Origin of the sequence: Paraburkholderia fungorum, from assembly GCF_046026025.1 — a bacterium.
Taxonomy (GTDB): Bacteria; Pseudomonadota; Gammaproteobacteria; order Burkholderiales; family Burkholderiaceae; genus Paraburkholderia; species Paraburkholderia fungorum_E.
Genome location: NZ_JAQQFL010000034.1, coordinates 1 through 57671 on the forward strand (window position 1 = coordinate 1; position 57671 = coordinate 57671).

Genomic DNA, 57671 nt, shown 5'->3' on the forward strand with positions numbered 1-57671 from the left:
ATGCTCCGTCACGACCGCGGGCGGAATCGCGGACGCTCGCGCCGCTGCCGACGATGCCGAAGCTGACGGCGGCGTGGACGACGTGCTCACGGCTGCACTCCAGGTGATGCGGTGGATGGCCCCGTGGTGACCGGGTTGGTCTGCACTGCGGGGTTCACCTGTACTGCGCCACCGTTCATGACCGGATTCGTCTGCCCAGCGGGATTTGCCTGCACAGCGCCACCGTTCATGAGCGGAGCGGGAGCGGCACCCTGCGGCGCGATCTGCTGACGGCGCATCTGGTCGAGATTGAACAGATTCATCGCCGGCGAGCCGCCTTGGCTCGGGCCGAGCGGCATCGGCGGAACGACCGGATCGTCCTTATCCTTCATCAGGTTGTTGTCCGACTTATACGCGCCCGTCACGCCCTGCACATAGTCGTAACGGTTCGCCGTCACGGCCTGCGCGGTATCGCGATCGGTGATGATCACGGGGCGCAGGAATACCATCAGGTTGGTCTTCTGGCGGGTCTTCTGTTCCGAGCGGAACAACTGGCCAAGCCACGGAATATCGCCCAGCAGCGGCACCTTGCTGTTGCTGACCTGATAGTTGTCCTGCATCAAGCCACCCAGCACAATGATCTCGCCGTTATCGGCAAGCACCGTCGACTGGATCGAACGCTTGGTGAATTGCGGGCCAGCCGGGTTGGTCGTCGCGTTGGTCGTGCCGTTCACGATCGCCGAGTCTTCCGTGTAGAGCTGCAGCTTGAGAATCCCACCGTCGGTGATCTGCGGTTTGATGTGCAGCGTCAGGCCCACGTCGACGCGGTCGTAAGTGTTGAACGCCGAACCCGGGCTCGTGCCGCTCGTGAGATTCGAATACGAACCCGTCTGGATCGGTACGTTCGTGCCGACCACGATCTTCGCTTCCTCGTTGTCGAGCGTAATGAGGTTAGGCGTGGACAGCACGTTCGCGTCGGCGGTCTGCGACAGCGCCTGCAACAGCGCGCCGAGTCCCTGCACACCGAAAATGTTGTGCACCCAGCCGACGTTGAGCCCCTGCTGGAGACCGGAGCCACTTGCGAGCGCCGCACCGAGACCGCCGGTGGTGGCCGCTGCCGCGGCGGCGGCCGACAGATTGATAATGCTATTGCCGGTGCCGGTCGCCAGATTGGTGCCCGCAAAAACCGAACTGTTCGCGACTTGCCACTGAATGCCGAGGTTGGCGTTGGTGGTCGAGTTCAGTTCGACGATCAGCGCCTCGATATAGACCTGCGCGCGCCGCGAGTCGAGCTGGTCGATCACCGCCCGCAGATTGCGGTACACCGGTTCGGGTGCCGTGATAATCAGCGAGTTGGTCGCCGCGTCCGCCTGGATCATGCCGCCCGGCTGATTGTCGTCGCCCTTGTCCTTGTCACTGCCAAGCAGCCCGCCGGAACCGCTATTCGAGCCGTATCCTCCGCCGCTGCCGCCCATCGGCGACGATCCGGAGCTGCTATTGAGTCCGCCCGACGGCAGCGGCGGCGTACCCGAGCTGCCCGTCGAATTGCTGCTGCCCAGCCCGCCACCGCCGTTCTGGTTGAACGAATTCGCTTCGTTCGAGCCGCCTGACGAGCCTGTGTCGCCGCTGCCTTTGCCAAGCATCCCGCGCAAGGTTTTTGCGAGCTTCGTCGCGTCCGCGTTACGCAGCGCCACGACGTGCATGTTGCCGGGCATGGTGGTCGGCGAGTCGAGTTCCTTCGCCAGTTGCTTCGCGGCCGCGAGCCGGCCCGCATTCGACGCGCGAATCAGCAGCGAGTTGGTGCGCGGGTCCGAGGTAATCGACACCTTCAGCGTCGCGTCGGTGCTGCCGATCGCGCCCGGGTCGAGCATCTTGGTCAGTTGCGCGGCGATATCGATCGCGTTGGCGTTCTTGAGCGGCACCACCGACACCGACTGGCCCGCAGCCGTGTCGATACCCGCGATGATCTGCGCAATGCGCCGCACGTTGTCGGCGTAATCGGTCACCACGATCGTGTTGTTGGCCGGGTAGGCCGCCACGGTATTGTTCGGCGAGATCAGCGGACGCAAGACCGGCAGCAGGTTGTTGGCCGATTCGTTTTTCAGCGTGAACACCTGCGTGACCACCTGATCGCCACGCGCGACCGGTGCATTGCCGACGTAGGTCGGCACGCCTTGCAGCTTGGCATCGGCCTCGGGCACCACCTTCAGTACGCCGTGATCCTGCACCAGTGCAAAGCCCTGCATCCGCAAAGCGGATTGCAGGGTCTTCAACGCCTGGTCCTCAGGCACTGCATTTTCCGACACGAGGTTCAACTGACCCTTCACGCGCGGGTCGACGATAATCGTCTTGCCGGTTGCCGCGCCGATCGCCTTGGCCACCTGGTCGATATCGGCGTTCACGAAGTTGAGTGTCACCTGTGCCTGTGCTGTCTGCGCGGTGATCAATCCAGCCACCAGCAGCGCCGTTGCGACGCGACGCAATGCCATACGATTTCTTCTCATGGAATGTGGGATCGAAGCCGACGGCCCAAGCCGTCGACGGTCATGCAGTGCGAACATTTGAGCAGGCCGCCACCCTGTCGGTCTGCCAGCCAGCCTCACGGGGGGTCATTCCCCACGATGCCGGGCCTCCAAAGTCCGAAAAAAATGAACAGTAACAGTTTTTCATGTCGGATTTGTCACAAAACAAACGACCCGGTGTGATTACTCTAAAGACCGTCTCGAACCGTCAAGTAATTGAAAGCAAACGCGCTTGTGTGCGCCGACCCGCAGAAGCCCTTCGTTTTACGCTCGACTATGTCGGTTAGCCAACTTGACGGGTGTCGGTCTGCCGGTATCATACGAGCCGTTCGAGGCCCTGGTTGCGACTTGTCGAGGCGGGTTTTCCCCGATGCCCGACAAAGGCCCGGCCAGCGAGCCTCACCGGCTTCCATCGGCTGAAGTATGGCTGATGCATTGCCTTACCAACTCTTATCCTTGCGAATTGATTAGTCGTATTTATTGACTGATGAAACGAACTCTCGTCACTGTCGCCGCAGGACTTGCCGTGCTGATCGCAGCAGGGTCCGCGCGTGCCGATTGCTTTGACGAGGCCGCAGGATATCAGAAGGTCAACCCCCTGATTCTGCGCGCAATTGCGTGGCAAGAGTCACACAATCGGCCCGATGCGTTGCATAAGAACGCCAACGGCTCAACCGACTACGGCGTGATGCAGATCAATTCAATTCATCTGCCCACGCTCGCCCAATACGGCATCTCGCAAGGCACGCTGATGGAGCCTTGCAAGAACGTCTACATCGCGGCGTGGCATCTGCGCCGTCAGATGAACAAGTACGGCAATACCTGGCAGGCGGTCGGCGCGTATCACTCCGAAACGCCGGCGCTGCGTGACAAGTACGCACAGCAGATCGCCGCCATCCTGCGCAAGTGGAATCTGATGCCGGCTGCACGCTGAGCAGTCCCCGCCGCGCGGCCCGTTCCCGTTTGATGCACAATGCGGCTTCGTGCTGCCGCCGGTGTTCGGCCATCTTCTGGCCCCGGAGTCATGCGACCCCACCCGGCACGCCCTCCAATCCTCTTGTCTTTCCGTACTGCGATGAACCAGCCGCTATTGCCCGTCACCGTGCTCTCCGGTTTTCTGGGCGCTGGCAAGACCACGCTCCTGAACCACATCCTCGCGAATCGCGCCGGTTTGCGCGTCGCCGTGATCGTCAACGATCTGGCCGCCGTCAATATCGATGCAACCCTCGTGCGTGACGCCGCGGCGCTTTCGCATGTCGAAGAGCAGCTCGTCGAGCTGTCGAACGGTTGCATCTGCTGCACATTGCGCGACGACTTGCTGATCGAGATCAAGCGGCTTGCCGGCGAGAAGCGCTTTGATGCGATCCTGATCGAGTCGACCGGCGTCGCCGAGCCGATGCCGATTGCAGAAACGTTCACCTTCGTCGACGACGACGGCGTGTCACTGTCCGACATCGCGCAGCTCGATACGATGGTGACCGTGGTCGACGCGTTCAACTTCCTGCGCGACTACGGTTCCGCCGACGCGCTCGCCGAACGGGGCATCGCCGCGACTGAAGAGGACGATCGCACGCTGGTCGAATTGCTGATCGAGCAGATTGAATTCTGCGACGTGCTGGTGGTGAACAAAGCCGATCTGGTGAGCGCCGACGAACTGACGCGTTTGCAGCGCATCCTCGCGCGTATCAATCCGCGTGCGGCGCAGGTGGTGAGCCGTTTCGGCGAAGTGCCGCTTGCCGAAGTGCTGAATACCGGGCGCTTCGATTTCGACGAGGCCTCGAGCGCACCGGGCTGGCTGGCATCGCTCAATCAGGACAATGAGCACGGACATGATCATGAACACGGCCATGCTCATCACAGTGAAGCGGACGAGTTCGGCATCGGCAATTTCATTTACCGCGCACGGCGGCCGTTTCACCCGGAACGCCTGTGGGCGCTGCTGCATCAGGAGTGGCAGGGCGTCTTGCGCAGCAAAGGCTTCTTCTGGCTCGCAACACGTAACGACATTGCCGGTTCGTTGTCGCAGGCCGGCGGCGCTTGCCGGCATGGCCCGGCGGGCATGTGGTGGGCGGCTCAGGATCGGAGCGAATGGCCGGACGGCGATGACGAGCTGACCGCCGAAATCGCCGCCGACTGGTACGGCGATCCGGACGATCTGAGCATCGGCGACCGTCGTCAGGAACTGGTGATGATCGGCGTCGGCATCGACCCAACTGTGTGGAAAGCGAAGTTCGACGCGTGCCTCGTGACCGACGAGGAATTCGCGGCGGGACCGCAAGCATGGCAGCAATTCGCCGATCCGTTCCCGGCATGGGACTTCGACGAAGACGACCATGATCATGACGGCCATGGGCACGGCGAAATCGTGCATCGTCACGATTGAGCTCGGGTTGAGTTCGGGCCGCCTTTGCGCCTTGCGCTGAGTGTTTAGCCGCGACACCTGTCGCGGCTAAACATAAATCGCAGACGAAAAAAAACCCGCCATTGGCGGGTGTCAACTGCCAGGCAGTAATCTGCTTAGCGTTTGTTGACTGCGTCCTTGAACGCCTTACCAGCCGTGAACTTGACGGTCTTGGCGGCCGGGATCTTGATAGTTTCGCCGGTCTTGGGGTTACGACCCGTACGTGCTGCGCGCTTGCCCGAACCGAAGCTGCCGAAGCCGATCAACTGGACCGCGTCACCCTTCGACACAGACTTCTTGATCACTTCAAGCAACGTGTCCAGCGTCTCACCGGTTTGAGCCTTGCTGGCGCCGGTATGTCCTGCGACGGCGTCGATCAGTTCCTGTTTGTTCATTAAGGTTCCTTTCTGAGTTTAGGTTGACACGAACAGCGCGAACGCGCCGATTATACGTGCGCGGGCCGCGCCGTCGAGCAGCTGCGGCTCCGGATCCCCTCCGGACAATTAGCGTGGGGTAGTTGACTGCCCCGCGGCCGTGCCGCCGCTCCCTTCGCGGCGCTTGCTATCATAGCGCAGCGCAAACCCAATCAGGATAAGGGTTTCGAAGATTTAAGCGGTTCCGGGGCCGATATTGAGGGGAAACCCTTCTTTTTTCTCTTCGCGGACCTCAATCGAAGGCTGAAACCCAGCATGGACGGGGCTTAGCGTTGGTTTTTGCCAACGTTGCCGCGCCTCTTTTTCGCCGCCTGGCGAGCTGCCCGCGCCGGCGGTAACGTTTGACCCGCTCTTTCGAGCGTCATTTTCCACCGCGCATGACCGATCCGCTGATCCCCGCCGTCCTCGCATTCCGCGACAACGGCACGCCCTTTTCGCCGCGCTACGACGACATCTATCACAGCGCCGTCGGCAGCCTCGAACAGGCCGAATACGTATTCCTCCGGGGTAATAAGCTGCCCCAGCGCTGGCAGAACCGGCGCGTCTTCACCGTGCTCGAAACCGGCTTCGGTATGGGCATCAACTTCCTCACGACATGGTCGGCATGGCGAGCCGATCCGGCGCGTTGCGAGCGCCTGCACTTCGTCTCGACCGAGAAGCATCCGTTTACTCAAGCGGATTTGCGCAGCGTCTACGCGGCGACGATTTCAGATCCGGAGATTGCCGCGCTGGCCGAAACGCTCGCCGCTGAATGGCCGATACTCGTTCCCGGCACGCACCGCATCGAATTCGAGAACGGCCGGATCACGCTGACGCTGGTGTTCGCCGACGCCGCGAATAGCTTGCCGGCATTGAGGTTGCGCGCCGACGCGTTCTATCTCGACGGCTTCTCACCGGCCAGAAATCCAGAAATGTGGACGCCCGCGATCTTCAAGGCGCTCGCCCGGTTGGCCGGTGAGGGCGCCACGTTCGCAACCTATACCAGTGCGGGCAACATCAAACGTGCGTTGACGCAAAACGGCTTTGTGTACCAAAAAGTCGACGGCTTCGGCTGGAAGCGCGCGATGCTGGTCGGCCATTTCGCGCCAGCGTGGCGCGTGCGCCGCTATGAACCACCCGCGCCGCTTGAAGTGGATGAACGGCACGCGATCGTGATCGGCGCCGGGCTCGCCGGCTGCGCGGCGATCGAGCGTCTTGCCTCGCGTGGCTGGCGCGTCACCTCGCTGGAGCGGCATGCATCGGTCGCTCAGGACGCCTCGGGCAATCCAGCCGGCGTGTTCCATCCGATGATCTCGCGCGATGACAGCGTCGCGTCGCGCGTGACGCGTGCGGGCTTTCTCTACACGCTCCGACGATGGGCCGCGCTCGAACGGCTGGGCTACGCTCCATTGCGCGGCGCTCCCGGCCTGTTGCAGATCGCCGCGGACGACGACGAAGCACAATCGATGAGCGAAGCCATCGCCGCGTTCGGTTACCCATCTGAATACGTGAAGCCCGTCACGCGGAGCGAAGCACAAGCGCTTGCGGGCACGCCACTCACACGCGGCGGCTGGCTCTTTCCGCAGGGCGGCTGGATCGACCCGGCGTCGCTTTGCGCCGCGCAATGCGCAGCCGCGGGCGGACTGCTCGAACGTCGTTTCGGCGTAGACGTGGCGCGCCTCGAGCGGTCCGGCAATCAATGGACCGTCTTCGACGCGGCAGGGCAAGCCGTCGCACGCGCGCCAGTGGTCATCGTCGCAAGCGCACACGAGGCCGCACGCATCGCCGGTTTGCGACACGCACCGACCCGCAGCATTCGCGGCCAGCTGACTTTGCTGCCGCCGGGCTCCGTACCCCCGCTCGGCATGCCGGTGATGGGCGAAGGCTACGCAGTGCCACTCGCCAACGGCATCACGCTAACCGGCGCCACCTACGAGCTCGATGACCCTGACACCTCGCTACGGGCGGACGGGCACCTGGAGAACCTCGAGCGTGTCGCGCAGATGCTGCCGGCTTTTGACGGCATCGTCGATCCAGCACGCGTGGCAATGCTTGCCGGGCGCGTCGCGTTTCGCTGTGTGACGAGCGACCGGATGCCCATGATCGGCAACCTCGCCGACGAAACGGCATCGGCGCGCGACGCCCAGCGTCTGCGCGGCGCATGGCCGCTCGATTTGCCACGCATCGACGGCTTGTATGGCGCGTTCGCTTATGGGTCGCGTGGTCTGGTATGGGCAACGCTAGGCGCCGAGTTGATCGCCTCCCAGATCGAAGGTGAGCCGTGGCCGCTCGAACGCGACCTGGCCGAAGACATCGATCCTGCTCGCTTCCTCATACGTTCGTTGCGCCATGGCACGGCGGGTTAACCGATTACGCTGATCATCCGTGACGAAAAAAGTTATCCACTGAAACTTGTGGATAACTGCGCAGTTAACCCGAGCAACTCATGTGGAACCGTTGTGGACGTAAACGGGGTAACTTCGCCGCCGCCGAAAATCGCGAAAAGTTACCCTTGTATACCCGCCGCTGCCGCACATGCTGTGCATCCCGTTATGCGAGCGGCAACCCAATGAATCGATTCGGTAAACCGGGGTTATCCACAGAAAACGAGGCACCTTGTTAACTGTTACTACGTATACATACGGTAAACCTGTAAACAGAAGAACCGTCTTGAGATCGAGCGCAATCGTCGAGCTCGAACCTCGGCCAATGCGATAAAACCCCCTGCCGTTGGTGGTCGCAAAAACAGTTCTGCCACGTTGAATCTGTAGCCTAGGAGAGCCTGACTTGCTGTTGAAACGGTCGCATTTTCCTCGGTATGCGAAGTTAACGTACGTTTTTACCGTTTTGACTGCGTGTTCCGGTCTTTTCGGTCAAGTATGAAAAAGCTATGGCACAATCGCCGTTCTTTTCCGCGTTGTGCCTCGCCTCTGGCGGCACTCGCTCCAACGGAACGGTGCGGCTCAATCAGACTCTGATTCAAAGTCAGCGGCGTTCTTTCATCGTGCCGTGCCGGCTGCTACGGCCGCACCCCGGAATGCACCGCGCTCCCAGCGGCTGCGGCGCATTCAGATCATCCGATCATTGAAAACTCGCAACGCGGGTCACGCGAAGCGATCGCAACAGTGAGTGCCTCATGCGCTCAGCCGCCCACCGGTGTTGACGCCGGTTCGTGTCGTCTGCCGTTGCTGCCAAGGAGAACCCATCACAATGAAGTCGGCGTTTTCATTTTTCCCAGCCTGGCCACTCACCCCCGACGCCATTTTTTGGGCTGGTCTTGCCTTGCTCGCCGCGGGTCTGTGCGGTGAGCTCTGCTTTCGCGCATGGCGTTTGCCGCGCATTTCCGGGTATGCGGTCATCGGTCTGATAGCAGGCGCAGCCGGTTTCGGCGTGATCGACGCGCAATCCGCGAGCGCCGCCCGGCCGTTGCTCGATGTGGCGCTCGGTTTGTTGTTGTTCGAACTGGGCAGCCGGCTCGATCTGCGCTGGATCCGCCGCAATCCCTGGCTGATTCTGTCGAGCGTTGCCGAAGCCACGCTGACGTTCGCGCTGGTGTTGCCGGTGTTGCTGTTTCTGAAGGTGCCGCTGATGGTGGCAACGGTGCTCGCCGCGATAGCCATGGCGACTTCGCCGGCCATGGTGATCCAGCTCAAAACCGAGCTGCGTGCGGAAGGCCAGGTGACTCAACGTTTGTTGACTCTGACCGCGCTGAACAGCATGTACGCGGTGGTGATCGAAAAGCTTGTTTCAAGCTGGCTGCATCAGGAGGTTTACGGCAACGTCTACGCCACGATTCTGCAACCGCTTTACCTGCTGGTCGGCTCGCTTGTGCTGGCCTATCTGCTCGCGCGCACCTGCACGTTTTTTTATCGGCGTCTGAACATGCAGGACGAGCACTCGTTCGTCGCGCTGTTCGGCCTCGTGCTGCTGGCGATTGCGATTGCGCATGTGTTCAAGCTTTCCACCATTCTTGCGTTGCTGGCCGCAGGCATCATCGTGAAGAATCTGGAAGCGCGTCCGCAATTGTGGCCGGAACATTTCGGCACCGCCGGTTGGTTGTTGACCGTGATTCTGTTCGTGCTGACGCTGACTTCGTTCGAATGGAAAGACATCGCGCTCGGCGGTGTCGCGGCGCTGGGTCTGATTATTGCGCGGCTGGTGGCGAAACTGGTCGGCGTGATGGCTTTTGCCAAGCCAAGCGGTTTGAACTGGAAGCAGGGCATGGCGCTCGGTTTGTCACTCTCGCCGATGTCGGCGCTCGCGTATCTGCTCGTCGACGACACCTACAACCTTTATCCGAATTTTGATCCGCAACTGCGCGCGATCGTGATGTGTTCGATTTTCGTGTTGCAGATTCTCGGGCCGTGGCTCGTGTATCGCAGCCTGGCGCTGGTGGCCGAACGGCGCGAAGAGTGAACACAGCACGGTCGCTCGACGCATCAGGCACCTGATTTACGCGATTTTTCCGATTTATTCGTTTCAAAAAACGGCCGGACATGTGACACAGCCATGTGACACACCGGCCGACCTGACTCAGGGGACGCCATGTCACTCGAACCCTTCATCGATTCGAAACCGTTCACATTCGGTGTCGAACTCGAAATGCAGATCGTCAATACGCACGACTATGATCTGACCAAAGCCGGCTCGGATCTGATGCGCCTCATCAAGGACGAAAAGATTCCCGGCAACATCACGCCGGAAATCACCGAAAGTATGATCGAGTTGTCGACCGGTATCTGCACGACGCATGAACAGGCCGTCACCGATTTGCGCAAGATCCGCGACACGCTGGTTTCCGCAGCCGATCACCTGAACGTCGGCTTATGCGGCGGCGGCACGCATGCATTCCAGCAATGGAGTGAAAGGCAGATCGTCGATACGCCGCGCTTTCAGTATCTTTCGGAGTTGTACGGCTACCTTGCCAAGCAATTTACGGTGTTCGGTCAGCACGTGCACATCGGCTGTCCGAATCCGAACAGCGCGTTGTATCTGCTGCACTCCATGTCGCGCTTCATTCCGCATTTCATCGCATTGTCCGCTTCGTCGCCGTTCGTACAGGGTGTCGACACCGGTTTTCATTCGGCACGACTGAATTCCGTGTTCGCGTTTCCGTTGTCGGGGCGTGCGCCGTTCGTGTTGACGTGGGACAGCTTCGAGGAATATTTCTCGAAGATGGTCCATACGGGCGTGGTCAACAGCATGAAGGATTTCTACTGGGATATCCGGCCAAAGCCCGGTTTCGGCACGATCGAAGTTCGCGTGATGGATACGCCGTTTTCTGTGGATCGCGCCGCGGCGATTGCCTGCTACATCCAGACCCTTGCGCGGCATCTGCTGCTCGACAAGCCGATTACGCCAAAAGAAGACGATTACCTCGTCTACACGTTCAACCGTTTTGAAGCATGCCGCTTCGGTCTGGAGGGCAACTGTATCAATCCGCAAACGAGCGAGCGCAAGACGATTTCCGAAGATATCCTCGAAACGCTGGATCTGATTGCGCCGCACGCCGAAGCATTGGGTTCCGGCAACGCGCTCGCCGAAATCGGCGCGATCGCGCGCGGTCAGGTCAATGACGCGACGTGGCTGCGCGGCGTCTTCGAGCGGGAAAAATCCTTGCACGAAGCCGTCAGGCAGCAGTGTTTGCAGTGGCGAGCCTAGCCGAAGACAGGATTGCTTACGTTAAACCGTAAGGAAGGCCCGCTTCGTGCGGGTTTTTTTTCGTAAATAAATTTCCAGCTCGCGGGGCTTAAGCTTTTTCTAAAGTTTACGTATACAAACGTAGTAGTAGTTAACAAGCATTGCATCTGCCTGTGGACAACTGAATAATTCCCTGAAAAGTCAAAGTGCTAGGTAAACCATAACTGGGTGGATCCAAGGCGCATCGGGGCCGGTAAACGAGGACAACTTTGGTAAGGGTGGAGGCGGGAGTCGGCTTATCAAGAATCAACACACACGCCGTCCCCTATGTTTTCCCATGGTTATCCACAGCTTATGTTGGATAACTTAGCTGTACGATTGGCCGGTCTCGCATAGAATGTCGTTTCCACTGCCTTTGGCTGGTAAGGCGGTAAATTTTTGAGATAGTAGAAACCGTCTCGCCTGCTTATGGGCGAGGCTACCCCACACAGGCTACGGGCTTGTTCGGCAGCGGTTTGCCGGCATTGCACGCAAGCTTAAATAAACCAAACGAAGATTATGAGCGAAGGCGTATACGGAGAACAGGCAACCGGGCGAGTGACCCACAGCCTATTGCGATTGAGCACGGCCATGCGGAGCCAGGCTTGGGAATGGGCGGAGGGCGCAGGCCTTACGCCGACCCAGGGCGAAATCCTGGTCTTGCTGATGCAGCGCAAAGGCCCGATGCGTCTTGGCGAAATTGCCCGCGAAACGGCGTTGACCGCCGCGACCACCAGCGATGCCGTGAGCACGCTTGAGACCAAAGGCCTGGTCGAAAAGCGCCGTGCCCTCGACGACGGCCGCGCCCTCGCGGTCCGTTTGACGGCGCGTGGCCGCACCGCCGCGAAGCGCGCTGCACAATGGCCGGACTTCCTGGCCAAAGCAGTCGGCACCCTGCGCGACGAAGAGCAGACGCTGTTCTATCGCACGCTGCTCAAGACCATCCATCAGCTGGAAGCGCAAGGCACGATTCCGTCGCACCGCATGTGCCTGACCTGCACGCATTTCGAACCCAGCAAGACGCCGAAGAAGACGCCGCATCATTGCGCGCTGCTCAATCTGAAGATGTCTGACACGGACGTGCGTCTCGATTGCTCGGTGTACGAAGCGGCTGACGTTGCCACCCAAAAGAAGACCTGGAAGATCTTCGCCCAATAAGGCGACGTCTTTCAGGACATTCCGCTACACTGCCAAGCCGTGCTCCGGCAGGCGGCGATTGCCGTCTGCCGGCCGGTTCGCGCCGCGTAGCGGCAAGTCTTTAGTCAACCTGAAGGTGGGGCAGGCTGATGAATCGCGAAGTTCTGGCTATTCGCCATGTGCACTTCGAGGATCTGGGCAGTCTTGAGCTTGAGCTCGGCGAGCGTGGTCGGCCGGTGCGCTATCTCGACGTAGGCTTTGCCCGTATCGAAGCGCCGAACCCCGTTGCCGCGTCCCTCATGGTGGTACTGGGCGGCCCGATCAGCGCAACCGACGACGCGCTCTATCCGACGCTCGTGCCCTTGCTTTCCATGATCGAAAAGCGCATTGCCGCCGGCCTGCCGACGCTCGGCATCTGCCTCGGCGCGCAACTGATCGCGCGTGCGCTCGGTGCACGCGTCTTCCCCGCCGGCCATACCGAACTCGGCTGGACACCGCTTACGCTCACCGATGCCGGCCGTGCATCGCCCGTGCGGCATCTGGATGGCGCGCTCACGTCGATGCTGCATTGGCACGGCGACACCTTCGATCTGCCCGATAACGCCACACGTCTTGCTTCGACACCCGCCTGCGAAAATCAGGCATTCGCCTGGGGTGGCCACGTGCTGGGTCTGCAATGTCATCCCGAGATTCGCGCAGACCGGTTCGAGCCCTGGCTGATCGGCAACGCCGGTGAGATTGCCGGTCACGGTATCGATGCACGCCGCTTGCGGGCCGAGACTGCACAATTCGGTCCGGTGCTGGAAATCGCCGCGCGCCGGATGTTTGGCGAGTGGCTCGATCAGGTGGAACCGAAACCCTGATCGGCGCACGCCTGCAGACAATCACCCGCGGTGCTATGCTCGTCCGCTCTTGGGGTTTTTACAGGGCGTAATCCATGAGCGCGCTTTTTTCTCCGCTCACGCTGCGTAGCGTGACGCTTCCCAACCGTATCGTCGTCTCCCCGATGTGCCAGTATTCCGCCGAACGTGGCGAGGCTACGGCGTGGCACATGATCCATCTCGGCAGTCTTGCGTTGTCCGGTGCCGGCATGTTGTGCATCGAAGCGACTTCCGTCGAGCCGGATGGGCGCATCACGCCAGGCGATCTCGGACTGTGGGACGACGTCACCGAAGCCGCACTGAAGCCCATCCTGGCCGCTATCCGCAAGCATTCGAATGTTCGCGTTGCGATGCAGCTGTCGCATGCGGGGCGCAAGGCGTCGAGTCAGGTGCCCTGGGAAGGCGGTCAACTGATTCCGGTGTCGCAAGGCGGCTGGCTTCCGCATGCGCCGTCGGCATTGCCGCACAAAGCAGGTGAAGAGCCGCCGCTTGCGCTGGACACCTCGGCCTTGAACCGGATTCGCGAAGCGTTCGCGGCTTCCGCGCGGCGTGCCGCGCGCCTCGGCATCGATGCCCTGGAGGTTCACGCGGCGCACGGCTATCTGCTACATCAGTTCCTGTCGCCGATCGCCAATCAACGCAGCGATGACTACGGCGGCTCGCTCGAAAACCGTATGCGCTTTCCGCTCGAAATCTTCGACACCGTGCGCGCCGCGTTTCCCGCGGATAAACCGGTCGGCGTGCGGGTCTCGGCAACCGACTGGGTCGAAGGCGGCTGGACGCTCGAGGAGACGATCGTGTTCGCGCAGGAGCTGAAAAAACGCGGCTGCGACTGGATCGATGTGTCGTCCGGTGGCGTCTCACCGTTGCAGAAGATTCCGCTCGAGCCGGGCTATCAGATTCCTTTTGCACGGGCCGTCAAGCAGGCAACTGGCCTCACGACCATCGGCGTCGGCCTGATTACCGATCCGCTGCACGCCGAACAACTCATCGAAGAAGGTGACGCCGATCTGATCGCGCTGGCGCGCGCGTTGCTCTACAACCCGCGTTGGCCTTGGCATGCCGCAGCTCAACTCGGCGCGACGGTCGAAGCGCCGCCGCAGTACTGGCGTTCGCAACCGCGCGAACAAAAGGCACTGTTCGGCGAGATTTCGTTCGGACAACGGTGAACTTCCCCACGCGCCTTGCGCGCGCACGTCTTTTTGACGGTTGAAGGAAGCCGTCTTGAGCGTGTAGGATGCCGGATGTGGCGCATGAGCGTCGCAGGTCGACGCGGCGCTCGCAAGGCGCCGCGTTTGCTATCCGCGTCAGAAAAAGCAGCGCGTCAGACGCGGGCATTTCTGGCGACTGCCGGATCTTCACCCCCAGTTCTTCACAAGGATTCATTCAATGAGTTCACGCAGGATCGCCGTGCGCCGTTCGGGTGTGCACGGCAAAGGCGTGTTTGCCACCGAGCCGATTGCGGCGGGTGAACGGCTGATCGAATACAAGGGTGAGCGGATCTCCTGGAAAGAGGCGTTGCGCCGTCATCCGCATAACCCGGCCGAACCGAATCACACGTTCTACTTCGCGCTCGATAACGGCAAGGTGATCGACGGCAAAGTGGATGGCAACAGCGCGCGCTGGATCAACCATTCATGCGCGCCGAATTGCGAAGCCGAAGAGATCGACGGTCATGTGTACGTGCACGCGCTGCGCGACATCGCCGAAGGTGAGGAAGTCTTTTACGACTACGGCCTCGTCATCGATGCACGCCAGACCAAGAAGCTGAAGAAGGAATACGAATGCCGCTGCGGCGCGCGCAAGTGCCGCGGCACGATGCTGGCACGGCCGGAGAAGGAGAAGGGCGCGTCGTCCAAGTCCGACAAGACGGCGAAAACGTCCGGGAAAAAGGCGAAGAAGAAATGAAGCGGGTCGCCTGAGTTGAGCACCGGGTTAAACGCGGTGAACTCGAGGCGGCCCGTAGCAGTAGGTTGACCTACTGCAGAATCAGATGTCGATCGGCGCCGAGTGCGCCGATTTTTTTGCCGGACGCCGTGTCTCGGTATCGACGTCGTGATGAACGCTGGTCGGATTAAGCGGAATACGCACGATGAAGCGCGCTCCGCCTTCCGGCGCATCTTCGTAATGCACGCTGCCGTGATGCAGCACCATGATGTCGTGAACGATCGCGAGACCGAGACCGGCGCCGCTATCCACACCGGCCTCGCTTTGACCGTCGCCGCGGAAGAATCGTTTGAACAGATCCGCTTGCTGCGTGTACGGCACGCCCGGCCCGTTGTCTTCAACGATGATCTCGGCCATGCGCAGATCGTCGATCACGGTTTGCGACACGGTCACGGTGATGCGGCCACCATCGAAGCGTGAAGGCGGCACGTACTTGAGCGCGTTATCCAGCAGATTGGCGATCACTTCGTGCAGTAACACCGGATTGCCGCGCACCATCAGCGGATGATCGTTGGCCGGATCGTCCAGGCGCTGGAAGCCGAGGTCGACGTGGAAGGTCAGCGCGCGCGGCACCCACTCCGCGCCCGTGTCGAATGCGAGGGCGGCCATATCCACGTTGACGAAACGCGCGGCCTGCTCGCCAGGCTCGGCGCGCGCAAGCGAAAGCAGCTGGTTAGACAGCCGCACGGCGCGGTCGGCCGCCGCGCGCAGTTCACGGACCGCAGCAAGCGTCTGCTGCGGGTCTCGCGCGACCGCGGCCTGTTCAGCATGCAGCTTGACTGCGGTGAGCGGCGTGCGTAGCTGATGCGCGGCGTCGGCGATAAATTTGCGCTGGCCGTCGAGAGCGGTTTTGAGGCGGTCGAGCAGAGCGTTCAGTGCGCCGGTGAGCGGGCGGATTTCAACCGGCACGTAGGTTTCGTCCACGGGTTCGAGCGACGTGTGGGTCTGGCGATTCAGCGAGTCCGCGAGATCGGTGAGCGGATTGAGCTGTTGATTGACCACGCGCCACACGATCGCCCAGCCTGCCAGCAGCAGCAACAGCAGGGGCATCATGATCGCGACCAGAAACTCGGCGGCGATGCGAAAACGGTGATGCACCGGTTGACCCACTTCGACGACGATCGGATTTCCGGTGGGCTGGTCGACCCGTACCTGTGCCACGCGCACCGTCACGCCCTCGTGTTGGGTCTCGAAGACGTACGCATAGTGCATACGCCGCACACTGGTGCCCTGCAACGGTAGATTGTGGTCGCCGGCGATCTCGGTTTCGCCGTTGCTGATCCGATAGACGAGATGTTCGACCGGATCCGAGAACATGGCCTGCGCAAGCGGCGGCACCGCCACCTTGGCGTTGGGGCCGGCAATCTGGATCTGTTTGGAGATCGCGGTGGCGAGGTCGGCAAGCGACCGGTCGACCACATGCTGCGTGTACTGCCAGGCAAGCCAGTAAGCGATCAGGCCGCTCATCAGGGCGAGCAGCGAAAGGGGGGCAGCGAGGCGCCGCAGCAGCGTGCGGCGCAGACTATTGGCGGCCGGCTGGGGCATGATCGAACGCGCAGGAAAGAGGCAACGGCGAAACGCACCGTGGCGCCGTGAAAACTCGCCGGATGCCGGCGAACTGCGCACCGAGTGCGCGGCGCCGGCCCGGCGCCGTCAGGCCGCAACACAGTGTGCGGCCCTTGTGGCGATTATGCGGCCTGGCGGATTTCCTGCAACAGGTAACCGAAGCCACGCACCGTGACGATTTCGACACGGCAGTTTTCGAGCTTTTTACGCACCCGGTGCACGTAAACTTCGATCGCGGTGTCGCCGAGATCGCCGCCGAAATGCGTCAGATGGTCTTGCAGCTGAGCCTTGCTGACCACGCGGCCATGGCGCAGCAGCAGCATTTCGAGCACCGCGAATTCGCGCGGCGACAGTTCGAGCGGCTTGTCATCGTTGAAAATGCGGCGATCGACACCCGACAGACGCACACCGCCCAGCGACACTTCCGGACGCGGCATATCGCCGTGCGGGCCGCTGCGGCGCATCACCGCGCGGATACGCGCTTCGAGCTCGGTGGGTTCGAACGGCTTCAGCATATAGTCGTCCGCGCCGGAATTCAGGCCTTGCACGCGGTCGTTCAATTCGTCGCGCGCGGTGAGGATGATCACCGGCGTGTGGCGATTGCTCTGACGGAAGCGCGCGAGCAGGGTCATGCCGTCGATTCCGGGCAGGCCCAGATCGAGAATCACCAGCTCATGGCGGTTTTGGGTGAGGGCCTGTTCGGCGAAAATACCGTCATGGACCATGTCGACGGTGAAGCCGGCTTGTTCGAGACTACTTTGGATGCCGCGTGCGATGGGGCGGTCATCTTCGATCAGAAGGAGTCGCATGGATTTCGCTCAAGTACAATGGTTTTAGGCGTCTGGGCAAGCGGTTCGCCGGGGCGCCTGCTGCACAGGCAGCATGCTGCGTGGCCATGCCGAACTGGCACCAGGTGGTCACGAAACAGCTATCGAGCAGCCATGAAGTTGCACAGGCAGCCAGATAGCAGCCACCGGGCGATCACGACGTCATGTCCGAGATAAGCATTCACGAACTGGAAGCCGCAATCAACTTCTGGCGCGCCCGCTCACCTTCGAGCGGCGACGAACTCGTTCTGTGCAAGGAGGCAAGCGCGCTCTCCAAGCCGTATGCGCTGATGATTGTACAGCGTCAGCAGACGCTATCGCCGGATCGTTTGGACGGGATTGCAAGGCTGGCGTGGGATTCTTACGTCCGCCTTAATAATAGCCTGTAGAACTGAAGGTTTTGGTGTCAGATTGCCTGCAATGCCCTTTCAGTACCGTCAAATCACTCGATGCAAGGCGCATCGAGTTACCTGATCGCTTGTATTAAGCAGTAATACTGTCGATAAATTGTGCCAATTTGATGTCCCGCTGGGTCAAGCCATTGGCTTCGTGCGTGGACAAAGTGATTTCCACCTTGTTGTACACATTGAACCATTCAGGGTGGTGATCCATCTCCTGCGCCTTGATTGCCACGCGCGTCATAAAGCCGAATGCTTCATTGAAGTCGGCAAACTTGAATTGGCGCTGGATCGCGTCGCGGCCTGCCACGGCTTGCCAGCCGTGCAACTCCGCCACCAGTGTGGCGCGTTCTTCGGAAGTGAGTTTATTAATCATGATGCTACCTCGTTGATCTGAACAGGCACGCCAGTGGGCATGCGCACCCGCTATTTTTTCACGGATGCCATCAGCCTGCTGTCGGATTGCTCCGATTGTGTTTTCAGATATCGCCGTCGGCTAGCCAGCCGTCCTGCGAGCCACGCGTGATGACGTCATCGTGTGCGAGCACGTCGCCCGCCGCGAAGGCCGGCTGCGCAACCAGTCTGGCCAACAGCGGCGCGAAGTCGGTTTGCGTCACGCTGAACAATTGGGCGAAGTCGTCGATCACGAAGTAGGTTTTCTGGAACGTGTCGATGCGATAGCGCGTACGCATCACGCGTTCGAGATCGAAGCCAAGCCGGTTCGGCGCCGCGCTTTGCTGGCTGTAGAGCGTCTCGCCTTTGCTCGACACGATACCCGCGCCGTAGATCTTCACGCCGTTCGGACTGGCCGCGTCGCGGATCAGGCCAAACTCGACTGTGTACCAATAGAGCCGCGCGAGTAGCGGCAGGGCGCCGGCGTCGTTGGCAGCGAGCGCGGCACGGCCGTAGGCGTGCATGTAGTCCGCGAACACCGGATTGATCAGCAGCGGCACGTGGCCGAACAGATCGTGAAAACAGTCGGGTTCCTGCAGATAATCGAGCTGATCGGGGCGGCGCATCCACCACGTCACGGGGAAGCGGCGGTTCGCCAGATGCTCGAAGAACACCTGGTCGGGCACGAGTCCGGGTACGGCGACGATTTGCCAGCCCGTCGCGGGTGTCAGCTTTGCGTTGATTTCATCGAACGAGGGCACACGATCGGACGGCATGCCGACACAGTCGACGCCCGCCAGAAACTCATCACATACGCGGCCCTTGAGCAGCGCGGTCTGGCGCGCATAAAGCTGCTGCCATACCGCGTCGTCGACGGCGCCGTATCGTTCGGTCGGTTGGTCGATGGTGAAATCGGCGCGGGTTTCGAGGCCGGCGTCGAATTGCTCTTTGAGTTTGGCGGTGTTGGCTGTGGACATGATGCTGCGTGCTCTACGGTGACTCGGGATTGAAACGGTGATGCAAGTGTAGAGCGGCGAGCGTGCGGAAAGGGCGCAATGATGGCGTTCCAGCATTCCGTTATGCAATAATCGTGCATCAATAACTGATTTAATGCGGATATCGATCATGCTGGAACTCGATCACTTCGATCTCGCGCTGCTGGATGTGCTTCAGCGCTTCGGCCGGGCCACGCATCAGCAATTGGCCGAGCAGGTGCCACTGTCGCCGTCGCAGATCGGGCGCCGCTTGCAGCGCCTGGAACAGGTAGGCGTGGTGGACGGCTATCGTGTCGTGCTACGCCCGGAAAAACTCGGGCTCGGCGTGACCGCTTTCACGAGTCTGAAGCTGAAGCATCACGGCGACTCGATCATCGAGCAATTCCAGCAGCAGATCGAAGTGTTGCCGGAAGTGCTGGAGTGTCACGCGGTGGTTGGTGACGCCGATTATCTGCTGCGCATCGTGGCGCCTGATCTGAATTATCTGTCGACCTTCGTGATGAAGAAGTTGATGCGTGTACCGGGCGTGGACAGCGTGCGCTCCAATATCGTGCTGACCACCTTCAAGCGCAACGGACCGCTGCCGCTCGGCCATCTGTCGCCGGGAGCGGCCGCTGCTTGAGGCTGCGGCTTCCCGGCGTTTCGGGTGCGGGGTGTCGGGTGTTGTAAGGGCCGTGATTCAGGAATTGATGCCGTCACGGCCCCTGACGCCTGAATTTTATGCAGCTTGCTTCGATTCACCGTCCGGACTCAGCAAATCGACGTAGGCCACCGCCACCAGGTCCGATTCCGGCACACCGAGGGTCTGGAACATTGCGCGCGCTTCGGCATGACCGCCTTCTTCGTCGTCATCCTGAGCCAGCAGGACTTCGAGTTCAACGAAGTCACCGAGACCGTCGACGCGGTCGAGATGGATCCGCGTACGGCCCGTCAGATACACGTGACGCTCCTTCGTGACGATGCCACGCGTGGTCAGCGCCGTGGCGAGCAGGGCGTGCATGGCTTCAGGGTTGGTCACCGGGCTGAGCGTGTAGTACGACGCCTTCGGGCCGTCGCGGTCGTCGCGCTGATAGAAGATCAGTTCGGCCGGCGTGCCGTCGTCGAACTGGCGCAGCTTCAGGCGGCCGCGCGGCACGTCGTAGAAAAAGTCCTGCTGGCGGAAGATCAGCGGCGCGTCCGGTGCAAGCTTTGCAGCTCGCTCGCGCAGTTGCTCGAAGTGCTGGGCGCGGGCTTTGATTTCAATGTTGCGTGCCATGTCAGGCTCCTGTCGAAGGATGGCGTGGTCGGCAGCTTCCGGGGTTGCCGGGACGAAGCTGCCGGGAAGGACAAAGTCAGACGGAACGAAAACGATGCGGGGCCGGCGCGTGAGCGCGAACCCTCAATCTAACAAAAAGTGCGTGACGGTGTGGTTTCAGATGACGAAGCCAGCAGATGCGGCCTTCCACGAGACAAGCGATGGGTCGCGAGCAAGGTTGCTCTGCTTGCGCCCCTGGCGGAAAGCGGCCAGCGAGGGCCGGTGGCGGGATGACAATCGGCCGCATGGTGCATGGGTGTCATGAGAGCGGCTCATATCGCCGTCGTGCTGCGCTTGTGCTGGCCTTGCACGGCCCTCAGGCAGGCTTCACGCCGCGCTCACGTCGCCCATTGCTGCTCGATCAGTTTCAACGCCGCTGCAATCGCCGGTTCGTCCTTCCGCTCCGCGAGCGCAATGAAGCTGAGCTGGGTTGGCACGGTGACGCCTTCGACGATGGTCAACGCGTGCGCATGCGCTTCGGCGATTGCGGTGGCGTCGCGCGCGAGCGTCAGGCCGACGCCTGACTTGACCAGATCGAGCATCGACGGCTCCTGATCCACTTCCGCCACCTTGACCGGTTTTACGCCGGCCTCGCCAAAGCAGCGCGACAGCAATCGATTGTGCGCGGACGCGGGCGGCGTCCAGATCCACGGCAGCGCGGCGAGCGAACGCCAGTCGCGCGCGCCCTTCACGCGATCTTTCCAGCCCGCCGGCGCCAGCACGCGGTACTGGAAGTGCGTCAGGGTGACGGCGTGAAAGGTGGCGCCGTCGCGGGGATCGTCATCGGATGGCAGGCCGATGTAGTAACCCACATCCAGTTCCCCCGCGCGAACCTGTTCCAGCACCCAGCCCGACATGCCGTGGCGCAGGGCCGTTTCGATGCGCGGCCAGGTTTCTACCAGTTGCTTGAGAAAGCCGCCGAGGCGCAGAAAAGCCGGATCGAGGATCGTGCCGATCCGCAATCGACCGCGCACCTCGTGGCGCAGCGACGCCGCCGCGCGCTGCACGTCGTTCGCGGCGCTCAGCGCGCGTTCGGCATGGGGCAGCAGGGCCTGGCCATCGCGGGTCAGCGAAAGCCCGTGCGAAGTTCGCGTGAACAGCGTCACGCCGAGCGTCTCCTGCAAATGCTTGATTTGCAGGCTGACGGCAGGTTGGGTCAGGTGAAGTTGCACCGCGGCACGCGTGAGGTTGCCCTCGCGCGCGACGGTGACGAACGCCCGTAGCAGAGTCAGATCCATATCCTGATATTAGCTCGGCTTATAGCGCAGTTGAGCATTACTCATTGGATTTGTCGTCCCGAAGCACCGTACGCTTGCGTTCATCACGCCGTTGACGGTGGGCGGAAGACATTCACAGGAAGAGGACAGGAAGATGAGCGAGACATATCAGGACGAGACCGTGCGGAGCGAGACGGGCGCACGCGCGCTGACCCATTTCATCAACGGCAAGACGGTCGAGGGGACGAGCGGCCGTTTTGGCGACGTCTTCAATCCTGCGCTTGGCAGCGTGAGCGCACGCGTGCCGCTGGCGAGCGTTGCCGAGGTAGACGCTGCGGTCGCTGCTGCCAAGGCTGCGTTTCCTGCATGGAGCGAAACCGCGCCGATCAAGCGGGCGCGTGTGCTGTTCAGGTTCAAGGAATTGCTCGACCGTCACCATGACGAACTGGCGGAGTTGATCACACGTGAGCACGGCAAGGTGTTTTCCGATGCGAAGGGCGAGGTGATGCGCGGCATCGAGATCGTCGAGTTTGCGTGCGGCATTCCGAATCTGCTGAAGACCGACTTTACCGATCAGATCGGCGGCGGCATCGACAACTGGAATCTGCGTCAGCCGCTGGGCGTGGTCGCCGGCATTACGCCGTTCAATTTTCCGATGATGGTGCCATGCTGGATGTTTCCGGTGGCGATCGCATGCGGCAACACGTTTGTGCTGAAGCCGTCGGAGCGCGATCCGTCCGCCGCGATTCGATTGGCTGAATTGTTCAAAGAGGCGGGATTGCCGGATGGCGTGTTCAACGTTGTGCATGGCGACAAGGTGGCGGTGGATGCGTTGCTTGTGCACCCGGAGGTGAGTGCTTTGTCGTTTGTCGGTTCAACGCCGATTGCCGAATACATCTATACGGAAGGCACGAAGCATGGCAAGCGCGTGCAGGCGTTGGGTGGTGCGAAGAATCACCTGGTGGTGATGCCGGACGCGGATCTCGATCAGGCTGTCGATGCTCTGATCGGCGCGGCGTATGGTTCGGCGGGCGAGCGTTGCATGGCGATTTCGGTGGCGGTCGCGGTGGGGCATATTGCTGATGAACTGATCGAGCGACTGACGCCGCGAGTGAAGAGCCTGAAGATTCTGAACGGCATGGAATCGGAAGCCGAGATGGGGCCGTTGGTGACGGCGGCGCATCGCGAGAAGGTGGCGGCGTATATCGATGCCGGCGTTGACGCGGGTGCGAAGCTGGTTGTCGATGGGCGTGGCCATCAGGTGGCCGGGCATGAGAAGGGATTCTTTCTCGGCGGTACGTTGTTCGACGATGTCTCGACCGACATGAAGATTTATCGGGAAGAGATTTTTGGTCCGGTGCTATGTGTTGTGCGGGTGCCGGATTTTGCTTCGGCTGTTGAGCTTATTAACGCTAACGAGTTTGCCAATGGGGTGGCGTTGTTTACCTCCGATGGCGGGGTGGCTCGAGCTTTTTCGCGGCAGATCCAGATTGGGATGGTGGGGATTAATGTGCCGATTCCTGTGCCGATGGCGTGGCATTCTTTTGGTGGGTGGAAGAGGTCTCTCTTTGGGGATCATCATGCCTACGGGGAAGAGGGTGTGCGGTTTTATACGCGGTACAAGAGCATCATGCAACGGTGGCCCGATAGTATCGGGAAGGGGGCTGAGTTCACTATGCCTGTGGCTAAGTAGTTTGGTTGGTTTGCCTGCGCGGCGCTTGGGGGGGCTTTTTCTTGTTTTTTTAGTGGTCTGGTTTGGCTGTGCGCTTACGGCGTTGGCCTTTCCTTGTTTTCTTAGTGGTCTATTAGCGTTGCCCCTGTGCGGGGCGGCACTTACTTTCTTTGCCGCCGCAAAGAAAGATAAGCAAAGAAAGCGGCTCACACCGCCAGCTCATAAGCGGGTCCCCTGGCTTGGAGGAGGTAGTGGTGCATCTGGAATCTGTGCTCTCGCACATTCGGCGTGTGTGACAAAGGGCTCATCCGTTCCCACTTCGCACTGCGTGCGTCGCGGACGGGGCTGCCAGGGAAACCCGGGGGCTTCGTTTGCGTTCGGGGGATCCATTGGCTTCGCCTCGGCGAAGCGCCGGATCGTGTGGTGGTGAGTTGCACAAGCAGATGCGGTTGACGGTGCGAAAGTGTGGATACGGGATGCAGAGCGAAGCGGCGGAGAGGCAACGTATGTGGATGAAGTGGGTACAAGTAAACCAATGTTTTATGAAATACGCTTCGGCGCGCGCAGCGCCGCCGGAAGTATGACTGCCTGGTCACTAGCGCCGAATGTGCGAGGGCACGGATTCCAGATGCACCACTGCCTCCTCCAAGCCAGGGGACCCGCTTATGAGCTGGCGGTTTGAGCCGCTTTCTTTGCTTATCTTTCTTTGCGGCGGCAAAGAAAGTAAGTGCCGCCCCGCACAGGGGCAACACTAATAGACCAATAAGAAAACAAGGAAAGGCCAACACCGCAGGCACGCAGACACACAATCGCCCGCAAGCTGACAAACCAAGAAAACCCCAAAACCACAGACACACGAAGCACCGCGCAGGAAAAAAAGCTTAGGAGACGAAACAATGACCCCCACAGAAAAATCCCCAAAAACACCCCACCGCCTGGAAGGCGAATTCGACTACATCATAGTAGGCGCCGGCACGGCAGGCTGCGTCCTGGCCAACCGCCTATCGGAAGACCCAGAAATCCAGGTCCTGCTACTGGAAGCCGGCGGCAAAGACGACTACCACTGGATCCACGTGCCGGTAGGCTATCTCTACTGCATTGGCAATCCCCGCACGGACTGGCTCTACAAAACGCAATCAGAACCCCGCCTGAACGGCCGCTCCCTCTCATACCCACGCGGCAGAGTATTAGGCGGCAGCTCGTCGATCAACGGCATGATCTACATGCGCGGCCAGCGCGAGGACTACGATGAATGGGCTCGCGTCACCAACGACGCCGCCTGGTCGTGGAACTCCGTCCTCCCCATCTTCAAACGCAGCGAAGACCACTACGCCGGCGCGTCCGAATCACATGGAGCAGGCGGCCCATGGCGCGTCGAAAAGCAGCGCCTGAAATGGAAGATCCTCGAAGAGTTTTCACAAGCGGCGCAACAAACCGGCATACCCGCTACCGATGACTTCAATCGCGGCGACAACACCGGCGTGGGCTACTTCGACGTCAATCAGAAACGCGGCATCCGCTGGAACGCGTCGAAAGCATTCTTGCGGCCGGCGCTCAAGCGCCCGAATCTCACCGTCATCACCGGCGCGCACACACAACGCGTCGTATTCGAAGGACGCCGCTGCACCGGTGTCGAATATCGCGGCGATAACACCGACTATCTCGCCAAAGCCCGTTGCGAAGTGATCCTCAGTTCGGGCGCGGTCAACTCACCGCAATTGCTCGAACTCTCCGGCATCGGCAATGGCGCGCGTCTGCAGACTCTCGGCATCGAGGTCGTGAAGGATCTGCGCGGTGTCGGCGAAAATTTGCAGGACCATCTGCAATTGCGCATGGCCTATAAAGTTGACGGTGTGCGCACGCTCAATACCGCCTCCGCCCATTGGTGGGGCAAGCTGATGATCGGCATGCAGTACGCGCTCTTTCAAAGCGGTCCCATGTCGATGTCGCCGTCGCAACTCGGTGCATTCGCCAAATCCGATCCGGACGATCGCTCGCTCACGCGCCCCGATCTCGAGTATCACGTTCAGCCACTCTCGCTCGATCGCTTCGGTGAACCACTGCATCGCTTCAACGCGTTCACCGCATCGGTGTGCCAGTTGCGGCCGACCTCGCGTGGCAGCATTCACATCGAATCACCCGATGCGTCGGCGCCACCGCTGATCGCGCCGAACTACCTGTCCACCGATTACGATCGGCACGTCGCGGCCAACGCGTTGCGTCTCACGCGCCGCATCGCCGCGGCGCCCGCGCTCGCGCCGTATCGGCCGCAAGAGATTCTGCCGGGTATCCAGTACCAGACGGAAGAAGAACTTCAGCAGGCAGCCGGTGCGGTCGGCACCACCATTTTTCATCCAGTCGGCACCTGCCGTATGGGCGCAGCCGACGATCCCGGCGCCGTCGTCGACAATCGGCTACGCGTTCTCGGAGTTGACGGTTTGCGTGTAGTCGATGCATCAATCATGCCGTCCATCACATCGGGCAACACCAACTCGCCGACGCTGATGATCGCCGAACGCGCCAGCGACATGATCCGTGACGACCGTCGCGCACGCGTGGCCGGCAGCGTTCCCGTTCAGACGAGCGCTGCACCGTCCATGTCCGCTGTGTGACAGTCAGTGGGAGGCGGGGCCGCAGCGCGGCCTCGAACTTCCCCTGGAACAGTGCCCTGGCATACCCCGGGCACGATGCGGGTACGGCTCGGGCATGCCGCGAGCCTGCCCGAGCCTGACTGATGCAGTCTTCATCCACTAAGTGCAAATCCCGATGAATGCGCTGCATCATTGGCGCGACAATGGCAGCCATGCTGCGTGTCGCCCCATGGATTACCGTCCGGATTGGTGCAGCACGCCAACGAGCGGCACGGGGGTGTCGCCGTCATCAAACGTCGCGCAGCCGTTCGCGCGGAAGATCGTAGTGCTTCGCCTTACTCCGTATGGAAGGGAACATGATTCTCGGCGATACGATTCTCGAAACGCGCGGCCTCACCCGCGAGTTCAAAGGCTTCATCGCCGTCAACGGGGTGAACCTGCGCGTGCGCCGTGGCTCGATCCATGCGCTGATCGGTCCCAATGGGGCAGGCAAGACCACCTGCTTCAATCTGCTCACCAAATTTCTTGAACCGACCGCGGGCCAGATCGTCTTCAATGGAATCGACATCACCAATGAACGTCCGGCGCAAATCGCCCGACGCGGCATCATCCGCTCGTTTCAGATCTCTGCCGTGTTTCCGCATCTGACAGCATTGCAGAACGTGCGAATCGGTTTGCAGCGCGTGCTCGGCACCGCATTTCATTTCTGGAAGAGCGAGCGCACGCTGCACCAGCTGGACGATCGGGCGATGGACCTGCTCACACAAGTGGGTCTGACCGATTTCGCCGATGTATTGACCGTCGAGCTCTCATATGGCCGCAAGCGCGCGCTGGAAATCGCCACCACGCTCGCGATGGAGCCCGAGTTGATGCTGCTCGACGAACCCACGCAAGGCATGGGTCATGAAGACGTCGATCGCGTCACCGCGTTGATCAAGAAAGTATCGAGCGGTCGCACGATCCTGATGGTCGAGCACAACATGAACGTAATCGCCGGCATTTCCGACACCATTACGGTCTTGCAACGGGGTGAAGTGCTCGCCGAAGGCAGCTACGCCGAAGTGTCGAAGAATCCGCTCGTGATGCAGGCCTATATGGGCAGCGCGGACGCTGCGCTTGCCGGAGCCCACGCATGAATACGATTGCCGAGCGCGAGAGCGTCGAGGTGAGCGGCACGGCTGGGGGTGCCCCCGCGCTGGAGATCGCGGGTTTGCAGGCATGGTACGGGGAGTCCCATATCCTGCATGGCGTCGATCTGACGGTGAACCGCGGCGAAGTTGTCACGCTGCTGGGCCGCAACGGCGCGGGGCGCACCACCACACTGCGCGCGATCATGGGGCTGACCGGCCGGCGCACCGGTTCGATCCGCATCGGCGGACGCGAAACCGTCAATCTGCCCACCCACCGCATCGCCCATTGCGGCATCGGCTATTGCCCGGAAGAGCGCGGCATTTTTTCGAGCCTCTCATGCGAGGAAAATCTGTTGCTGCCACCGCCTGTCGGCGACAAGGCGCACATGATGTCGCTCGAAGAAATTTATTCGATGTTCCCGAATTTGCAGGAACGCCGCATGAGCCAGGGCACACGCCTCTCGGGGGGCGAACAGCAGATGCTCGCCGTCGCGCGCATTCTGCGTACCGGCGCGAGTTTGCTGCTGCTCGACGAAATCTCGGAAGGCCTGGCGCCGGTCATCGTGCAAGCGCTCGCGCGCATGATCATGACGCTCAAGGCGCGCGGCTACACAGTCGTGATGGTCGAACAGAATTTCCGCTTTGCCGCGCCACTTGCCGATCGCTTTTACGTGATGGAGCACGGTGCGATTGTCGAGCACTTCGAGGCCAGTGAGCTCGAAAGCAAGATGCCGGTGTTGCACGATCTACTGGGCGTATAACAAGCGTCTGATTGCCTCTGATAACCACAAGTGAAGAAACAGGAGACAGGAATGAAAAAGAACCCACTCGCGCGGCTTGCCACACTGTGTTTCGCGGTTGCCGCCGGCGCCGCGTTGACGATGAGCAGCGCGCAAGCGGCTGACGATGCGGTGAAGATCGGCTTCATCACCGACATGTCGGGGTTGTACGCGGACATCGACGGACAGGGCGGCCTTGAGGCGATCCGCATGGCGGTGGCGGACTTTGGGGGCAAGGTCAACGGCAAGCCGGTTACGGTAGTCTACGCCGATCACCAGAACAAGGCGGATATCGCGGCGTCGCGGGCGCGCGAATGGTTCGATCGGGACGGCGTCGATTTGCTGATCGGTGGCACGAATTCGGCAACCGGCCTCTCGATGAATACCGTGGCCGGTGAAAAGCACAAGGTCTACATCAGCATTGGCGCGGGCGCCGACACCCTGACCAACGAGCAGTGCACACCGTACACGATCCACTACGCGTACGACACGACGGCGCTCGCCAAGGGCACGGGCTCGGCGGTGACGAAGCAGGGCGGCAAGACGTGGTACTTCCTGACCGCTGACTACGCGTTCGGCAAGGCACTCGAAAAGAACACGTCGGACGTGGTGAAGGCCAACGGCGGCCAGGTACTGGGCGCCGTGCGTCATCCGCTGTCGGCATCGGATTTCTCGTCGTTCCTGTTGCAGGCGCAAGCGTCGAAGGCGCAGATCCTCGGCCTCGCCAACGCGGGCGGCGACACGATCAACGCGATCAAGGCCGCCAAGGAATTCGGCATCACGAAGACGATGAAGCTGGCCGCACTGCTGATGTTTATCGACGACGTCCACAGTCTGGGTCTGGAAACGACCCAAGGCCTGGTGCTGACGGACAGCTGGTACTGGAACAAGGACGCCACTACGCGCGCGTGGGCGCGGCGCTACTTCGACAAGATGAAGAAGATGCCGTCGAGCCTGCAGGCTGCTGACTACTCGGCGACCATGACTTACCTGAAGGCCGTGCAGGCGGTCGGCTCGACCGACTCCGACAAGGTGATGGCACAACTGAAGAAGGCCAAGATCGACGACTTCTACGCGAAGGGCTACATCCGTCAGGACGGCAGCATGATCCACGACATGTACCTGATGCAGGTGAAGACGCCGGCTGAATCCAAAGAGCCGTGGGACTACTACAAGATCACCGCGACGATTCCGGGCGAGCAGGCGTTCACGACCAAGGCTGAAACGCGCTGCGCGTTGTGGAAATAAGCACGGGTTGATAACCAGATGCCCGTCACGCTGCCTTGCGTGACGGGCAATACGTAGCGCTGCGTTGGTACACAGGCTGACGGCGAACCGTTTCGCATGAGGCCTGCGATCAGGCCGATGGATCACTGACCGGATGCCCGCCGGACCGTACATAACCGATCTCTCCCTGACGATGGCTTAAGGGATTAAGGCTTCAATGGAAATCTTTGGCGTTCCGCTACCGGCGATGCTGAGCCAGCTTTTGCTGGGGCTCGTGAACGGCTCGTTCTACGCGATTCTGAGCCTCGGCCTTGCAGTGATCTTCGGCTTGCTCAACGTGATCAATTTCGCGCACGGCGCGTTGTTCATGCTCGGCGCGATGCTCGCGTGGATGGGCCTGTCCTATTTCGGTCTGCCGTATTGGGTGATGCTGGTGCTCGCACCGCTGATTGTCGGCGTGTTCGGCATGGTGATCGAACGCTCGATGCTGCGCTGGCTGTACAAGCTCGATCACCTGTATGGGCTGCTGCTCACCTTCGGACTCACGCTGGTTGTCGAGGGCGTGTTCCGGTCGGTCTACGGTTCGTCCGGCCAGCCGTACGATGTGCCGTCGGCACTGTCCGGAGCGACCGATCTCGGCTTCATGTTCCTGCCGAACTATCGGGCGTGGGTGGTGGTGGCGTCGCTCGTGGTCTGCTTCGCGACGTGGTTCGTGATAGAGAAGACGCGCCTCGGCGCCTATCTGCGCGCAGGCACTGAAAACCCAAAACTGGTCGAGGCGTTCGGCGTCAACGTGCCGTTGATGATTACGCTCACCTATGGCTTCGGCGTCGCGCTGGCGGCGTTCGCCGGGGTGCTGGCCGCGCCGGTGATCCAGGTCTCGCCGTTGATGGGCCAGCCGATGATCATCACGGTGTTCGCGGTGGTCGTGATCGGTGGCATGGGTTCGATCATGGGCTCGATTCTGACCGGCCTGATGCTTGGCGTGATCGAAGGGCTGACGCGCGTGTTTTACCCGGAAGCGTCGGCGACCGTCGTCTTCGTGATCATGGCGCTCGTGTTGCTGGTGCGCCCGGCGGGTCTCTTCGGCAAGGAAAAATGATGCAGAGAAAAGTGCTCTACGGTCTGCTGCTGATCGCGCTTCTCGCGGTGCCCGTGCTCGGCATCTATCCGCTATTCGTCATGAAGGTGCTGTGCTTCGCGTTGTTCGCGGCCGCCTTCAATCTGCTGATTGGCTACACGGGCTTGCTCTCGTTCGGTCACGCGATGTTTCTCGCCTCGGCCGGCTACGTCACGGGCTATGCGATGCAGACGCTCGGCTTCTCACCGGAGCTCGGTGTACTGGCCGGCACCGCGGCGGCTACGCTGCTGGGCTTGGTGGTCGGGCTGTTTGCGATCCGCCGGCAGGGCATCTACTTTGCGATGGTGACGCTGGCGCTCGCGCAGATGGTCTACTTCGTGTTCCTGCAGGCGCCGTTCACGCACGGCGAGGACGGCCTGCAAGGCGTGCCGCGCGGCAAGCTGTTCGGCTTGCTGGATCTCTCGTCGGACGTGACGCTCTACTTTGTCGTGCTGGCCGTGATGGTGGCGGCTTTCCTGTTGATCGTGCGGATCGTGCATTCGCCGTTCGGGCAGGTGCTGGTGGCGATCAAGGAGAACGAACCGCGCGCCGTGTCGCTCGGTTACGACACCGATCGCTTCAAGCTGCTGGCCTTCATTCTGTCCGCGGGGCTCGCCGGTTTGGCGGGTTCGCTGAAAGTGCTGGTGCAGGGCTTCGAGACGCTGAGCGACGCGTACTGGACCATGTCGGGTCTGGTGATCCTGATGACGCTCGTGGGTGGCATGGGCACGCTGTTCGGCCCGCTGCTCGGTGCCGCACTGATCGTTGCGCTCGAAGACCGGCTCGGCGATATCGGCACGGCGCTGGCAGCGACCACGGGAATTGACTGGTTCCGATCGCTGGGCGAATCCGTGACCATCGTGACGGGCGTGATTTTCATTGCCTGCGTGCTGGCGTTCCGGCGCGGGATTGTCGGTGAAATTGTCGCGCGCGTGCGTCCATTGCGGGCCTGAAACCGCGCTGGATTTTAAATTGCTTTGGCGTCCGATATAATTCGGCGGCCGCCTGGATCGGCCAGAGTTGATCCTGTGTTGTGCGTGGATTGCCGCCCGCAATCAAGCTCGCACGAAACGTGCCCCAAATTTGTGCCGCAGTGCACCACTAGGGTAATTGCTAGTTGTAAGGGATTAGGTGCTCGTTTAATCTTCATGCAGTTCTGATGCACCACGAATTTTGCAGGTGGAGAACGAGGAGACAATGAGGCACTCAGTGCCCAGACGAAAGCGCTGTTGGATTGATATCCAACAGCGCTTTTTATTTGTATTTTCCATAAAGCGTCATTCAAATCTTCCGCTAATTCGATGCCCCTTTTTGGCTCATCGAACCGCCCCTAAATTCACCTGTTGCTACCCTGCAAAATGCTTGCAGCGCGGGGCTTTCGTCCGCTAAACTCGCCATTCACCGACCGCCTGGTCGGCGATTTAAGTTCATGCATTTCAATTCAATTGAATGACGGGGTAGTTCGGGGAGCGGGATGAATTTGGCATTGCGTTGGATGAGCGCGGCATGGGTCGCCGCTGGGGTATCCGCAGCATGGAGCGGCCATGCATTCGCGGACGTGAAAATCGGTGTCACGGTGTCGGCAACGGGGCCGGCCGCGTCGCTCGGTATTCCGGAAAAGAACACGATCGCGCTGCTGCCGAAAGAGGTGGCGGGCCAGAAAATCGATTACATCGTACTGGACGACGCCACGGATTCGACCCAGGCCGTCAAGAACGCGCGCAAGCTCACAAGTGAAGAGCACGTAGATGCGTTGATCGGCTCGACCGTCGTGCCGAACTCGCTGGCCATGATCGACGTCGCCGCCGAAAGCACTACGCCGATGATTTCCATGGCCGCTGCGGCGAGCATCGTCGAACCCATGGATGCAAAGCGCGCATGGGTCTTCAAGACGCCGCAAAACGACATTCTGATGGCCACCGCGATCGCGCAGCACATGGCGAATCACGGCGTGAAGACGGTCGGGTTTATCGGTTTTGCGGATGCGTATGGCGAGAGCTGGTTCAAGGAATTCAGCAAGGCGGCCGATCTCGCGAAGATCAGGATCGTCGCGAACGAACGCTTCGCGCGCAACGATGCTTCGGTGACCGGTCAGGTGCTGAAGATCATGTCGCAGAATCCTGATGCGGTATTGATCGCCGGCGCGGGCACCCCGGCCGCGTTGCCGCAAAAAACGCTCAAGGAGCGCGGCTACAAGGGCAAGTACTATCAGACGCACGGTGTCGCCAATAATGACTTCCTGCGCGTGTGCGGCAAGGATTGCGAAGGCACCTATCTGCCGGCAGGTCCGTTGCTGGTTGCCGACCAACTGCCTGATTCGAACCCGGTGAAGAAGACATCGCTTGCGTACAAGCACGCATATGAAGCCGCGTATGGCACCGGCTCGGTGTCGACATTCGGCGGTCACGCGTGGGACGCAGGCTTGCTGCTGCAACGCGCGATTCCACTTGCACTGAAGAAAGGTCAGCCGGGCACGCCTGCATTCCGTGAAGCGCTGCGTGCGGCACTCGAAAACACGAAAGACATGCCCGCTTCCCACGGCATCTTTAACATGAGCGCGAACGACCACGCCGGTCTCGACCAGCGGGCGCGCGTGATGGTGGAGATCGTCGGCGGCAAGTGGAAGCTGTCTGGCGACTGAGCGGAGACAAAGCGATACGGAACCCCATCAAAAAAGACGCGAGCAGTTGACGCGTCTTTTTTATTGCCGGCGTTTGATGGTGGGTGGTGCGTGAAATGCGTTGAACAAGCGAGGAACCGGTGATGAGAACACGGTCAAAACGGGGCTAAAACAGCGTAGCTAAGGCGGCGGGTTTCGGGACAAACCCGAATTCGGGCGCCAGTCTATTGACCGTGAACGATGCAGAACGCAATACTACTAACATGTTAGTAGTTTGTCCGTAAGAAATCGCAGCAATGGTTCGCAGCAGGGGAGTGGCACCAGAACGGCGAGGGCATTGACGCTGAGCAGGGAAAACCATGCTTGGCATGCCTGAACCCTATAACTAGATTCAGACACCCGGCCCGTGCGCCGGATTACAGATACGCGCTTCAAAGCGTTTGGAGACTTGCATGAAAAAGACAAAGCAATGGGTACGCACCGGTATCGCAATGGCATTGATGTGCGGCGCGGGTGCTGCCTTCGCCCAGGTGAAAATTGGCGTCACGCTGTCCACCACGGGGCCGGCGGCATCGCTCGGGATTCCTGAAAAGAACACGATTGCGCTGCTGCCGAAAGAGATCGGCGGCAAAACGGTGCAGTACATCATCCTCGATGACGCGTCGGACACCGGCAAGGCCGTGCAGAACACGCGCAAGCTGATCGACGAAGACCACGTCGACGCCATCATCGGCTCGACCGTCACGCCGAATTCGCTGGCGATGCTCGACCCCGCAGCCGAAGGCAAGACGCCGGTGATCTCGCTGGCGGCGTCGGCAGCGATCATTTCGCCGATGGACACCAAGCGCGCATGGGCCTTCAAGCCGCCGCAAAACGACAGCCTGATGGCTGACGCGATCGCCGACTACATGGAACGTCACGGCGTGAAGACGGTCGGCTTCATCGGTTTTGCGGATGCGTACGGCGACGGCTGGAACAACGTTTTCACTGCTGCGGCCGCGGCACACCATCTGAAGATCGTCTCCAACGAACGCTTTAACCGCACCGATGCATCGGTGACCGGCCAGGTGCTGAAGACGATGGGCGCGAACCCGGATGCAGTGCTGATCGCGGGCGCGGGTACGCCGTCGGCACTGCCGGCCAAGACGCTCAAGGAGCGTGGCTACAAGGGTAAGGTCTATCAGACGCACGGCGTCGCCAACAACGACTTCCTGCGCGTATGCGGCAAGGATTGCGAAGGCGAATTCCTGCCGGCCGGTCCGATCCTGGTGGCGGACCAGTTGCCGGAATCGAATCCGGTGAAGAAGTCGTCGGAAGCCTACAAGGCCGCGTATGAGAAAGCGTATGGCGCGGGTTCGGTGGCAACCTTCGGCGGTCACGCGTGGGATGCCGGCCAGATGCTGCAAGCGGCGATTCCGGTCGCGCTGAAGACGGCTCAGCCGGGCACTGAAGCGTTCCGCGTGGCACTGCGCAGTGCGCTGGAAAACATCAAGGAGTTGCCGGTCTCGCACGGCATCATGAACACCACGACGACCGACCACAATGGTCTCGACAAGCGCGCACGCGTGATCGTGCAGATCGTCGACGGCAAGTGGAAGCTGCAGAACGACTAATAACAAAAGCGGTACGCGCCTCTCGCGCAACTTGCAGCGCATGACTGATGCCGCATTGCCATTCTGTTCGATAACAATGGCAACGACCGCCGCGCCGGGACACGGCGCGGCGGTCGCCTTTTCAGGTATTGCAGGTCGCTGGCAGGCCGCGGGTTCTGCCGCCACGACTATTTCCCGGTTTCGATTTCGACGCTTCAGGACGAGGAAGTATGGATCTATCAATTGCGGCGATCCTCGCGCAGGACGGCATCACCACCGGCGCGATTTACGCGCTGCTCGCGCTTGCGCTGGTGCTGGTGTTCTCCGTGACGCGAGTGATCTTCATCCCGCAGGGGGAATTTGTGTCGTACGGCGCGCTGACGCTCGCCGCACTGCAGACGCAAAAATTTCCTGCAACGTGCTGGTTGCTGATGGCGATGGGCGCGGCATGCTTTGTCGTCGAGATAGCGGGGCTGGTGCGGCATCCCGAAAGACGCCGGCATGCCGCTCGGACGCTGGTGATGCTGGTCGGCAAATACCTGCTGTTTCCGATCGCGGTTTACGCGCTCACACAAGGCGTTTTTCTGCACCCGTTGCCGATGATCGCGCAGATCGCACTCACGCTGCTGATCGTGATTCCGATGGGGCCGTTCGTCTACCGGCTCGCGTATGAGCCGATCGCGGAGGCGACCACGCTGCTTTTGTTGATCGTGGCGGTGGCGGTGCACTTCGCGATGGTCGGCCTCGGGCTCGTGATGTTCGGCGCGGAAGGCTCGCGCACCACGGCGTTCTCCGACGCGACCTTCAATATCGGCAGCTTGTCGATCTCAGGACAGAGCGTGTGGGTGGTCGGCACGGCAGTGGTGCTGATCGGTGCCCTGTACCTGTACTTCGATCGTTCGATCTCCGGCAAGGCGTTGCGCGCGACCTCGGTGAACCGGCTCGGCGCACGGCTCGTCGGCATCGGTACGACGCAAGCGGGGCGCCTCGCGTTCACGCTCGCTGCGGGCCTCGGTGCGCTGTGCGGCATCCTGGTCGCACCCTTGACCACCATCTACTACGACTCGGGCTTCCTGATCGGTTTGAAGGGCTTTGTGGGCGCGATTATCGGCGGCCTGGTCAGCTATCCGCTGGCCGCCGCGGGTTCGATCCTCGTCGGTTTGCTGGAGTCGTATTCGTCGTTCTGGGCGAGCGCTTATAAGGAAGTGATCGTGTTCACGCTGATCATCCCGGTGCTGTTGTGGCGGAGCCTCGCCAGCCCGCACTCGGAAGAGGAAGAGGAGTGACGCGATGAAACGGATCATGCAAAACAAGTTCTTCTGGTTGTTCCTCGTGGTGCTGTTCGCGCTGCCGGTATTGCCGCACCCGATTCATGTGCCCGAGTACTGGGTGACGCTGCTCAACTACATCGGCCTGTATTCGATCGTCGCGATCGGCCTCGTGCTGCTGACAGGTATCGGCGGGATGACGAGCTTCGGGCAGGCGGCGTTCGTTGGCATCGGTGCCTATGCGACTGCGTATCTGACGACAACGTACGGCGTGTCGCCGTGGCTCGCGTTGATCGCGGGCGTGGTGGTGACGGCCTTGATCGCGCTGATGCTGGGCCTCGTGACGATGCGGCTGTCGGGCCATTTTCTGCCGCTCGGCACGATCGCGTGGGGGCTGGCGCTGTTCTATCTGTTCGGCAACCTGGAGATGCTCGGCAAGTACGACGGCATCAACGGAATTCCGGTGCTGAATGTTTTTGGCATTGACCTGGAGTCCGGTCGCCATATCTATTACCTGATCTGGGTGGTGGTGCTCGGTGCGGTGATTTCTGTTCAAAACCTGCTTAATAGCCGGCCGGGGCGGGCAATCCGCGCCTTGCGCGGCGGCGGCATGATGGCCGAAGCGATGGGTGTCAACACGGCGTGGATGCGGGTGGTGATCTTCGTCTATGCCGCGGTGTTGGCGTCGATCTCCGGCTTTCTGTATGCCCATCTGCAGCGCGCGGTGAATCCGACGCCATTCGGTCTGAATCACGGTATCGAGTTTCTGTTCATGGCGGTGGTGGGTGGCGTGTCGCATGTCTGGGGCGCGGTGCTCGGGGCAGCGATCCTGACTGTGTTGCAGGACTATCTGCAAACGTTGCTGCCGAAGCTGTTGGGCGAGAACGGCAATTTCGAAGTGATCGTGTTCGGCATCCTGATGGTGCTGCTGCTGCAATACGCTCGCCAAGGCGTCTGGCCGTTTGTCGCGCGATTTTTCCCGAAGGGGCCGCGCGCGCATCTGTCGGACCATGCCGAACCGTTGCCGCAACGCAGCAAGCCGGCTGGTGGTGAAGATCTGCTGACCGTGAACAAAGCGCGCAAGCAGTTCGGCGGTCTGGTTGCGGTGAACGATGTTAGCTTCGAGGTGAAAGCGGGGCAGATCATCGGCTTGATCGGTCCAAACGGCGCCGGTAAGTCGACCACCTTCAATCTGGTCACCGGTGTATTGCAGGCGACGAGCGGAGAGATCACCTTCCGCGGCGAGCGTATCGATTCGCTGAGTTCACGTGAAATCGTCAAGCGCGGCATTGGCCGCACGTTCCAGCACGTCAAGCTGTTGCCGGGGATGACGGTGCTGGAGAACGTTGCGATCGGCGCGCATCTGCGTGGCCAGGCCGGCGTGTGGCGCAGCGTTGCGCGGCTGAACGGCGCTGAAGAAGCGCGCTTGATGGCCGAAGCGGCGCGCCAGATTCGCCGCGTCGGGCTCGAGCAGCATATGTACGACGAGGCGGGCAGCCTGGCATTGGGGCAGCAGCGCATTCTCGAAATTGCTCGCGCCTTGTGCTGTGATCCGACCTTGCTGTTGCTGGACGAGCCTGCCGCTGGTCTGCGGTATCAGGAAAAGCTGCAGTTGGCGGACTTGCTGCGTCGCCTCAAGGCTGAGGGCATGAGCGTGCTGCTGGTCGAGCACGATATGGATTTCGTGATGAATCTCACCGATCGGCTGGTGGTGATGGAGTTCGGCACGCGGATCGCGGAGGGCTTGCCGCAAGATGTCCAGCAAGATCCGGCTGTGCTTGAGGCGTATCTGGGCGGGGTGGAGTGATGGAGAACACGATGAATGCGGCTGCTCCGATTCTTGATGTGAACGGTTTGTCGGTCCGCTATGGCAAGGTCGAAGCCCTGCACGGCGCGGCGATCAAAGTGCGGCCTGGGCAGATTGTTTCGGTGATTGGTCCGAACGGCGCGGGCAAGTCCACGCTGCTGAACGCGATCATGGGCGCACTGCCGACTACGGGCCACGCGAAAGGCGCTGTGCTCTATCAAGGTGAAGACGTCAGCGCTGTACCGGTCGAAAAGCGAGTCGCGCGCGGCATGTGTTTGGTGCCGGAGAAGCGCGAGCTATTCGCGTCGATGACCGTTGAAGACAATCTGGTCCTCGGCGCCTATCGACGCAAGCGGGCAGGGGAGCGTAACTTTCTCGATCAACTCGAGCCGGTCTTTACGCTTTTTCCTCGTTTGAAAGAGCGGCGGAAGCAGGCGGCCGGAACGCTATCCGGTGGCGAGCGGCAGATGCTCGCCGTCGGCCGTGCATTGATGGGCAAACCCGATCTGTTGATGCTCGACGAACCGAGCTTGGGTCTCGCGCCGCTGATCGTGAAGGAAATTTTCCATATCATTAGTGCGCTGCGACAGACCGGCGTCGCGACGTTGCTGATCGAGCAGAATGCACGCGCTGCTTTACAGATTTCCGATTACGGCTACGTGCTTGAAACCGGTGAGCTGGCGCTGGAGGGACCTGCGGCTGATCTGGCGCAGAATCCGCGCGTGATTGAAACGTATCTGGGGCTGGCCAAGAAGGTGGCCTAACTCTCCGTTTTTGGCTCGTGGCGCTGTGGTTTAAGGCGGTGTGTTTCACGTGAAACACACCGCTTTTTTGTTGCCTGGCCATTCGGCCGAAATTCGGGCCTAAACCGAACCCGTTATAATTCGCCCATACATTTTCCTTTGAAAGGCTCACGCGACGATCTGGCGTGAGATCCGCGATGCTTTTTCCCACAGAATTTGACGTAATCGTCGTCGGCGGCGGTCATGCCGGCACCGAAGCCGCCTTGGCTTCGGCACGCATGGGCAACACGACGCTCCTGCTGACGCATAACATCGAAACCCTCGGTCAGATGAGCTGCAACCCGTCGATTGGCGGGATTGGCAAAGGTCATCTTGTCAAGGAAGTCGATGCGCTTGGCGGTGCGATGGCGGCCGCGACGGATGAGGGCGGGATCCAGTTCCGCATCCTTAATTCGTCGAAGGGGCCTGCCGTTCGCGCAACGCGCGCGCAGGCGGACCGTCTGCTGTACAAGCAGGCGATCCGGCATCGGCTGGAGAATCAGCCGAACCTGTGGCTGTTCCAGCAGGCGGTCGACGATCTGATGGTGGAGGGTGATCGTGTCGTTGGCGCGGTGACGCAGGTGGGGATTCGTTTCCGCTCACGCGCGGTGGTGCTGACGGCTGGGACGTTCCTCGACGGCAAGATTCACGTGGGTTTGAATAACTACACCGGTGGCCGTGCCGGCGATCCGGCAGCCGTGTCGCTGTCGGCCCGCCTCAAAGAGTTGAAGCTGCCGCAAGGCCGCCTCAAGACAGGGACGCCGCCGCGCATCGACGGCCGGACGATCGACTTTTCGCAGCTTGAAGAGCAACCGGGTGATCTGGATCCGGTGCCGGTTTTCTCGTTTTTGGGCCGTGTCGAGCAGCATCCGCGTCAGGTGCCGTGCTGGGTTACGCATACGAATGAGCGTACGCACGACATCATCCGGGGTGGTCTCGACCGCTCGCCGATGTACACAGGCGTGATCGAAGGGGTCGGACCGCGGTATTGCCCGTCGATCGAAGACAAGATTCACCGCTTTGCGTCGAAAGAATCGCATCAGATCTTCCTCGAACCGGAAGGACTGACGACCAACGAGTTCTATCCCAACGGGATCTCCACCAGCCTGCCGTTCGATGTGCAGCTGGAACTCGTGCGTTCGATGCGTGGTCTGGAGCACGCGCATATTCTGCGGCCGGGCTACGCAATCGAATACGATTACTTTGATCCGCGTGGGTTGAAGGCATCGCTGGAAACCAAGGTGATCAACGGGCTGTTCTTCGCGGGCCAGATCAACGGTACGACCGGCTACGAAGAAGCCGCTGCGCAAGGCTTGCTGGCAGGGATTAATGCCGGCTTGCACGTGCAGGGCAAGGATGCATGGTGCCCGCGCCGCGATCAGGCGTATCTGGGTGTTCTGGTCGACGATCTGGTGACGCGTGGCGTGTCTGAGCCATACCGAATGTTCACGAGTCGTGCCGAATACCGCCTGAGCCTGCGCGAAGATAACGCTGATATGCGTCTGACGGAGATGGGCCGCGAACTCGGTGTGGTTGATGATGTCCGTTGGGATGCATTCAGCCGCAAGCGTGATGCTGTTTCACGTGAAACAGAGCGCCTTCGCGCGACGTGGGTCAATCCTAAGACGTTACCGGCGGAAGAAGCGACCGCATTGCTCGGCAAACCGATCGACCACGAATACAGTTTGGCTGATCTGCTGCGCCGTCCAGGTGTGACCTATGACGGAGTCTGTGGTTTGCGCGCAGGCGCATGCGCCGCCCCTGAAACGTTGGCCGAAGACGACGTTCTGCTTGCCCAGATCAAGGAGCAGATCGAGATCGGCATCAAGTATCAGGGCTATATCGACCGTCAGGCCGACGAGATCGAGCGGAATGAGTCGCACGAAAGTACGCGTTTGCCGGAGGGGTTGGACTACGCGGAGGTAAGAGGGTTGTCGTTCGAGGCGCGTCAGAAGCTAACGCAATTCCGCCCGGAGACCATCGGGCAGGCGTCGCGTATCTCCGGCATTACGCCGGCGGCGATCTCCTTGCTGATGGTCCACTTGAAGCGCGGGTTGGGGCGCCGTTCGACGAAACCCGCCGAACCCGGCACCGACAGCACGCCGGTGGCGCAATGATGGTGGGTCAGAAGGCAAGTGGTAGCGAGGCGTTGGCGCCGCTGCTAGCGAGCGGCGTTCGCGAACTCGGCCTCGATTTGAGCGAAGCGCAACTCGGCAAGCTGCTCGACTACGTTGCGTTACTGTCCAAATGGAACGCCGTCTACAACCTGACGGCAATTCGCGATCCGCGGCAGATGCTGATCCAGCACATCCTGGATTCGCTTTCGATCGTGCCGCATCTTGCTACGCGCGGCGCATCCTCTGTGCTGGACGTGGGTTCCGGCGGTGGCCTGCCCGGTATCGTGCTCGCTATTGTGTTGCCTGATTGGACCGTCACCGTGAACGACATCGTTCATAAGAAGACGGCTTTTCAGGCGCAGGCGAAAGCCGAACTCGCCCTGGCGAATCTGTCGGTTGTCACCGGCCGCGTCGAGACTTTACAGCCAGGCGCCGAAGTACCGGCAAAGTTCGACGTAATTGTTTCGCGCGCGTTCGCAGAGCTCGCGGATTTCGTTACACTGGCCCGTCATCTGGTTGCGGATGAGGGTGCGATCTGGGCAATGAAGGGTGTGCGCCCTGACGGCGAGATCGAGCGCCTGCCGGCGGGTGCTCACGTGGAGCAGATCATCCGGCTGAACGTGCCGTCGCTCGACGCGGAGCGGCATTTGGTCAAGGTTCTGGTGAACGCCGGCACCTAACGGCTACGGGCCGGTCCGAGGCGCACATCGCGACCGAAAAGCGCTTTCTACTTTATTCAAGCAGCTTCAAGCAGCAAAAGGGACACACCAACGATGGCAAAAATCTTCTGCGTTGCAAACCAGAAGGGTGGCGTCGGCAAGACGACGACGGCAGTCAATCTGGCCGCGAGCTTGGCAGCGCAGGGACAGCGAGTCCTTCTCATCGATCTGGACCCGCAAGGCAATGCCACGATGGGCAGTGGCATCGACAAGGCCGCATGCGCGAACACCGTCTACGAAGTGCTGGTGGATGGGGTGTCGGTCGCAGATGCGCGAGTGCGCCCTGAGGCCGTCGACTACGACGTAGTGCCCGCGAACCGTGAACTGGCGGGTGCCGAAGTCGAGCTGGTCAGCGTCCAGAACCGTGAGCGCCAAATGAAGATCGCCTTGGCGGCGGTCGAAAGCGAATACGATTTCGTGCTGATCGACTGCCCGCCGGCGTTATCGCTGCTGACCCTCAATGGGTTGTGCGCCGCGCATGGCGTGGTGATTCCGATGCAGTGCGAGTACTTCGCGCTCGAGGGACTGTCCGATCTGGTCAACACGATCAAGCAGGTGCACGCGAACCTGAATCGCGATCTGAAGGTGATCGGCCTGCTGCGCGTCATGTTCGATCCGCGCATCACGTTGCAACAGCAAGTTTCGGATCAGTTGAAGGAGCACTTCGGCGACAAGGTGTTCGACGTGGTGATCCCGCGTAACGTTCGTCTTGCCGAGGCGCCGAGCTATGGGCTGCCGGGTGTCGTGTTCGATAAGGCGTCGCGTGGTGCGCAGGCGTATGTGCAGTTCGGTGCAGAGATGATTGAGCGGGTGCGCACATTGAATGACGCGCCCCAGGCGTCCTAAGCGGATCGAGGAAGCACAATGAACGCAGTAGCAAGAAAGAAGGGGTTGGGCCGCGGTCTGGAAGCATTGCTGGGTGGCAGTGCCGATATTACCGAGGTCGCGGCGATCGAAGGTGCGCCGAATGTACTGCCGCTCAGCAAGCTGCAGGCCGGCAAGTACCAGCCGCGCACGCGTATGGACGAAGGCGCGTTGCAGGAACTGGCGGCCAGCATCCGTGCTCAAGGGCTGATGCAGCCGATCCTCGTGCGGCCGGTTTCGGCGGACAAATACGAGATCATCGCCGGCGAGCGGCGGTTCCGTGCCGCGCGGATAGCCGGTCTCGACGAGGTACCGGTGCTGGTGAAGGACGTACCGGACCAGGCCGCCGCGGCGATGGCGCTGATCGAGAATATCCAGCGCGAAGATCTGAATCCGCTGGAAGAGGCGCAGGGCATTCAGCGCTTGCTCGACGAATTCAATTTCACGCACGAGCAGGCGGCTGAATCGGTGGGCCGCTCGCGCAGTGCTGTCTCGAATCTGCTGCGTTTGCTCAATCTTGCGACGCCCGTGCAGACGATGTTGCTGGCCGGTGATCTCGATATGGGGCATGCACGTGCGCTACTGGCCGTCGACGCGGCGACGCAGATCACGCTGGCAAATCAGGTTGTCAACAAACGCATGTCGGTCCGCGAGACCGAAAAGCTGGTGACTGCGACGACCAAGGCTGCGCCCACCGTGAAGGCTCGGGCGAATCAGGACGGCGGCCGCGACACGCGACGACTCGAAGAGGAGTTGTCGGATCTGCTGGCCGCGACTGTCAAGATCAAGCTCGGCCGACGCGGCCGCGGCCAGGTGCTGGTGGACTTCGGCGATCTGGACGCACTGGAAGGCATTCTTGTCCGGTTACGCGGTAACGCTACGGTGTGATCCTCGTGGGCTGAATCTGTGTGGCGGATATTGAGTGGGCTTGCGGCCTGGTTGGGCCGCGCTCCCGCTTGATGAGCGCCGTTAGGCGGGTTTTCGGCAGTAGCGGGGCGCCGCGGTCGGACCTGCCGCCAGCATCGCCCGTCTGACGATTTCCCTGATAGATCGATACTTACGTGTATTTCAGTTGGAATCCTGACTATTTAGTGTATTTAATAATCAGGATTCCGATGTATTTACCTGAGCCGTCATTTTCCCAATAGTGCGACAAGATAGGGGCGTGCTGTGCGGAGGTGACAGTTTGCGGCGGTAGGGCAGGTGTCGACATGAAGTAGCAGGCGCCTGACGGTTCGTCGTGTCGATCTCCCGGCGTTGTGGGCGGCGCTCAACATTGTTTGATCGCATGGGGACGGCGCGGCCAGGGTTCGCCGCCTCGCATCTACCCGGCGCCGTCCTTTATGTCCACCAAAGCTGGCAAAAACGATCGTCTGTTGCATTTTTGAGACGTCCGCAACAGCGTCGAAACGCCGCATCAGCGAACTTCGATCGCCTCGACTCATCGCGCATGTTTTGCCACCCCCCGGCCGCCTTACATTTGCCGTGTATATGCTGCCTGAACGCACGCTTCCGCATCGTGAGGGTCGTTTTCACACAGGTTATTGAGCGGCCTAAAGTCTTGAATTGCCTGCAACTATCGCTTACAATCGCCCGGATTTAATTGCACGGCAACCCCGTAAGCGCAGCGTAAGCTCGCGGGCTGGCACAAGACTTTCGGAACACTGCGATGGCGGTTAAAACGTCGAATCAAGCGCCGAAGAATGGGCGTGACGACCACCGCGCTGAACGCACCGTTTCCGATGCGTCCACCGGTCAGCACGTTACAACTGACGATGCGTGGGATGTCGAGCAACAAGATAACAATATCGTTCCGCTCACCCGGGTCGAGGCCGAAAAGCTGTTTGGTCCGAATGTGAGTCGTCCATCGCGCGTTACGCCTTTCAAGGTCGTGGCGGCGCAAATGGTTTTGTCCCTGGGTGCGACGCTGGTGTGGTGGCTGTTTTACAAGCCGCCGGGCGCTGCTGCGCTGTCCGCGTTCCTGGGGGGAGCGATCTGCTGGGTGCCGAGCGCGCTGTTCGCGGCACGTCTTAGAACGTTGAGCGGCGCCAAAACAGCGATGAGCTGGATGATCGGCGAAGCGCTCAAGATGGGGACAACGATCGCGATGTTTGTAGTCATCGCTTTCTGGTATCACGACGTATGCTGGGTGCCGCTGCTCGTGACTTACCTCATCGCGCTCAAGACGTACTGGATCGCCCTCGCGTGGCGTTAAGGTCGTAGCAGAGAGTGGCAGCACAAAAAGCAGCACAAAATTCAGGCTGGCGCGCAGCGCTGGCGTAAGGAGTGCGGATATGACACGATCCGCACCCGGTGTGTTCCCGCAATAGAGAATTGCGGCGGGAACGGCCTAAGACGATTTTCGACAATTTGGGTGGCATTAACGATATGGCAGCTAGCGAAGGCACGCGCGCTCTGGATCCGTCCGAGTACATCGCGCACCACTTGCAGAACTTTTCCACCGCGCACCAGACGTCGATTTTCGACATTCACGTGTGGAATCTGGACACCCTTTTCTGGTCGATCGTTTGCGGTCTGGCCACCATCGCCATTCTTCATCTGGCTGCTCGCAAGGCAACGTCCGGCGTGCCGGGCCGTTTCCAGTGCGCAATCGAAATGCTGGTCGAAATGGTCGAGGATCAATCGAAGTCGATGATCCACGGCTCGCGTACTTTCATCGCACCGCTGGCACTGACCGTGTTCGTCTGGGTTGCCCTGATGAACTCGCTCGACTTCATCCCCGTCGATCTGCCGGGCCGCGTGATCGGCTGGCTGGGCCTGTCGGAAGTCATTCCTCATCACCGCATCGTGCCGACGGCCGACCTGAACGGCACGCTCGGCATCGCACTCGGCGTGTTCGCGCTGATGATTTACTACAACTTCAAGATCAAGGGCGCAGGCGGCTTCGTGCATGAACTGCTGTCGGCTCCGTTCGGCGCGCATCCGCTGCTGTGGATCCCGAACCTTGCATTGAACATCATCGAGTTCGTCGCAAAGACGGTTTCGCTCGGCATGCGGCTGTTCGGCAACATGTACGCGGGCGAGCTGTTGTTCCTGCTGATTGCTCTCCTCGGCAGCATGTGGGGTTTCGGCGCGGACGCGTCAGTGCTCGGCTTTATCGGCCACGTCATCGCAGGCACGGTCTGGGCGATCTTCCACATCCTGATCGTTCTGCTGCAGGCATTCATTTTCATGATGCTGACGCTGGTGTATCTCGGACAGGCACACGACAGCCACTAATCGTGGCTTGTTGAACGACGAATTGTTTTTAGTTTTGTTTTATTAAATCCTAGTTCCAACCAGTTCTAAAAGACTTTTCACAAAGGAGTGATCATGCAAGCTTTCATCGCCAACATCCAGGGTCTGACCGCCATCGGTATCGGCATCATCATCGGCCTGGGTGCAATCGGCGCCTGTATCGGTATCGGCCTGATGGGCGGCAAGTACATCGAAGCATGTGCTCGTCAGCCGGAATTGATGAACCCGCTGCAAACCAAGATGTTCCTGCTGGCTGGTCTGATCGATGCGGCTTTCCTGATTGGCGTTGGTGTGGCAATGCTGTTCGCGTTCGCGAACCCGCTGCTGTCGAAGCTGGCAGGCTGAGGTTCCTCGGAAGTTTGCGCCTGAGCTATAACTGGTAATGGCGCAGGGCGGAACGGGCACTTAGGCGCTGATCGAAGACAGAATCGATGAGCGCCTTGCCGTTTCACTTTCCGAACTAGCAACGTTTAAGGAAACACCGTGAATCTCAACGCAACCCTGTTTGCGCAAATGGTCGTGTTCCTGATCCTCGCGTGGTTCACGATGAAGTTCGTGTGGCCGCCGTTGATCAACGCCCTCGACGAGCGCTCGAAGAAGATTGCTGACGGTTTGTCTGCTGCTGAAAAGGGCAAGGCTGAACTCGAAGCCGCTCACAAGCGCGTCGACCAGGAACTCGCTCAGGCACGCAACGACGGTCAGCAACGTATTGCTGACGCAGAAAAGCGCGCAGTGACAGTCGCTGACGAAATCAAGGCTCAGGCACAAGCTGAAGCCGCTCGCATCATCGCGCAAGCGAAGGCCGACGCGGACCAGCAAGTCGTGAAGGCACGCGAAACGCTGCGCGGCGAAGTTGCTGCACTCGCCGTGAAGGGCGCTGAACAGATCCTGAAGCGCGAAGTCGACCAGGCAGCTCACGCTGACCTGCTGAATCAACTGAAAGCCGAGCTCTGATCATGGCCGAACTTGCAACCATCGCCCGTCCGTACGCAGAAGCGCTGTTTGGCGTGGCCGAAGCTGGTGACATCGCCGCCTGGTCCACGCTCGTGCAGGAGCTGGCACAGGTTGCGCGTCTGCCCGAAGTGCTGTCGATCGCCTCGAGCCCGAAAGTAAGCCGCGCCCAGGTCAGCGAACTGCTGCTGGCCGCGGTCAAGTCGCCGCTCAAGGACAACGCGCAAGCGAAGAATCTGGTGCAAATGCTGGTGGATAACCATCGCCTGCAATTGCTGCCGGAAATCGCTGTGCAGTTCGAAGAGTTGAAGAACGCCCGCGAAGGGGCGGCGGATGTGCTGATCGTCAGCGCATTCCCGCTCGAAGGCGCGCAGTTGAACGAACTCGTCGCAAGTCTCGAACGCAAATTCAAGCGCAAGCTGAAGCCGTCGGTCGAAGTCGACTCGTCGCTTATTGGCGGCGTGCGCGTGACGGTCGGCGACGAAGTGCTCGATACCTCGGTCCGCGCGCGGCTTGCCAGCATGCAGACGGCTCTGACGGCCTGAAGCGCCTAAGGCGCTGAAGCGGCTGGCACGCAACAGAATTGACTATCAGGAGCGAATAATGCAACTCAATCCCTCTGAGATCAGCGAGCTGATCAAGAGCAGGATCCAGGGCCTTGAAGCGAGCGCAGACGTTCGCAACCAGGGCACCGTGATCTCCGTGACCGACGGTATCGTGCGTATCCACGGCCTGTCGGAAGTGATGCAGGGCGAAATGCTCGAATTCCCGGGCAACACCTTCGGTCTCGCACTGAACCTCGAGCGCGACTCGGTCGGCGCCGTGATTCTGGGTGAGTACGAACACATTTCGGAAGGCGACATCGTCAAGACGACGGGCCGCATTCTCGAAGTGCCGGTGGGTCCGGAACTGCTCGGCCGCGTGGTCGATGCACTGGGCAACCCGATCGACGGCAAGGGCCCGATCAACGCGAAGAAAACCGACGCAATCGAAAAGATTGCTCCGGGCGTGATCTGGCGTAAGTCGGTTTCGGAACCGGTCCAAACCGGTCTGAAGTCGATCGACGCGATGGTGCCGGTTGGCCGTGGCCAGCGCGAGCTGATCATTGGCGACCGCCAGTGCGGCAAGACCGCAGTCGCAGTCGACGCGATCATCAACCAGAAGGGCAAGAACCTCTTCTGTATCTACGTCGCGATCGGCCAGAAGGCTTCGTCGATCATGAACGTGGTGCGCAAGCTGGAAGAAACCGGCGCGCTGGAATACACGATCGTCGTGGCCGCTTCGGCTTCGGAATCGGCTGCGATGCAATACCTCGCACCGTACGCCGGCTGCACGATGGGCGAATACTTCCGCGACCGCGGTCAAGACGCGCTGATCGTTTATGACGATTTGACCAAGCAAGCTTGGGCGTACCGCCAGATCTCGCTGCTGCTGCGCCGCCCGCCGGGCCGCGAAGCTTACCCGGGCGACGTGTTCTATCTGCACTCGCGTCTGCTCGAACGTGCTGCTCGCGTCTCGGAAGAGTACGTCGAGAAGTTCACGAACGGCGAAGTGAAGGGCAAGAGCGGTTCGCTGACGGCACTGCCGGTCATTGAAACCCAAGCAGGCGACGTGACCGCATTCGTTCCGACGAACGTGATCTCGATTACCGACGGCCAGATCTTCCTGGAAACCGACCTCTTCAACGCAGGTATCCGCCCGGCAATTAACGCCGGCGTGTCGGTGTCGCGCGTCGGCGGTGCGGCTCAAACCAAGGTCGTGAAGAAGCTGTCGGGCGGTATCCGTACCGACCTGGCACAGTACCGTGAACTCGCAGCGTTCGCGCAGTTCGCCTCGGACCTCGACGAAGCTACCCGCAAGCAACTGGAGCGCGGCCGCCGCGTGACGGAACTGCTGAAGCAGCCGCAATATCAGCCGCTGCAAGTGTGGGAACTGGCTGTCGCGCTGTTCGCTGCGAACAACGGCTACCTCGACGATCTGGAAGTTTCGCAAGTACTGCCGTTCGAAAAGGGCCTGCGCGAACACCTGAAGTCGAGCCACGCTGACCTGGTCAAGCGCATTGAAGATACCAAGGAACTCTCGAAGGACGACGAAGCCCTGCTGCATACGGCTCTCAAAGACTTCAAGAAGTCCGGCGCTTATTGATCCGCAAGTGATTCACAAGGCATAAACGGGCCTTGAAGCGGTGCGGGCCGCAGGCAACTGAACCCGCGCTGCTTTGATCGCTTTGCATGGGACCCGAGTAAGCGCTGAAGCGCTAACTCGGGCCGACAAGGAGCAAGCAATGGCTGGAATGAAGGAAATTCGCGGCAAGATCAAGAGCGTGCAAAACACGCGCAAGATCACGAAAGCGATGGAGATGGTGGCCGCATCGAAGATGCGCCGCGCTCAGGAGCGCATGCGCGCTGCTCGCCCGTATGCCGACAAGGTCCGCGATATCGCTGCCCACATGAGCCGTGCGAACCCGGAGTATCGTCACCCGTTTATGGTGTCGAACGAAGGCGCGAAGACGGCCGGCATCATCCTCGTGACGACCGATAAAGGTTTGTGCGGCGGGATGAACACCAACGTGCTGCGCGCGTCGCTGCAAAAGTTCAAGGAACTGGAAGGCCAGGGTAAGACGATCGAAGCAACTGCGATCGGTACCAAGGGTCTGGGTTTCCTGAACCGTCTGCGCGCCAAGGTGGTGTCGAATGTCGTGCATCTGGGCGACACGCCGCATCTGGAAAAACTGATCGGCGCGGTGAAGGTGCAGCTCGACCTGTACTCGGAAGGCAAGGTTTCGGCGGTGTACCTCGCGTACACGCGCTTCGTCAATACGATGAAGCAGGAGCCGGTGATCGAGCAACTGCTGCCACTGTCGGCAGATCAGTTCGAGCGCAAGGACGAAGACGGCACGACGCCGAGCACGCAGTGGGACTACATCTACGAGCCGGATGCACAGGCCGTGGTGGACGAACTGCTGGTGCGTTATGTCGAAGCGCTGGTCTATCAGGCCGTCGCGGAAAACATGGCATCGGAGCAGTCGGCACGAATGGTCGCAATGAAGGCCGCTTCAGACAATGCGAAGACGGTCATCAACGAACTGCAGCTCGTGTACAACAAGAGCCGTCAGGCCGCGATCACGAAAGAACTGTCGGAAATCGTCGGTGGCGCAGCGGCAGTCTGACCATAACGGTCAAGCATGCCGCTTCGTGTGCGCCGGTATGGCGCACCCATCGAAACTGCGCCTTTGCGCGAGTGAAGAATTGAGTATCTAAAGGAAAAGCGATGAGTACTACTGCTTTGGTAGAAGGCAAGATCGTACAGTGCATCGGCGCGGTGATCGACGTGGAATTCCCGCGTTCGGACATGCCGAAGATTTACGACGCGCTCATTCTCGAAGGTTCGGAACTGACCCTCGAAGTTCAGCAGCAGCTGGGCGACGGCGTCGTTCGTACCATCTGTCTGGGTGCCTCGGACGGTCTGCGCCGCGGTACGACGGTGAAGAACACCGGCAAGCCGATCAGCGTGCCGGTTGGCAAGCCGACCCTCGGCCGGATCATGGACGTGCTGGGTCGCCCGATCGACGAAGCCGGCCCGATCAACTCGGACGTGGTTCGCGGCATTCACCAGAAGGCTCCGGCGTTCGACGAACTGTCGCCGTCGACGGAACTGCTCGAAACCGGCATCAAGGTTATCGATCTGATCTGCCCGTTCGCGAAGGGCGGTAAGGTTGGCCTGTTCGGTGGCGCCGGCGTGGGCAAGACCGTGAACATGATGGAACTGATCAACAACATCGCTAAGGAACACGGTGGTTACTCCGTGTTCGCTGGTGTTGGTGAGCGTACCCGTGAAGGGAACGACTTCTATCACGAAATGAAAGACTCGAACGTTCTCGACAAGGTCGCGCTGGTGTACGGCCAGATGAACGAGCCGCCGGGCAACCGTCTGCGCGTCGCGCTGACCGGTCTGACGATGGCTGAGCACTTCCGTGACGAAGGTCTGGACGTGCTGTTCTTCGTCGACAACATCTACCGTTTCACGCTGGCAGGCACGGAAGTGTCGGCACTGCTCGGCCGTATGCCGTCGGCAGTGGGCTATCAGCCTACTCTGGCTGAAGAAATGGGTAAGCTGCAAGAGCGTATTACGTCGACCAAGACCGGCTCGATCACGTCGGTGCAGGCCGTGTACGTCCCTGCGGATGACTTGACCGACCCGTCGCCGGCTACGACTTTCGGCCACTTGGACGCAACCGTCGTGTTGTCGCGTGACATCGCTTCGCTGGGTATCTACCCGGCAGTGGATCCGCTCGATTCGACCTCGCGTCAGATCGACCCGAACGTGATTGGCGAAGAGCACTACGCGATCACGCGTGGCGTGCAGCAAACGCTGCAGCGCTACAAGGAACTGCGCGACATTATCGCGATTCTGGGCATGGACGAACTGGCGCCGGAAGACAAGCTCGCCGTGGCGCGCGCTCGTAAGATCCAGCGTTTCCTGTCGCAGCCGTTCCACGTCGCTGAAGTGTTTACGGGTTCGCCGGGCAAGTACGTGCCGCTGAAAGAAACGATCCGTGGCTTCAAGATGATCGTTGAAGGCGAGTGCGACCATCTGCCGGAACAAGCGTTCTACATGGTCGGCACGATCGACGAAGCCTTCGAAAAGGCCAAGAAGATCCAGTAAAGGTCGGGTGTAACGAAGCGGGCGCCGGGCTCGCGTGTTTCGGTACTCAAGTGGTATCGGAACGCAAAACTGGCGCCTCTTACTACGCTCAACCTCGCCTTGCATGGGACGAGGGCAAGCGCTAAGGCGCTAACTCTCGTCGAGCTTTGCATGGGACCAGAGTAAGCGCCGAAGCGCTAACTCTGATCGCCACAGGAGTCGATATGGCAACCATTAAAGTAGACGTCGTCAGCGCGGAAGAGCAGATCTTCTCGGGCCAGGCGAAGTTCGTCGCGCTGCCGGGCGAAGCGGGTGAACTCGGTATTCTGCCGGGCCACACGCCGCTCATCACGCGGATTCGTCCGGGTGCGGTGCGCATCGAAGCTGAAAACGGTGAAGAAGAGTTTGTCTTCGTCGCCGGCGGGATCCTCGAAATCCAGCCGGGCGCAGTGACGGTTCTCGCCGACACGGCGATCCGCGGCAAGGATCTCGACGAAGCCAAGGCCGAAGATGCACGCAAGCGTGCCGAAGAAGCGCTGCAGAATACGGGTTCGAACCTCGAATACGCAACCGCGCAAGCGGAACTGGCGTATGCGACGGCTCAACTCGCTGCGATCCAGCGCCTGCGCAAGCTGCGTGGTCAGAACTAGGCATTACGCATCAGAGAAAAAGCAGCCTTTGTGGCTGCTTTTTTTTGACCTCTACTTGACGTTTACGGAAAGGTCAGCAAAATCACAGGTTCAGTCTGCAGGCTTTGAGCAGCCGTCACAGTCAGGGTTGCCGCAGAGGGGGCGGGTAACACTTGATGCCTTACGGACATAAGCCGGTGGCACAATCGGTTTCAAATTCATTTCAATAGACTGGGCGAGCTTCCGCTCACGGAGACAACACCATGGCAACGCACGTGTCAGGCGTAGGAGCACTCGTCGAACCCAAAGACAACCTGTCGTATGTTCGTGGGTCGACCGAGATTCCATTGAGTGAAGCGCCGCTCGGCCAATTTCTGCGCGACACCGCCGCGCGCTTCCCTGACCGTCCGGCCGTGGTATTTCGCGAGCAACGCATTCGCTGGACGTGGCGGGAGTTCGCCGAAGAAATCGACGTGCTGGCGTCCGGGCTGCTTGCGCTGGGGATCGTGAAGGGCGACCGGGTGGGCATCTGGTCGCCGAACCGTGTGGAATGGCTGTTGACGCAGTTCGCCACCGCGCGCATCGGCGCAGTGCTGGTCAATATCAATCCCGCTTATCGGCTCGCGGAACTCGAATACGCATTGAACAAAGTCGGCTGCAACGCGATTATCGCGGCCGAGCGCTTCAAGAGTTCGATGTACCTCGAGATGCTGCAGGAGCTCGCGCCGGAACTGGCGACTCAAAAGCCGGGCGAACTGCGCGCTGCTCGCTTGCCGGAGTTGCGCTACGTGATTCGCATGTGCGACACGGAAACGCCCGGCATGCTGACCTTCTCCGGCGTGATCGAGCAGGGCCGCGCGACACTCGACGTCGCGAAGCTCGACGCCATCGGCGCGACGCTGTCCTGTCACGAACCGATCAACATTCAGTTCACCAGCGGCACAACTGGCAATCCGAAGGGCGCGACGCTGACGCATAGCAACGTCGTCAACAATGCACGCTATATCGCAATGGCGATGCGGCTGACGGAGCAGGACGGTCTGTGCATTCCGGTTCCGCTTTATCACTGTTTCGGGATGGTGCTGGCGGTGCTGGCGTGCGTATCGGTCGGCGCGAATATGGTGTTCCCGGGGGAGGGCTTCGACCCGGCTGCAACGCTAGCGGCCGTCGCAGAAGAGCAGTGCACCGCACTGCACGGTGTGCCGACCATGTTCATCGCCGAACTCGATCATCCAGACTTTGCCACCTACGACTTTTCGCGTCTGCGCACGGGCATTATGGCTGGCTCGCCGTGCCCGATCGAGACCATGAAGAAGGTTGTCGCGCGCATGCACCTCAGCGAGATCACGATTGCCTATGGCATGACGGAAACGAGCCCGGTGTCCTTCCAGAGTTCAACGACCGATCCGCTCGACAAGCGCACCACGACGGTCGGCCGTATCCAGCCGCATCTGGAAGTGAAGATCGTCGATCCGCTCGGCAATATCGTGCCTGTCGGGGAAACCGGCGAACTGTGCACCAAGGGGTATTCGGTCATGCAAGGTTACTGGGCAGACGAGGCGAGGACGCGGGAAAGCATCGTCGACGGCTGGATGCATACCGGTGATCTGGCGACGCTCGATGCCGACGGCTACTGCAACATCGTTGGTCGTCTGAAGGACATGCTGATTCGCGGTGGGGAAAACATTTATCCGCGTGAGATTGAAGAGTTTCTGTTCCGCCATCCGAAGATCCAGAGCGTCCAGGTGTTTGGCGTGCCCGACAAGAAATACGGCGAGGAGGTGTGCGCGTGGATCGTATTGCGCTCAGGCGAGCAGGCCACGGCTGAAGAAATCCAGCAATTTTGCCAGGGCCAGATTGCTCACTACAAGGTGCCGAAGTACATCCGTTTCGTTGACGAATTGCCGATGACGGTAACGGGCAAAGTTCAGAAGTTCGTCATGCGTGATCGGATGATCAGCGAATTGAAGATTCAGGAAGACAAGACGGCCTGATGGGCGGGTATGCTGGTTCGGCGCCACGCGCAGATACGCGCGGCGCCGGCCAACATTTTGAGGAGAACCGTTTGCTAAAAAGGAGCTGTGAGCGGGAAACCGCACGGCTGGGAAATCGTTAAATCGACTCGCCAGCCAGCTCGCAAACGTTTGACCAGACGAAAAAAAAGCGGGCCTGGAGCCCGCTAAAAACCACACGCTACGGGGTTAGCGCGAGGAGACCAAAGATGGAACCAACTGAGACGACGACCCGGCGTCGACTACGGCCCCAGCAGGGATGCCCCTTCACAGGGCTTCGGCATACGCCGACCGGCAAGTGCATCGTATCCGCTCACACCACGCACCCAGCCACATCCGTGTTGAAACCGTTGAGGGCATTGTGGGCGAATTAACCTACAAGCGCGGTAACAAAGTGTTTCAGGTTGTAACGCCCGCCAGATAAGGCGTTGCAGGACTTATTTCCAATCCGGGACGTTTTAAACGTAATTTTTACCGATGACAGTTGCGCAATTTCATACGCCTGATTGATGCTACTCGCGACGCATATCGCGGCGTAATCCGTTCAGTCGATTCCGCATGAAATGGTTGCATGCTCAACTTTTTAGGACGGATCGGCTGTAATACAGGCAGTTTTCCGGCGTTACGAAACCGGCTTGTTCACGGGCTATCGCACACGCCGCGCTGCAACATTTCACACACGCAGGAAAGACAAGCAGGGGACCGGTTCGCTGGCCCCTGCTCAAGTGGATTGTTCGAGTTTTGTTTAACAGGCCGAAGGCTGGTTACAGGATTGTGTCAGCCATGCGGACCTATTAATCGATCAATCAGTCTGGCCTTTCCGATCGGGTGGGACGCAGACTGCATCCCACTCCAGCTATTTCAGCCATCTGTCCGAGATTGCCTGATACTCGCCGGTCGCTCGAGCAAGATGTAGCCATTGATCGACGTACTGCTGGAACGCCACATCGCCGCGCGGCAGCAACCAGGCCTTCTCGCCATACTGGAAAGGCTTGTCCGGATGCACCGAGCAAAGACCTGGATTCAGCTTTTGCTGCAGCAAGGTTTCCGACGCGTCCGTCACCATGACGTCGGCCTTGCCGGCGAGGATCTGTTTGAAAACGGTCACATTGTCTGGATAGACGGTCAGGTTCGCATGCGGGAAATACTGCCTGGCGAAACGCTCGTTGGTTCCGCCCGGATTGACGATCACACGGGTCGCCGGCTGATCGATCTGCGCTACCGTCTGGTACTTGTTCACGTCGTCGCACCGGACGATCGGGGTTTTGCCGTCGATCATGTACGCCTGCGTGAAGAACGCTCGCTTCTGGCGCTCGAGCGTGGGCGAAACACCGCCTACGCCGATGTCGCATTTCGCGACGAAGTCGTTCATCAGGTTCGGCCACGACGTCTTGACGAATTCCGCCTTCACGCCGAGTGATTTGGCGAGCGACTCCGCCATGTCGATATCGATGCCTTCAAACTGGCCGTCTGCCTTGTAAAACGAGTACGGTTTGTAGTCCCCGGTCGTACAGGCGCGCAGCGTGCCGCGCGCGAGGATTTCGTCGAGCCGGGAGGGCGCCGCTGCCGCTGCAGTACTGCTGGTCTGCGCCTCAACCACGCCTGCGTGCATCAAAACACCGGTCAAAACGCCGAGCAGTGCGAGTGCTGCCTTGTTCATCGAATCTCCTTGGTTATGCGTAATTGTTTGGTAAGGCCGTTGGATGATAGCCCGGCAATTTGTGCTTGAACATTGGCCGTTCAGCTGAGTCATGGCGCCGCACGCGGCGGCGAATCAGCCGACCGCAACTACGGTGCGCGAGCGTTATTGCCCGCATCAAGCACGATAGGGTGAGCCGGGTCCGGTAAAATGCCCCTTTGCCTTCGGTCGTACGCAACGTGGCCCATAAACTCCTGAACGACACTTTCCTGCGCGCGCTGCTGCGCCAGCCGACCGACTACACGCCGATCTGGCTGATGAGGCAGGCCGGTCGCTATCTGCCGGAATACAACGCCACACGGGCTCGTGCGGGCAGTTTCCTCGGTCTGGCGAAGAACCCGGCGTACGCAACCGAGGTGACGCTGCAGCCGCTCGAGCGCTATCCGCTCGACGCCGCGATCCTGTTCTCCGACATCCTGACGGTGCCTGACGCCATGGGCCTAGGTCTCGAATTCGTCGCCGGCGAGGGGCCGAAATTCGCCCGGCCGGTGCGAACCGAAGACGACGTGGCGCGCCTTGCTGTGCCGGATATCGATGCCACGCTGCGCTACGTGACCGACGCGGTACGCGAAATTCGCACTGCGCTCACCGACACGCAAGGCCGTCAGCGCGTGCCGCTGATCGGGTTTTCCGGCAGCCCGTGGACCTTGGCGTGCTACATGGTCGAAGGTAGCGGGTCGGCGGATTTCCGTACCGTCAAATCGATGTTGTACGCGCGCCCGGACCTGATGCACCGTATTCTCGACGTCAACGCGAAGTCGGTTGCGGCGTACCTGAATGCGCAGATCGAAGCCGGCGCGCAAGCCGTGATGATTTTCGACACGTGGGGCGGAGCGCTTGCAGACGGTGTCTACCAACGCTTCTCGCTGCAGTACATCCAGCAGGTCGTGAGCCAGTTGAAGCGCGATCACGACGGCGAAAAAGTGCCGGTCATCACCTTCACAAAGGGTGGTGGTTTGTGGCTCGACGAGATCGCCAATACTGGCGTGGATGCGGTCGGTCTCGACTGGACCGTGAATCTGAGCCGGGCCCGCGAGCGCGTGGGGAGCAAGGTGGCGCTGCAAGGCAATATCGACCCCTCGGTGCTGTTTGCGCCGCCGGCTTCGATTCGCATGGAAGCGCGCGCGGTGCTCGATAGTTTCGGCAATCATCCTGGCCACGTTTTCAACCTCGGCCACGGCATTTCGCAGTTCACGCCGCCGGAGAATGTCGCCGAACTCGTCGACGAAGTCCATCGTCATAGCCGCGCGATTCGCAGCGGCGCACATGCACCAACCTGATGCCGTAATCGTTGTCATTTTTGTTGCGACGCAGCGAACTGGGCTCTCGGCCTAAGGGAATATTTGTAGTGGGCGGGCCGTCAGATGGCGGTCCCACGAAAGTCAAGACTTGACTTATGCACATTGATCACGCTGCGGCGCGGTAGAAGCTTTCGTCGTGCCCTAGCCCTTGCACATTGCGGGCACATTTGATCTAAGCCTTGTCTGGCAAGGGTTTCAGGGACCCACGACAAAATGTGTCAAATCCCACAGAAGGCCGCTGGGGCGCGGTTCCTAGCCCATCTGAACGAAGTTCTCAACAAAGTTATCCACAGGCACGCGGGCCGATTGCAATTGTTCAGCCGAATCCAAAACTTAGCGCGGAAATTGAAGTTTTACTTTAACTTCGACGGATTCGCCGCGTGCTCAATGCACGCGGTGACGCGGCGTCGTGCCGCATCCATTCCCCTGGCTTACACCACCGCGTGAGTGACGTTTTCGTCCGCGTCGCGCTGGATCATCCACTGCCGACTTTGTTCGACTACCGCTGCGACACGCCCGAACGTGTCGCGCCGGGCATGCTGGTGAGCGTGCCGTTCGGCAAGCGTCACGTGGTGGGGCTGGTGTGCGAAGTGACCGCTCACAGTGACGTGCCGGCGGACCGCCTGCGGACGGTCGCCGTTGTCTGTACGGCCTGCCCGCCGGTGTCGGCCGAATGGCTGGCGCTCACGGCCTTCGCTGCCGACTACTATCAACGCGGCCTCGGCGAAGTGGCACTGCCCGCTTTGCCGCAAGCCCTGCGTGATGCCTCGCGCTGGTCGCGCCTTTTCGCGCCGGAAGAGCGTTACAGCCTGACGGCGGAAGGCCGCGCCGCGTTGCCGGAAACATTGCCCGCGCGCGCGAGCGCGCTGCGCAAGCTTGCCTCCGCTCTCGCCGAGGTGGAATTTCTGATCGCTGCCGACGCTCGCGCGCTTCATCCCAAGGCCATTGCAAGCCTGGATGCATGGCAGGCCGAAGGGTGGGTGGCGCTGGAAACGATCGAAGCCGCCGAGGTGCTCGCCACCGCTGCATCGCCGGATACGCCGGCACCCGCGTTGCCCACGCTGACGGACGAACAGGCGAGCGCTGTCGAAGCGATCCGCGACGCGGACGGCTTCGCACCGTTTCTGCTGCATGGCGTGACGGGCAGCGGCAAAACCGAGGTGTATCTGCGTGCGCTCGCCGAGATTCTGGCGGCGAAGCCTGACGCCCAGGCACTCGTCCTCGTCCCTGAAATCAATCT

Annotated in this window: 48 protein-coding genes (1 of these 48 running past the window's edge); 39 read left to right on the top strand and 9 right to left on the bottom strand. The window is 60.6% G+C overall.

Features of this window, described 5'->3' with window-relative positions:
• Positions 1–86: 86 nt before the first annotated feature.
• Positions 87–2468 carry a type II secretion system secretin GspD gene (gspD, locus tag PQR67_RS29635; RefSeq protein WP_408466386.1) on the bottom strand — a complete coding sequence of 794 codons (2382 nt, stop codon included), beginning with the start codon at positions 2466–2468 and terminating at the stop codon, positions 87–89.
• Positions 2469–2988: 520 nt separating this feature from the next.
• On the opposite strand from gspD, the gene PQR67_RS29640 reads away from it, so the two are divergent.
• Both PQR67_RS29640 and PQR67_RS29645 read left to right on the top strand, forming a co-directional pair.
• The gene (locus PQR67_RS29640; RefSeq protein WP_408466387.1) at positions 2989–3435 is read left to right on the top strand and encodes a lytic transglycosylase domain-containing protein; all 447 of its coding nucleotides are present in this window, start codon (positions 2989–2991) and stop codon (positions 3433–3435) included.
• Between the two features lie 141 nt (positions 3436–3576).
• Positions 3577–4884 (top strand): GTP-binding protein, encoded by a 1308-nt coding sequence (locus PQR67_RS29645; protein ID WP_408466388.1) that lies wholly within the window; start codon positions 3577–3579, stop codon positions 4882–4884.
• Positions 4885–5018: 134 nt separating this feature from the next.
• On the opposite strand, the gene PQR67_RS29650 is transcribed toward PQR67_RS29645, so the two are convergent.
• Positions 5019–5297, bottom strand: a complete 279-nt coding sequence (locus PQR67_RS29650; protein WP_408200396.1) for an HU family DNA-binding protein — start codon at positions 5295–5297, stop codon at positions 5019–5021.
• A 416-nt stretch (positions 5298–5713) separates the two neighbouring features.
• On the opposite strand from PQR67_RS29650, the gene mnmC reads away from it, so the two are divergent.
• The 7 genes from mnmC (at position 5714) to PQR67_RS29685 (ending at position 14920) form a co-directional block, all read left to right on the top strand.
• A complete protein-coding gene (gene mnmC / locus PQR67_RS29655) occupies positions 5714–7681 on the top strand; it encodes a bifunctional tRNA (5-methylaminomethyl-2-thiouridine)(34)-methyltransferase MnmC2/FAD-dependent 5-carboxymethylaminomethyl-2-thiouridine(34) oxidoreductase MnmC1 (protein WP_408466450.1) in 1968 nt (655 codons plus the stop codon).
• Positions 7682–8525: 844 nt separating this feature from the next.
• Complete coding sequence (locus tag PQR67_RS29660) at positions 8526–9731, top strand: cation:proton antiporter (protein ID WP_408466389.1); 1206 nt, start codon at positions 8526–8528, stop codon at positions 9729–9731.
• A gap of 129 nt (positions 9732–9860) precedes the next feature.
• Positions 9861–10976, top strand: coding sequence for a YbdK family carboxylate-amine ligase (locus PQR67_RS29665; protein ID WP_408466390.1), 1116 nt, complete (start codon positions 9861–9863; stop codon positions 10974–10976).
• 537 nt (positions 10977–11513) lie between these two features.
• Entirely contained in the window at positions 11514–12152 is a 639-nt protein-coding gene (locus PQR67_RS29670; protein ID WP_408466391.1) for a MarR family winged helix-turn-helix transcriptional regulator, read from the top strand.
• 128 nt (positions 12153–12280) lie between these two features.
• A complete protein-coding gene (locus PQR67_RS29675; RefSeq protein ID WP_408466392.1) occupies positions 12281–12994 on the top strand; it encodes a glutamine amidotransferase in 714 nt (237 codons plus the stop codon).
• Between the two features lie 74 nt (positions 12995–13068).
• Complete coding sequence (locus PQR67_RS29680) at positions 13069–14181, top strand: NADH:flavin oxidoreductase/NADH oxidase (RefSeq protein WP_408466393.1); 1113 nt, start codon at positions 13069–13071, stop codon at positions 14179–14181.
• Positions 14182–14401: 220 nt separating this feature from the next.
• Positions 14402–14920, top strand: coding sequence for an SET domain-containing protein (locus tag PQR67_RS29685; RefSeq protein WP_408466394.1), 519 nt, complete (start codon positions 14402–14404; stop codon positions 14918–14920).
• An 81-nt stretch (positions 14921–15001) separates the two neighbouring features.
• On the opposite strand, the gene PQR67_RS29690 is transcribed toward PQR67_RS29685, so the two are convergent.
• Positions 15002–16504, bottom strand: coding sequence for a sensor histidine kinase (locus tag PQR67_RS29690; RefSeq protein WP_408466395.1), 1503 nt, complete (start codon positions 16502–16504; stop codon positions 15002–15004).
• A gap of 143 nt (positions 16505–16647) precedes the next feature.
• A complete protein-coding gene (locus PQR67_RS29695) occupies positions 16648–17334 on the bottom strand; it encodes a response regulator transcription factor (RefSeq protein WP_028197606.1) in 687 nt (228 codons plus the stop codon).
• 182 nt (positions 17335–17516) lie between these two features.
• Here PQR67_RS29695 and PQR67_RS29700 point away from each other — a divergent pair, with 182 nt between their 5' ends.
• Positions 17517–17741, top strand: a complete 225-nt coding sequence (locus PQR67_RS29700) for a DUF3717 domain-containing protein (RefSeq protein WP_120346411.1) — start codon at positions 17517–17519, stop codon at positions 17739–17741.
• A gap of 94 nt (positions 17742–17835) precedes the next feature.
• Here PQR67_RS29700 and PQR67_RS29705 read toward each other — a convergent pair whose 3' ends face one another.
• Positions 17836–18180, bottom strand: coding sequence for a 4a-hydroxytetrahydrobiopterin dehydratase (locus PQR67_RS29705; protein WP_408466451.1), 345 nt, complete (start codon positions 18178–18180; stop codon positions 17836–17838).
• Between the two features lie 49 nt (positions 18181–18229).
• The gene (gene phhA, locus PQR67_RS29710; RefSeq protein ID WP_408466396.1) at positions 18230–19120 is read right to left on the bottom strand and encodes a phenylalanine 4-monooxygenase; all 891 of its coding nucleotides are present in this window, start codon (positions 19118–19120) and stop codon (positions 18230–18232) included.
• Positions 19121–19268: 148 nt separating this feature from the next.
• Here phhA and PQR67_RS29715 point away from each other — a divergent pair, with 148 nt between their 5' ends.
• Positions 19269–19760 (top strand): Lrp/AsnC family transcriptional regulator, encoded by a 492-nt coding sequence (locus PQR67_RS29715; protein WP_054042727.1) that lies wholly within the window; start codon positions 19269–19271, stop codon positions 19758–19760.
• Positions 19761–19856: 96 nt separating this feature from the next.
• Here PQR67_RS29715 and PQR67_RS29720 read toward each other — a convergent pair whose 3' ends face one another.
• Both PQR67_RS29720 and PQR67_RS29725 read right to left on the bottom strand, forming a co-directional pair.
• Complete coding sequence (locus PQR67_RS29720; RefSeq protein ID WP_408466397.1) at positions 19857–20393, bottom strand: class IV adenylate cyclase; 537 nt, start codon at positions 20391–20393, stop codon at positions 19857–19859.
• A 377-nt stretch (positions 20394–20770) separates the two neighbouring features.
• Positions 20771–21670: a LysR family transcriptional regulator gene (locus PQR67_RS29725; protein WP_408466398.1), complete on the bottom strand. Its 900-nt coding sequence runs from the start codon at positions 21668–21670 to the stop codon at positions 20771–20773.
• A 133-nt stretch (positions 21671–21803) separates the two neighbouring features.
• Between PQR67_RS29725 and PQR67_RS29730 the strand changes: the two genes are divergently transcribed.
• The 26 genes from PQR67_RS29730 to PQR67_RS29855 all read left to right on the top strand — a co-directional run bounded on the left by PQR67_RS29730 (position 21804) and on the right by PQR67_RS29855 (position 53413).
• Positions 21804–23342, top strand: coding sequence for a CoA-acylating methylmalonate-semialdehyde dehydrogenase (locus PQR67_RS29730; RefSeq protein WP_408466399.1), 1539 nt, complete (start codon positions 21804–21806; stop codon positions 23340–23342).
• Positions 23343–24217: 875 nt separating this feature from the next.
• A complete protein-coding gene (locus PQR67_RS29735) occupies positions 24218–25933 on the top strand; it encodes a GMC family oxidoreductase (RefSeq protein WP_408466400.1) in 1716 nt (571 codons plus the stop codon).
• Positions 25934–26268: 335 nt separating this feature from the next.
• Positions 26269–27048 carry an ABC transporter ATP-binding protein gene (locus tag PQR67_RS29740; RefSeq protein ID WP_028198418.1) on the top strand — a complete coding sequence of 260 codons (780 nt, stop codon included), beginning with the start codon at positions 26269–26271 and terminating at the stop codon, positions 27046–27048.
• Positions 27045–27803: an ABC transporter ATP-binding protein gene (locus PQR67_RS29745; RefSeq protein ID WP_120346419.1), complete on the top strand. Its 759-nt coding sequence runs from the start codon at positions 27045–27047 to the stop codon at positions 27801–27803. Before PQR67_RS29740 ends, PQR67_RS29745 begins: the two co-directional genes overlap by 4 nt.
• Before the next feature lie 51 nt (positions 27804–27854).
• A complete protein-coding gene (locus PQR67_RS29750; RefSeq protein WP_408466401.1) occupies positions 27855–29069 on the top strand; it encodes an ABC transporter substrate-binding protein in 1215 nt (404 codons plus the stop codon).
• Between the two features lie 196 nt (positions 29070–29265).
• Positions 29266–30150 carry a branched-chain amino acid ABC transporter permease gene (locus tag PQR67_RS29755; protein ID WP_408466402.1) on the top strand — a complete coding sequence of 295 codons (885 nt, stop codon included), beginning with the start codon at positions 29266–29268 and terminating at the stop codon, positions 30148–30150.
• Positions 30150–31121 (top strand): branched-chain amino acid ABC transporter permease, encoded by a 972-nt coding sequence (locus tag PQR67_RS29760; protein ID WP_167530990.1) that lies wholly within the window; start codon positions 30150–30152, stop codon positions 31119–31121. Before PQR67_RS29755 ends, PQR67_RS29760 begins: the two co-directional genes overlap by 1 nt.
• A 521-nt stretch (positions 31122–31642) precedes the next feature.
• Positions 31643–32809 carry an ABC transporter substrate-binding protein gene (locus tag PQR67_RS29765; RefSeq protein ID WP_408466403.1) on the top strand — a complete coding sequence of 389 codons (1167 nt, stop codon included), beginning with the start codon at positions 31643–31645 and terminating at the stop codon, positions 32807–32809.
• Positions 32810–33240: 431 nt separating this feature from the next.
• Entirely contained in the window at positions 33241–34401 is a 1161-nt protein-coding gene (locus PQR67_RS29770; protein ID WP_408466404.1) for an ABC transporter substrate-binding protein, read from the top strand.
• A gap of 209 nt (positions 34402–34610) precedes the next feature.
• On the top strand, positions 34611–35666 hold the full coding sequence (locus PQR67_RS29775) for a branched-chain amino acid ABC transporter permease (RefSeq protein WP_408466405.1): 1056 nt from the start codon (positions 34611–34613) through the stop codon (positions 35664–35666).
• 4 nt (positions 35667–35670) lie between these two features.
• On the top strand, positions 35671–37455 hold the full coding sequence (locus PQR67_RS29780; protein WP_408466406.1) for a branched-chain amino acid ABC transporter ATP-binding protein/permease: 1785 nt from the start codon (positions 35671–35673) through the stop codon (positions 37453–37455).
• Positions 37456–37466: 11 nt separating this feature from the next.
• Positions 37467–38219 (top strand): ABC transporter ATP-binding protein, encoded by a 753-nt coding sequence (locus tag PQR67_RS29785; RefSeq protein ID WP_408466407.1) that lies wholly within the window; start codon positions 37467–37469, stop codon positions 38217–38219.
• 176 nt (positions 38220–38395) lie between these two features.
• Positions 38396–40354: a tRNA uridine-5-carboxymethylaminomethyl(34) synthesis enzyme MnmG gene (gene mnmG, locus PQR67_RS29790; protein ID WP_408466408.1), complete on the top strand. Its 1959-nt coding sequence runs from the start codon at positions 38396–38398 to the stop codon at positions 40352–40354.
• Complete coding sequence (gene rsmG / locus PQR67_RS29795) at positions 40351–41034, top strand: 16S rRNA (guanine(527)-N(7))-methyltransferase RsmG (protein WP_408466409.1); 684 nt, start codon at positions 40351–40353, stop codon at positions 41032–41034. The genes mnmG and rsmG overlap by 4 nt, the downstream gene beginning before the upstream one ends.
• Before the next feature lie 93 nt (positions 41035–41127).
• Positions 41128–41919 carry a ParA family protein gene (locus tag PQR67_RS29800; RefSeq protein ID WP_408466410.1) on the top strand — a complete coding sequence of 264 codons (792 nt, stop codon included), beginning with the start codon at positions 41128–41130 and terminating at the stop codon, positions 41917–41919.
• A gap of 18 nt (positions 41920–41937) precedes the next feature.
• Positions 41938–42825: a ParB/RepB/Spo0J family partition protein gene (locus tag PQR67_RS29805; protein WP_408466411.1), complete on the top strand. Its 888-nt coding sequence runs from the start codon at positions 41938–41940 to the stop codon at positions 42823–42825.
• Positions 42826–43606: 781 nt separating this feature from the next.
• A complete protein-coding gene (locus PQR67_RS29810; protein WP_153137997.1) occupies positions 43607–44152 on the top strand; it encodes an ATP synthase subunit I in 546 nt (181 codons plus the stop codon).
• 173 nt (positions 44153–44325) lie between these two features.
• Positions 44326–45177 (top strand): F0F1 ATP synthase subunit A, encoded by an 852-nt coding sequence (gene atpB / locus PQR67_RS29815; RefSeq protein WP_408466412.1) that lies wholly within the window; start codon positions 44326–44328, stop codon positions 45175–45177.
• A gap of 93 nt (positions 45178–45270) precedes the next feature.
• Positions 45271–45540 (top strand): F0F1 ATP synthase subunit C, encoded by a 270-nt coding sequence (gene atpE / locus PQR67_RS29820; RefSeq protein ID WP_007180033.1) that lies wholly within the window; start codon positions 45271–45273, stop codon positions 45538–45540.
• Positions 45541–45678: 138 nt separating this feature from the next.
• On the top strand, positions 45679–46149 hold the full coding sequence (locus PQR67_RS29825) for a F0F1 ATP synthase subunit B (protein WP_074281809.1): 471 nt from the start codon (positions 45679–45681) through the stop codon (positions 46147–46149).
• 2 nt (positions 46150–46151) lie between these two features.
• On the top strand, positions 46152–46691 hold the full coding sequence (locus PQR67_RS29830; protein WP_408466413.1) for a F0F1 ATP synthase subunit delta: 540 nt from the start codon (positions 46152–46154) through the stop codon (positions 46689–46691).
• 58 nt (positions 46692–46749) lie between these two features.
• Positions 46750–48291 carry a F0F1 ATP synthase subunit alpha gene (gene atpA, locus PQR67_RS29835; protein WP_408466414.1) on the top strand — a complete coding sequence of 514 codons (1542 nt, stop codon included), beginning with the start codon at positions 46750–46752 and terminating at the stop codon, positions 48289–48291.
• A gap of 139 nt (positions 48292–48430) precedes the next feature.
• Positions 48431–49315 carry a F0F1 ATP synthase subunit gamma gene (gene atpG / locus PQR67_RS29840; RefSeq protein WP_115781412.1) on the top strand — a complete coding sequence of 295 codons (885 nt, stop codon included), beginning with the start codon at positions 48431–48433 and terminating at the stop codon, positions 49313–49315.
• A 101-nt stretch (positions 49316–49416) separates the two neighbouring features.
• The gene (gene atpD / locus PQR67_RS29845; RefSeq protein ID WP_074281813.1) at positions 49417–50811 is read left to right on the top strand and encodes a F0F1 ATP synthase subunit beta; all 1395 of its coding nucleotides are present in this window, start codon (positions 49417–49419) and stop codon (positions 50809–50811) included.
• A gap of 203 nt (positions 50812–51014) precedes the next feature.
• Positions 51015–51440: a F0F1 ATP synthase subunit epsilon gene (locus PQR67_RS29850; protein WP_012434800.1), complete on the top strand. Its 426-nt coding sequence runs from the start codon at positions 51015–51017 to the stop codon at positions 51438–51440.
• Between the two features lie 242 nt (positions 51441–51682).
• Positions 51683–53413, top strand: a complete 1731-nt coding sequence (locus tag PQR67_RS29855; protein WP_408466415.1) for an AMP-binding protein — start codon at positions 51683–51685, stop codon at positions 53411–53413.
• An 874-nt stretch (positions 53414–54287) separates the two neighbouring features.
• Here the strand turns inward: PQR67_RS29855 and PQR67_RS29860 are convergent.
• Complete coding sequence (locus PQR67_RS29860; RefSeq protein WP_408466416.1) at positions 54288–55091, bottom strand: transporter substrate-binding domain-containing protein; 804 nt, start codon at positions 55089–55091, stop codon at positions 54288–54290.
• 218 nt (positions 55092–55309) lie between these two features.
• On the opposite strand from PQR67_RS29860, the gene hemE reads away from it, so the two are divergent.
• On the top strand, positions 55310–56410 hold the full coding sequence (gene hemE / locus PQR67_RS29865) for a uroporphyrinogen decarboxylase (protein WP_408466417.1): 1101 nt from the start codon (positions 55310–55312) through the stop codon (positions 56408–56410).
• A gap of 464 nt (positions 56411–56874) precedes the next feature.
• On the top strand, positions 56875–57671 hold the 5' portion of the coding sequence (locus PQR67_RS29870) for a primosomal protein N' (protein ID WP_408466418.1). Its footprint extends 1450 nt past the window's final position; 797 of the gene's 2247 nt are visible here — the first part of the coding sequence; it begins with the start codon at positions 56875–56877; its stop codon lies beyond the right edge, outside the window.

Bases quoted from the DNA above. Each gene is read 5' to 3' on its own strand.
- gspD (WP_408466386.1), bottom strand. From the start codon at position 2,468: ATGGCATTGCGTCGCGTCGCAACGGCGCTGCTGGTGGCTGGATTGATC.
- PQR67_RS29640 (WP_408466387.1), top strand. From the start codon at position 2,989: ATGAAACGAACTCTCGTCACTGTCGCCGCAGGACTTGCCGTGCTGATC.
- PQR67_RS29645 (WP_408466388.1), top strand. From the start codon at position 3,577: ATGAACCAGCCGCTATTGCCCGTCACCGTGCTCTCCGGTTTTCTGGGC.
- PQR67_RS29650 (WP_408200396.1), bottom strand. From the start codon at position 5,297: ATGAACAAACAGGAACTGATCGACGCCGTCGCAGGACATACCGGCGCC.
- mnmC (WP_408466450.1), top strand. From the start codon at position 5,714: ATGACCGATCCGCTGATCCCCGCCGTCCTCGCATTCCGCGACAACGGC.
- PQR67_RS29660 (WP_408466389.1), top strand. From the start codon at position 8,526: ATGAAGTCGGCGTTTTCATTTTTCCCAGCCTGGCCACTCACCCCCGAC.
- PQR67_RS29665 (WP_408466390.1), top strand. From the start codon at position 9,861: ATGTCACTCGAACCCTTCATCGATTCGAAACCGTTCACATTCGGTGTC.
- PQR67_RS29670 (WP_408466391.1), top strand. From the start codon at position 11,514: ATGAGCGAAGGCGTATACGGAGAACAGGCAACCGGGCGAGTGACCCAC.
- PQR67_RS29675 (WP_408466392.1), top strand. From the start codon at position 12,281: ATGAATCGCGAAGTTCTGGCTATTCGCCATGTGCACTTCGAGGATCTG.
- PQR67_RS29680 (WP_408466393.1), top strand. From the start codon at position 13,069: ATGAGCGCGCTTTTTTCTCCGCTCACGCTGCGTAGCGTGACGCTTCCC.
- PQR67_RS29685 (WP_408466394.1), top strand. From the start codon at position 14,402: ATGAGTTCACGCAGGATCGCCGTGCGCCGTTCGGGTGTGCACGGCAAA.
- PQR67_RS29690 (WP_408466395.1), bottom strand. From the start codon at position 16,504: ATGCCCCAGCCGGCCGCCAATAGTCTGCGCCGCACGCTGCTGCGGCGC.
- PQR67_RS29695 (WP_028197606.1), bottom strand. From the start codon at position 17,334: ATGCGACTCCTTCTGATCGAAGATGACCGCCCCATCGCACGCGGCATC.
- PQR67_RS29700 (WP_120346411.1), top strand. From the start codon at position 17,517: ATGTCCGAGATAAGCATTCACGAACTGGAAGCCGCAATCAACTTCTGG.
- phhA (WP_408466396.1), bottom strand. From the start codon at position 19,120: ATGTCCACAGCCAACACCGCCAAACTCAAAGAGCAATTCGACGCCGGC.
- PQR67_RS29715 (WP_054042727.1), top strand. From the start codon at position 19,269: ATGCTGGAACTCGATCACTTCGATCTCGCGCTGCTGGATGTGCTTCAG.
- PQR67_RS29720 (WP_408466397.1), bottom strand. From the start codon at position 20,393: ATGGCACGCAACATTGAAATCAAAGCCCGCGCCCAGCACTTCGAGCAA.
- PQR67_RS29725 (WP_408466398.1), bottom strand. From the start codon at position 21,670: ATGGATCTGACTCTGCTACGGGCGTTCGTCACCGTCGCGCGCGAGGGC.
- PQR67_RS29730 (WP_408466399.1), top strand. From the start codon at position 21,804: ATGAGCGAGACATATCAGGACGAGACCGTGCGGAGCGAGACGGGCGCA.
- PQR67_RS29735 (WP_408466400.1), top strand. From the start codon at position 24,218: ATGACCCCCACAGAAAAATCCCCAAAAACACCCCACCGCCTGGAAGGC.
- PQR67_RS29740 (WP_028198418.1), top strand. From the start codon at position 26,269: ATGATTCTCGGCGATACGATTCTCGAAACGCGCGGCCTCACCCGCGAG.
- PQR67_RS29745 (WP_120346419.1), top strand. From the start codon at position 27,045: ATGAATACGATTGCCGAGCGCGAGAGCGTCGAGGTGAGCGGCACGGCT.
- PQR67_RS29750 (WP_408466401.1), top strand. From the start codon at position 27,855: ATGAAAAAGAACCCACTCGCGCGGCTTGCCACACTGTGTTTCGCGGTT.
- PQR67_RS29755 (WP_408466402.1), top strand. From the start codon at position 29,266: ATGGAAATCTTTGGCGTTCCGCTACCGGCGATGCTGAGCCAGCTTTTG.
- PQR67_RS29760 (WP_167530990.1), top strand. From the start codon at position 30,150: ATGCAGAGAAAAGTGCTCTACGGTCTGCTGCTGATCGCGCTTCTCGCG.
- PQR67_RS29765 (WP_408466403.1), top strand. From the start codon at position 31,643: ATGAATTTGGCATTGCGTTGGATGAGCGCGGCATGGGTCGCCGCTGGG.
- PQR67_RS29770 (WP_408466404.1), top strand. From the start codon at position 33,241: ATGAAAAAGACAAAGCAATGGGTACGCACCGGTATCGCAATGGCATTG.
- PQR67_RS29775 (WP_408466405.1), top strand. From the start codon at position 34,611: ATGGATCTATCAATTGCGGCGATCCTCGCGCAGGACGGCATCACCACC.
- PQR67_RS29780 (WP_408466406.1), top strand. From the start codon at position 35,671: ATGAAACGGATCATGCAAAACAAGTTCTTCTGGTTGTTCCTCGTGGTG.
- PQR67_RS29785 (WP_408466407.1), top strand. From the start codon at position 37,467: ATGAATGCGGCTGCTCCGATTCTTGATGTGAACGGTTTGTCGGTCCGC.
- mnmG (WP_408466408.1), top strand. From the start codon at position 38,396: ATGCTTTTTCCCACAGAATTTGACGTAATCGTCGTCGGCGGCGGTCAT.
- rsmG (WP_408466409.1), top strand. From the start codon at position 40,351: ATGATGGTGGGTCAGAAGGCAAGTGGTAGCGAGGCGTTGGCGCCGCTG.
- PQR67_RS29800 (WP_408466410.1), top strand. From the start codon at position 41,128: ATGGCAAAAATCTTCTGCGTTGCAAACCAGAAGGGTGGCGTCGGCAAG.
- PQR67_RS29805 (WP_408466411.1), top strand. From the start codon at position 41,938: ATGAACGCAGTAGCAAGAAAGAAGGGGTTGGGCCGCGGTCTGGAAGCA.
- PQR67_RS29810 (WP_153137997.1), top strand. From the start codon at position 43,607: ATGGCGGTTAAAACGTCGAATCAAGCGCCGAAGAATGGGCGTGACGAC.
- atpB (WP_408466412.1), top strand. From the start codon at position 44,326: ATGGCAGCTAGCGAAGGCACGCGCGCTCTGGATCCGTCCGAGTACATC.
- atpE (WP_007180033.1), top strand. From the start codon at position 45,271: ATGCAAGCTTTCATCGCCAACATCCAGGGTCTGACCGCCATCGGTATC.
- PQR67_RS29830 (WP_408466413.1), top strand. From the start codon at position 46,152: ATGGCCGAACTTGCAACCATCGCCCGTCCGTACGCAGAAGCGCTGTTT.
- atpA (WP_408466414.1), top strand. From the start codon at position 46,750: ATGCAACTCAATCCCTCTGAGATCAGCGAGCTGATCAAGAGCAGGATC.
- atpG (WP_115781412.1), top strand. From the start codon at position 48,431: ATGGCTGGAATGAAGGAAATTCGCGGCAAGATCAAGAGCGTGCAAAAC.
- atpD (WP_074281813.1), top strand. From the start codon at position 49,417: ATGAGTACTACTGCTTTGGTAGAAGGCAAGATCGTACAGTGCATCGGC.
- PQR67_RS29850 (WP_012434800.1), top strand. From the start codon at position 51,015: ATGGCAACCATTAAAGTAGACGTCGTCAGCGCGGAAGAGCAGATCTTC.
- PQR67_RS29855 (WP_408466415.1), top strand. From the start codon at position 51,683: ATGGCAACGCACGTGTCAGGCGTAGGAGCACTCGTCGAACCCAAAGAC.
- PQR67_RS29860 (WP_408466416.1), bottom strand. From the start codon at position 55,091: ATGAACAAGGCAGCACTCGCACTGCTCGGCGTTTTGACCGGTGTTTTG.